The following is a 56453-nucleotide window of genomic DNA, read 5'->3' on the forward strand; positions in this document are numbered from 1 at the left end:
GTCAGGGCCCGAGTGACACCAGCCGTTGGCTTCGCGGCCGTTTGCGCCGCGGTGGCGGTCGATTGGGTGGTCGACTCGGCGGTCGTACCGGTCGAAGCCGCGGCGGCCGGCCGTGGCGCGTGGGTGAGGACGTTGGCCAGGCTCTGAACCGACGACACGACGTTGGCAACCGCCGTCAACGGGTTCTGCCCGCTGAGCACGGTGCCGACTCCCGTGGTCGAGAGCGTGGCGACGGCGTAGTAGACGCCGACCGCTGCCCGCAGCACCCTGACGACATAGATCACCGGGGTCAGCGGTGCGAGGTGGGGCGCCAGCGTGGCCGTCACGGTCCGCGTGGCGCCGGCCGCGGCGGCGCCTGCCGACCCGATTCCGCTGACCAGCTGCTTCACCTGAGGTGAGGACGATGCGCCGGGGAACGCGGTGACCGCGCTGACCAGACTCTGCAGGTGCGCCGCCGTCGACGTCACCTTCTCCACGGCCTCGTACTGGCCGGTGCTGGAGTCGACCTGTGCGCTCAGCACCAGCAGCGGGAAGTCCGGTGTCTGCCAGTAGATCACGTCGGAGGCGACGGCCTGGGCCGCACCGCCGACGTTGCCGACGTACCGAATCGGGTTGAAGGCGGCGTCGACGGCCGCCGCCGTCAGCGCGTACCGGTACTCGGCGCTGTGCACCGGCGTCGGCTGCGTCGTCGGGAGAACCGGCGCGGCACTGGTGACCACGACGGCTGCCGAGCACATCACCGACAGCGTCACGGTCTGCGTCTTGACCCACATGCGAATTACCTCCTCGATTCCCCGCCATGGCGAGTTTTCCGAAAACCGAACCCCCGCTTAGGCTTCGGCGCCTTCTCTTTGTCTTCCCTCGCAGCCGACGCGTCCGCGCTCTGGGGTGGCGCCGGCTTGGCCCTGCCCAGAGCCTTTGCAGCCAGGGCGACGATCGACGGCCGGGCCGCGGGTTCGCGCGGTGCGACCTGCGGGCGGCGGACGTAGGCCCGATCGATCTGCGGTCGGAGCAGGGCGTCGATGAGGGACGTGTTCAGCCCGGCATCACGCAACGGTTGTGTGAGTGGCAATCGCCGGGTGGGCACCACGTAATGCGTGGTGGTGCCGCCGGCGGCATTGGTGCGGACGGTCGTGAGCGTTCCCGGTGTCGCCGGGTTGGCGGCCGACCCGTAGTCGGTGTGCACGAATCCGATTCCCATGACGGCGTTGAGGACAGCCAAACGCGTCGGCTTGTCCGGCCAATCCGAGAAGCCGTCGTACTCGCGGACGATTTCGGTGGTGGGGTATGCGCTTGCCCTTGGCACGTTCGGTGCGAACAGTTGCAGTGCCGGATTCTTGGTCGTGATGCCGCCTGTGGTGTTCTGCGGGTCACCGAAGGTCACGAACTGGAGATTGTCTGCACGACGACGGCTGAACGAATCCTGCAGCGAGCGCGAAAGTTTCACATAGTTCAGGACGATGGCGCCCTGGCTCAGGCCGGCGAGGGTGACGTCGGCGCCGTCGGGGACCGTGGCGAGGGTCGCGTTCACCTTGGTGGTACCGATGACGGCGTCAGCTCCGAACAACAGGCCGGCGGGGTAGCCGATGCCATGGATGGTGCCGCTGGAATCCAGATATCCGTCGGCCAACCCGAGGGCCTCGCGTGAGGTGGGTGAGACGTCGCACAGGCACGTGCCCTGCAGATAGAAGGTGACGTCGGGGCTTTCAACCGATGCCGCCGCCGACGGCTGCACACTGATCGCCACGCAGAGTGCGACAACGAAACCTGTTGCACTGCAGCGGTTCAAACCGGCCACGGGGCAGTTCCAATCTGTGCACGAGGAGGGGATTGCGGTTGATACGCAGCGCGCGACCATTCGGGCGACGATGTCGCCCGTGGTGACGTACGTGGAATCTCGCTGATGAGTCAGCGGCGGTGATGGCGGCGTGGAGCGAATGATTCTCGCCGGCGCGTCTGATGTGCCCTGCCGTCCCCGACTACCCCCGTTTGGTACCTCAGTACAACTTGACCAGGCGAAATTAACACCGCTGCAGCATCTTTGCATGCCATGAGACGCAGGTCACCGCAAGGTCAGCGCCGGAACACCACCCAGCGCATCGCCGCGTACATGTAGACCGCCTCGCAGGCGCCCGCGGCCATCCGGGCGACGTGGTACTCGACGCCGAGCGCCGACAATCCGGTCGACACCCCCAGGATGAACGCCAGGTAGTTGACGGCGACCACGACGACGTAGACGGCCAACTGCGGACCGACCGCGCCGTGCGAACTGAAGTTGAAGATCCGGTTCAGCACGTAACTGAGCCCGAACGCGCAGACGTACGACACCGTGACCGCCACCGCCAGTGGCAGCCCCAGCCCGTCGCGCAGTCCGGTGAGCAACAACAGGTCGATCGCGAACGTGCAGCCGTTGATTAGGGCGAAGCCCAGGAACGTCGGAGCGACAACCGTTTTGAGTCCGAAGGGCAGCCGGCTGACGGCCAGTTCGCAGCCCCGGTGGAATCGGTCGACGGCGCGCTGCAGGCCACTCGCCGAGTCGACGGTCACGCGGGCACTGTGTCATGGGCCGGCATCGGCCAGGTAGCCGCGAGACGAACTCTGCGCTGCGGACCGGCGGCGTCCCGTATCGTCCACCGCGATGAGCGTCACCACCATCTCGTCGGCGGTCGCGACGTTCGCGGTCACCAACATCGACGACCTCGTGGTACTCGCAGTGTTCTTCGGCCAGGCGCGCGGTCACCGCAGTGCGGCGACGAGGGTCATCGCGGGGCAGTATCTGGGCTTCGTCGCCATCGTGGTGGTATCGATATGCGCCGCGCTTCTCGGTGCGGCATTGCTTCCGGCCGCCGTGCTGCCGTACCTCGGGCTGCTGCCGATGGTCCTGATTGCGGTCGGGACCACGATCCTCGTCGAAGGCGCCGTCTTCGCGCGGTGACCGCAGTATGTTCACCCGGGTGACCAGCAAACGACTGTCGCCGCTCGATTCGATGTTCCTGGCGGCCGAATCTCCCGAGACGATGATGCACGTGGCGGGACTCATGCAGTTCCGCCCGACGTCGGGCGACGCTGGGGACATCCTGGATCAACTGCGCGACGAGATCTACGGGTCGAACGAGATCGAGCCGCCGTGGAACATGAAACTGCAGACGCCGTGGTTCCTGCTCAATCCGCTGCAGCGGTGGGTCGAGGACCCGAAGTTCGACGTCATGTATCACGTACGGCGGTCCGCGTTGCCGCGTCCCGGCGACCAGCGCGAGTTGGGAATCCTGATCTCCCGCTTGCATGCTCGGCAACTGGACCTGACGCGACCGCCCTGGGAGCTGCACATCATCGAGGGCCTCGACGACGGCAACGTCGCGTTGTACGTGAAGATGCACCACTCGCTCGTCGACGGCTACACGGCGATGAAGACGCTCATCCGGTCGATGTCGACCGACCCCTCCGATACCGACACCCCGTTGTTCTTCCGGAACCCGGTGCCGAAGCGGGAGCGCAAGAAAGACGAGAAGGACAGCAGCCTCATTCCCGACATCGGTGGGCTGCTGCGATCCATCACCTCGGAGTTGTCGACCGTCATCGATCTGCCTGCCGCGTTCGCCAAGCTGGCCATGACCGCGGTGAGCAGGAGTAATCCGCTCGTCGGACCGGGGCAGGCGCCGCACACCATTTTCAACGGTCGCATCGGCCGGAGCCGGCGGTTCGCCACGCAGCAGTACGACATCGCGCGCTTGCGGGCCGTCGCCGATGCGGCCGGCGCGACCCTCAACGACGTCGCGCTCGCGATCTGTGGCGGCGGACTGCGCGACTATCTCCTCGGACTCGACGCCCTGCCCGACAAGTCGCTGATCGCCATGTTGCCGGTCAACATTCGGCCGAAAGACGATCCCGGCGGCGGCAATGCCGTGGGCGCCATTCTCGCGACCCTCGGTACCGACCTCGCCGACGCCCGCGAGCGGATCGAGGCCATCAGCGCGTCGACGAAGGCGGCCAAAGATCAGCTGTCGGGGATGACCAGTACGGCGATCCTCGCCTATACGGCGGCGCTGATGGCGCCGTTCCTCGTGCAGACCGGGGCTGCGACAGTGGGTGCCCCCAAGGTGGCCCCGGCGTCCTACAACGTCATCTTGTCGAACGTCCCCGGACCCGACTACCCGCTGTACTTCCGCGGCAACGAGCTGGTGTCCACCTATCCGGTGTCGATTCCCGTCCATGGTGTCGGCCTGAACATCACGTGTCAAAGCTATTCGGGCACATTGAATTTCGGCTTCACCGGCTGCCGCGACTCGATGCCGCACATGCAGAAGCTGGCCATCAAGACCGGTGCGGCATTGGTGGCGCTGGAGCAGGCCTACGGTCTGCTGTGAAAACAGTGTGTAAACGCAATTGACTCAAGTGCAGGAACGAACCATCACAGCAGCCTCAAGGGTGCTACCTTCACCGGACCAGATAGCGCCGGAGAGTGGGTATGAAATGAGTGCAACGACGACGCGATTCGCTCGCATGTCAATGGGGGCAGCAACGTTCGGCGTTGCATCAGCGGTGGCTGCATTGATCAGCATGCCGATCGCGCACGCTGACGAACTCCAGTGCTCGGACGGCCTGGTCGCCTCCGAAGGCACCTGCGTGCCGCCGGCCGACGGCCCCGCGGCCCCGGAAGCGGCGCAGGGACCGTTCAACGCTCCTGAGTCGTCGCTCGACGACCCCAGCTTGTTCACGCCGCCCTACCAGTTGACCGAGGACGAAGTGGCCTCGCCCGGGTACAACGCCGGAGGCGGCCGGCGGTAAGCCGGCCATGGCCGAAACCGGACACCCGAGCCGCCGGGGAGTACTCCTCGGCGCGGGTGCCGTCAGCGCCGGGATGGTGCTTGCCGCCTGCGGCGGGAAAGAGTCGCCGTCGTCGGGCAGCCAGTCCACGAGCACTGAGACCAAGGCCGCGTCCCCGTCGGTGAAGACAGCCGACGTCCCGGTGGGTGGGGGCGTGGTTCTCGCCGCGGCGAAGGTCGTCGTCACTCAGCCGAAGGCCGGTGAGTTCAAGGCGTTCACCGCGGTCTGTACCCACAAACAGTGCACGCTGTCGAAGGTCGCCGACGGCACCATCGACTGTCCTTGCCACGGAAGCAAATTCAGCGTCGTCGACGGCTCCGTCGTCACCGGGCCGGCGGACGAACCGCTGGCGCCGAAGACGGTGACGGTCGCCGGGGACACGCTGACCGTCGGCTGACCTCGGCCCCTCGGCTACACCGAACCGTCGCATCCGCGGACGCCGCCGGCGGTCACCTTGGGTGCGGTGGAGCTGCCGCCACCGATCGAACTCGGCGCGGTGGTGTGCGACTGGACCGAGACGGTCGGCTTGGTCGGAGGTTCCGGCTGCGGATTGAACGCCTGGGCGGTGCCCGAAGCCAGTCCGAAACCGATCAGTGTCAGGCCGCCCGACAGCAGCGCCGTGCCCGCGGCCTTTTTGATGGTGGTGATCATGGTGTCTCCCTCTCGCTGGTTCGGCCTGCGTCGACCGTTGTGAGCAATGGTGAGATGCCGCCCTTGGTGGATTCTTGGCAGATTCCTGTGGCTCGCGGGTATCGCCCGCCATCTGCTGTGTGTCAGCATGGAAAGGCCGGTCGCAGTGAGCTGGAGCTGATATGGACATCATCAAGCTGTTCCACGCCAGGCGGTTACCCCACCTCGCCGGGGTCGCCACGGTCGTCGCTTCCGCTTTTGTGGGTGCTCCGGCGCCACCGGCGTCCGCCGAGCCCTGTCCCGATGTCGAGGTGGTGTTCGCCCGCGGCACCAGCGAGCCACCGGGTATCGGGATGGCCGGCCGCGCGCTCGTCGATGCGCTGCAGGCACAGGCAGGCAACAAGTCCGTCGCGGTGTATCCGGTGAACTATGCGGCCAGCAGCGATTTCGGGAACCGTCTGGACTTCGTGCAGAGCGTCGTCGACGGGGTCAAGGACGCCGCCACGCATGTCGAAGCGACCGCGGCGGCCTGCCCGCAGACCAGGATCGTCCTCGGCGGATATTCGCAGGGCGCGGTGGTGTCGGGGTTCACGACCGCGAACGCGCTCCCGAAGGAGATCCCGGCGGATTTGGCGGAGTACACCTGGTACGCGCCCAAGCCGATGCCGCCGGCAATCGCGAACCACGTTGCGGCGCTTGTGCTGTTCGGAAAGCCCTCGTCTCAGTTCATGGCGGACATCGGCGCGCCACCGATAGCCATCGGGCCCGCGTATGTGGCCAAGACGATCGAGCTGTGCGTGCCCGACGACACCATCTGCAACGGGGCGCCCGCCGCTGGGCCGTCGTTCGCGCACATCACGTACGGCTCGAACGGAATGGCTGACCAGGCCGCGACTTTCGTCGTCGGAAGGCTGTGACCGCGGCCTCATGACGACGTTCCTGCTCGTTCCGGGTGGTGGGTGCGATCCGTCGTACTGGCGATTTGTGTTGCGCGAGTTGGCTGTTCGTGGGCATCGCGGAATCGCGGTTGACCTGCCGTGCGACGATGATGCGGCCGATCTGAACACCTATGCCGACGTGGTCGCGGCACAACGACTCGATGACGGCGAACCTCCTGTGGTCGTGGCGCATTCATTCGGCGGCTTCACGGGAGCGCTGGCCTGTCCGCGGGTCGGTGCGGCGGAGTTGGTCTATGTCTCGGCGATGGTTCCGCGGCCGGGGGAGCGCCCCGGTGATTGGTGGAGCGCCACCGGATGTGTTGCCGCGCAACGGGAAGCGGCCGCAGTGGGTGGGTACGACATCGACGATGCCGTCGCGCTGTACTACAACGGCGTCGACCTCGCGGTGGTCGCGGAAGAGATCGAACGCGCGCAATCCGAGACCCCGTCGCTGAAACCGTGGCCGGCGGAAGCACTTCCGCAGGTTCCGACGCGGTTCATCCTCTTCCGCGACGACCGGTTCTTCCCCGAAGGATTCATGCGGCGCGTGGTCGCGGATCGTCTCGGCATCGAACCCGAGGTCATGCCCGGCGGCCACATGGCGATGCTGTCGCATCCGGTCGAACTCGTCGACCTGCTGACGAAATCGCGCTGACGGTCGGGATCCGGTCAACTGTCCAAGGCGTCGTGAGCGCGGCGCAGGTATGCCTCCTCGATGGGGTTCGCGGTCAGCGCGGCCGCGCGGCGGTAGGCCTCGGCCGCCTCGGCTGTGCGGCCGAGGCGAGACAGCAATGCGGCGCGGACCGCGTGGTAGACGTGGTAGCCGGCCAGATCGAGCGCTTCCACCAGGTCCAGCGCGGGCTGCGGGTCATGTACCTCGGCGACCGCCACGGCGCGATTGAGCGCGACAACGGGAGTCGGGGCAATGGCCATCAGCTGGTCGTACAGCGCGAGAATCTGGCGCCAGTCGGTGGCGGCGGCAGTCGGCGCGTCACTGTGCACGGCGTTGATGGCGGCCTGGATCTGATAGGGCCCGGGCTGGTTTCGGCGCAGGCATCGGCGCACCAACGCCTGCCCTTCTCCGATGAGGCCGCGGTCCCACTCACTGCGGTCCTGGTCGGTGAGCAGCACCAGATTGCCGTCCGCATCTGTCCGCGCCGTGCGTCGTGCATCGGTCAGCAGAATCAGCGCGAGCAGTCCCCATATCTCGGGCTCGTCCGGCATCAGCTCGGCCAGCAGCCGGCCGAGCCGAACCGCCTCGCCGGTGAGATCGGCCCGTACGAGATCGTCGCCCGAGCTGGCGGTGTGTCCCTCGTTGAAGATGAGGTACACCACGGCGAGTACCCCGTGCAGACGGTCGGGCAGGTCGCTGTCGTGCGGCACGCGGTAGGGGATGCGGGCATCGCGGATCTTGCGCTTGGCGCGGACCAGCCGTTGCGCGACAGTGGTTTCCGGGATCAGGAAGGCGCTGGCGATCGCTTTGGTGGATAGGCCGCCGAGCAGGCGGAGCGTCAGTGCGACCCGCGCATCAAGAGCGAGCGCCGGGTGACAGCACGTGAAGATCAGGCGGAGCCGGTCGTCGTGCACGGGGCCTTCTTCGGGCTGTTCGCCATCGGCCGCCGGGTAGAGCAGTGCCGCCTGGGCGTGTCGCTCGCCGCGGACGGATTCCCGGCGGAACCGGTCGACGATCGTGTGGGCGGCGGTGGTGATGATCCATCCGGCAGGGCTCGGCGGCGGGCCGGTCTGGGGCCAGCGATCGACCGCTTTGGTGAAGGCGTCCTGGACCGCCTCCTCGGCGAGGTCGATGTCACCGAATCGACGGACCAGGACGGCCACCGCCCGCCCGTACTCCCGCCGGAACACACCGGCGATCTCTACGGGCGCCATCTGCGGCACGGTTGTGTTCAGCTCCTCAGATCGCCCCGGAACGGGCGCACCTCGATGGGTAGGAGCCGCACGGCTTCCGCCTGCCTGCGCGCCCAGCCGAGCGCGGAATCCAGATCAGGCACGTCGATGATGGTGAATCCGCCCAGATGTTCCTTGCCCTCGACGTACGGGCCGTCCGTCGTCAGGACGGTGCCGTCGCTGACCCGCACGACGGTCGACGCATCGGGACCGTGCAAGCCGCCGGAGAACACCCACACGCCCGCCGCCTTCATATCGTGCTCGACCGCGTCCAGCGCATCCATGATCGGTCCCAGCACGTCCGGCGGTGGCGGATCGCCGACCGGCTGATGCATGGCGAGTAGGTAGTGCATGACCGTCACTCCTCGATCTGGGGGCGGCCGGTTGCCACCCTTCACCTTCTACACGAACGACTACCCCGGATTTCGACAGAAACGGGATTTTCCTCGGCGATCGGCAGAATGTCGGGATGGCCTGGCACCATCGAGAAGCGTGACTTCCGTGCAGCGGCCGGTGCCGCCCATGAATGCCGACGAGCGCACCACACTCGAGGGTTGGCTCGACTTCTACCGCGCGACGCTGGCGGCGAAATGCGAGGGCCTCGACGACGAGCAGCTGCGCACCGCGTCCGCACCGCCGTCTGAGCTGACGCTGCTGGGCTTGCTGCGGCACGCCGCGGAGGTGGAGCGCAACTGGTTCCGCCGGGTGCTCGCCGGTGAGCAGGCACCACCGATTTTCGGGCCCTCGGATCACCCCGAGGGCCACGACGGCGGGTTCGAGCTGTCACCGGAGTCGTCGTACCCGCTTGCGTTTCGCATCTGGCACGACGAGGTCGCCCATGCGCGTGCAAACTGTGCCGCGCGCCGGCTCGACGACACCAGCCCGTTCATGGGCGGCGAGGTGAGCCTGCGCTGGATCTACACGCACATGATCGCCGAGTACGCCCGCCACTGCGGGCACGCCGACGTCATCCGCGAACGGATCGATGGTGCAACCGGCGTCTGAAACACGTTCTCGCAGAACGCGGTTAGACCTGGCCCGTGAGATGCTCCAACGGCCCGCAGCGGACGTCGTAGCGCTTGTGGATCGTGTCGAGCGTGGCCCGATGACGTTCCCGGTCCCGGCGGTGCGTGCGCTGGAACCGCACCATCGCGGCCAGCCGTCGAGGCAGCGGATACCAGAGCAACAGGTCCGAGCCGAAACCGGCGAATACCTTGTTAGGCAAATAGTCGAAGGCCAAACTCAGGTTGTAGAGAGTCAGGGGAAAGCCTGGGGGGACCGGGGACCGCCCCATCTTGTCGCGCAAGTCCTCGGCGTCGAGTTCATATAACGGCAGGGTGTGCAGCCCTTCCGTGAACATCAAGTGGGTCAGGAAATACGCCGCTTGGAGCGTGAGGGGAATGGCAGTCGACCTCTGTTGAATCGACAATGTGCGTCCCGACGGTGAGACGAACGGTTCATACGGATGCGAGCCACGCAACAACAGTCCTGTGCAGTTGACCAACCAGGTGCCTTGGGGTACTTGCTCGGTGCGGCCGCTGCGGAACTTGAGTTCCGTTGAGCCATCACGGTCGACCGCGTCGGTGAAGTACTCGTTGTCGGCCCGGCGGAGGCCGCCGTTGATGACAGCCATTTCCGCGTCGGACGTCACGCCGCCGAAGCCATGCGCGAAGTCGCATTTCTCGCCGGTTGGGCCGGTACCGAGCGTGGCGTAATACCAGCGGAGGACCTCGTCTTCGTTGGTGCCGTCGTAGCGCTTGGCGAGTCCGTCCCCGAGGGTGGTGAACGGCAGCCCGCCGAACCACCGCCCACGAATCCCTTCAGGCAGCAGGACATCCCGTCGGAGTGCGATCGAGCCGCGGCCTACCACCATATTCACCTCGCGTCCCGGGCAACGGGTGATGAGCAGGTGGGCGGTGTCCAGGCCGGTCTTGCCGCCGCCGATAATCCACACCGGCGCGTCGGATTCGATGACCTGGGCAAGGTCGTTGGGTGTGGTCGACCGGACGCGATGACTGGTAACGGGTAGTGGCGGGTTCGGCTCGACCTGGAAGCCGAACGCTTTGATCAACCGCTTTGTCTCCACCAGTCGCTCATGTCCTGAAGGGTCCCGCAGCGTCACCCGGACTATGCCGTCGGTCTCCTCGTGCGATACGTAGGCCCAGCCGAAGCGCGCGTCGAGATCGACTCGCCGGGCCACCACATCCATACAGTGCTGCAAATGGTCGAGGATCTCCGGCTTGCTCGCCAGGTAACCGCGTTCCCTACCCAGCGTCCATTTGATGTTGCCGGCGGTGAACAGCTGATACGGCTGATGAAGGCGTACGTAGTCGTAGGTGTCGAGCCACATCCCGCCGACACGCGGCCGCCGGTCTACGAGGACGACTTTGCCATTGGGCCCCAGGTATTGGGCGGCGACCGCCAGCGCGTTGAGGCCGGCGATACCGGCGCCGAGAATGCAGACATCGGATCGATCGACGCGCTGTGAATCAGTCACGGCAAAGATTCACCACCGATTTCCTTTGGCCATCGAGACAATCTCGCATCGAGTATGCGCTGGTAGTCGAAAATTTGCCGGCGTTCTGGAAATCGGGCGGACCCGCTGCTCAGGGGACGTAGAGCAATCCCGAACTGATGTCTGTGAGGGTGAGTGGGATTCGGACAAATGGCGAAAATATCTCTTGAAATGCCCAAACCCCCAACCTACCCACAACCACCGTTCGTGGAATCGCTGCGGCCCTAGGGCTGTACGCCGATTCGCGCTTGCGGGAGGGGCACCATCTAGGGTCCGTTCGGCGCCCTACGGGGCAGTGAGCACCCTGGCGGATACCGTGGACGCCGTGACCAAGCCGCACAAGGTGCCCCTTTCCCCGATGCTCGTTCAATACCTCGTCGGCTTGTTCGCGCTAAAGCACGGCGGGGGCGTGGGCCATAACGTCATCGTCGGTGATGAGGTTGCAGACGAAGCGTCTGAGACTCGACGCGATGTAGACGTGACGGTCTCGATACCAGGCGGCGAGGTCTATCACTTCGCTGGTTACGAAGTGAAGCACTGGAAGAAGTCGCTTGATGTTTCGCACGTCGAAGCACTCGCCCTCAAGCTGAAAGACATGCCTTCGGTGACGCACCGAGCAATCGTCTGCACCTCGGGGTACTCCGAAGCCGCGATAAAGAAGGCGGCCTATCACGGTGTCGACCTCTACGTGATCAAGGAATGGACCAGGCCAATCGAACTTGACTTTCCCGACCTCGCCCCGATGAAAGGCCCGCCATCGGAGGTGTTCAGAGCCTCGCAGCACTACCTGACATGGCCGCAATGGCACATCCACGTTCACATGTGCGACGCGCCCGAGTTCTTGACAATCCCCTGGGCGACTCCGGTTCTCGACGCAGAAGCCAAGCCGCACCCGGCTTATACTGACTTCCGAGAATTCGCAGAATCCATGCTCGTCGCATCGACCGAAACCCTCTGTCTCACAAAGCCGATGACAGATCGGCTGCCGTCAGGATTTCCGCCGTCCAGCGATGAGCCGGCCCCAGCCGAAAATCCGACGTGGTCACACGGTCACACGTTCGATGTTCACCAGATAGGGGCTTACTTACGGGGTCCAGAGGGCGCATTGCACCGAATCGAGGCGGTGACACTGCAGGGACAGATGAGCTGGGAGCGAACACCCATGCTGTACCTCGCAATGGAGAAAGTCCCGACTGGCGAGATGTTCACGTCCGCCCTGATCGGCCTGAGTCCGGTGCCAGGACGCATGCACGCCATCCTATTTCCAAAGGAGGGGCGCGAACTCACAATCAAGTGGGTGACACTGACTCGGAATCAGTTGAACTCCATCAAGCAATTGCAGGTGACACTTGAGGGCAACTGAAGGATCGACGGCTGACGCTTGAACGGCAGTGGGGCCGGTACCCCCCGTGCCGGGGCTCGCGCAATTTCGAGTTAACCGAGGCTTGTAGGTGCTCAGGGCTCCCGTTCCGACATTCCCAACGTCGTGCCTGAACGCGAACCCCTCGACTTCATGCGCCACGAGGTTCACGTCTAACGCGAAGCGCAAATGCTCAAGGGCGGCGGAGTCGAACTGCGGTCACCGAAGTACGGCAGTGAGCGCATCGTCTACGCACCGGGGGCTTGATTGCCGCCGGGTGCGACGCAGTCACCGTGCAGCGGGTAACTGCCACTGCTCGCCGTCGTTGACGCTGAACACGTATTCGCACCTGTTGCCCAAAGCAGAAGACCGTACGCGCAAGGCTGTGGACCAGATGCTGACAGGAGCACTTACTGCGGCCCGAGTGCGGTCCGAGTGCGGTCCGAGGCGCAGTAAGTGCCTACTGGCCAGCGGTTCTAGAGGACGTAGAGCATCTCCTGATAGGTCGGCAGCGGCCACAGGTCGTCGGCCACGACAGTCTCCAGCGTGTCGGCCGCGGCACGGACGGCCTCCATGGCGGGCAACAACGCAACTTGCGCGTGCTTGGCCTCGTCGTAGGCGGACTCGGCCGAATGATCTGCCAGCGCCGCCGTCAGCGTTGCCAACGCGTCACTGAGTGCGGTGATCGGCTCTGAGATCGATTGCAGCAGCGTCAAACTCGGTGTCATGCCGGCTGCCGTCAAAGCAGCGACGTTCTGCGCGAGCTCGGTTTGGTAGCGCAGCGCGGCCGGCAGCACGATGGTGGAACCGATCTCGAGTGCCAGCTTGGCCTCGACGCCGATCGTCAGCGCGTACTGCTCCAGACGAACCTCGTAGCGACTGTGCAACTCCCGCTCGTTGAAGACGCCGTACTTCTCGAAGACCGCGACCGCCTCGGGCTTGATCAGTTCCGGAATGGCGTCCAGCGTGGTCTTCAGGTTCGGCAGCCCGCGGGAGGCCGCCTCGGCTTGCCAGTTCTCCGAGTATCCATCGCCGTTGAACACCACCGCACCATGCTCGGTGATCACCTCGGTGAGCAGCTTCTGCACCGCGGTGTCGAACTCCTCGCCGTCGGCCACGGCCTGCTCCAGATTGGTGGCGATGTAGTCGAACGAGTCGGCCATGATGGTGTTGAGGACGATCATCGGCACCGCCACCGTCTGGCCCGAACCGGGCGCCCGGAACTCAAACCTGTTGCCGGTGAAGGCGAACGGGCTGGTGCGGTTGCGGTCACCGGGGTCGGTCGGCAGCACCGGCAGGGTGTCAACGCCGATGATCATGCTGCCCTTGCCCTTCGACGACGTCGCGGCGCCCTTGGCGATCTGCTCGAAGACGTCGGCGAGCTGATCACCCAGGAAGATCGAGATGATCGCGGGCGGTGCCTCATTGGCACCCAAGCGGTGGTCATTCGTCGCCGACGCCACCGAAACCCGCAGGAGCCCACCGAATTTGTGCACGGCGCGGATGACGGCGGCGCAGAACACCAGGAACTGGGCGTTCTCGTGGGGCGTGTCGCCCGGCACCAGCAATGACCCCAGTTCGGCGTTGCCGACGGAGAAGTTGACGTGCTTGCCCGAACCGTTCACGCCGGCGAATGGCTTCTCGTGGAACAGGCATTCCATGCCGTGCTTCTTGGCGATGGTCTTGAACACGGTCATCAGCAACTGCTGGTGGTCGGACGCGATGTTGGCGCGCTCGAACATGGGGGCCACCTCGAACTGTCCGGGGGCGACCTCATTGTGGCGGGTCTTGGCGGGGATGCCGAGCTTGAACAGCTCCCGCTCGGTGTCCATCATGAACCCCAGCACCCGGTCGGGGACGGCACCGAAATAGTGGTCGTCGAACTCCTGGCCCTTGGGCGGTTTGGCGCCGAACAGCGTACGGCCGGAGTTGATCAGGTCGGGCCGAGCGAGGAAGAAGTGGCGGTCGACCAGGAAGTACTCCTGCTCGGGACCACAGAACGAGACGACTTTCTCGAGATCCTTGTGGCCGAACAGCGTCAAGATGCGTTCCGCGTGAATGCCCATGGCCTGCTGGCTGCGCAGCAGCGGCGTCTTGTAGTCCAGCGCCTCGCCGGTCATCGACACGAAAACCGTTGGGATGCACAGAGTGTTGCCGTTCGGGTTTTCCAGGATGTACGCCGGGCTGGTCACGTCCCAGCCGGTGTAGCCGCGGGCCTCGAACGTGGATCGCAGACCGCCGGACGGAAAGCTCGACGCGTCGGGCTCACCCTGCACCAGGGTCTTGCCGGCGAACTCGGCCAGCGCCTGCCCGTCCGAGACCGGCTCGAGGAAGCTGTCGTGCTTCTCGGCAGTCAGGCCGGTCATCGGATAGAAGACGTGCGCGTAGTGCGTCGCGCCCTTCTCCAGCGCCCAGTCCTTCATCGCGGCCGCTACGGCATCGGCGACCGTCGGATCGAGCTTGGCGCCCTTTTCGATGGTGGCCACCACCGATTTGTAGATCGCCTTCGGCAGGCGTGCCTGCATCTCGGCCTTGGTGAACACGTTCGTGCCGAAGATCTCGCCGGGCGCTTCAGCCGGATCGAAGGTGTACGCCGGTGGCGTATAGGCCTGGACGCCGGCGATCGCTCGCAGCCGGGTGGCATTTCCGCTCAATGCAGTTCCTATCCCTACGTGAATGACCGCTTCACACTAGGGACGCCTCATGGCAGCAGTGTTACGTCGATGTCAAGGGCGGCGTTCAGTACGAGTCAGCTTCGGCGGCCGACATCCTGGCTCAGAATCTTGGGCCAGGTTTCGACGTCCTCCGGGGTGTGCGCGATCGTCAGGGTCGACCGCGGCATCAGTGCGGCGAGGGCTTCCGCGGTCGAGAGCGGGTGCGCCGGGTCGTCGATCCAGGCCAGGATCGTTGTCGGCACGTCGATCCGCGCGATGGCTTCGGGTGCAGGGAGGTCACTGAGCGCGGCACCGCGAAACAGTGACGGCAGCAGGGCGTCGGCGACGTCGGGAACTGTTTCGGGTGCACCCACGGTGGCCGGCGGCTGGACCGCGCCACGGCTGGCGGCGATGAATGCCCCGACGCCCTCGGTCTCGATGAGTGTGGCCGCAGCCTCGTAGTGCGCGGCCTGGGCGCGTCGGGTCTCCCACGCGGTGGCCGGAACCATCAGGGTCAGACCCGTGAACCGTTCTGGTTCGCGGGACGCCGCGTGCAACAGCGTTCCGGTGCCCATCGACGGGCCGACCCCGTGCACCGGTTCGCCGGGAAACCATCGGTCGAGCAGGTTCAACAAGTCAGCGGCGAGCTGTTCCCAGCGATAGTCCTCGGGAACTTTCCGACCCGTCGACTTGCCGTGGCCGCGTGCGTCGTAGCGCAGCAGCCGCGTGCCGCTGAGTCCTCGGCCCAGGTCGAGATTGAGTACGCGATCGCGTGCACGGCTGGAGGTGAGTCCGTGGAGTTGGACAACGGGATGGCCACCTTCGTCGCTCAGTTCAACCGCAAGCTCGGCTCCGGGAACTGCGAAAGTAGGCATCAGGCAACTCTTTCCGTAACCGATCGCCTCGTCGTGGAGTCGACCTGCTGACCGAGCATTCAGGCTAACTGGGGCGCTAGGGTACCGCCATGCGTCTCACGAACGTCTCGCACCTGCGACTACCGTTCGGACGCCTCTGGGGCTATGACGTCTCGGTGTCCGCACCGGGTCGACGCCTTCCGGTGTCCTTTGACCAGCGGATTCATGTCGGTGCGGGAGCCCGGCCCGGTTCGTGGATGGCGTTGTCCATTCGCTTGCCGGAGCGGGTGAGCCGGGAATCGCTGGCCGACGCATGGCTGGCGGTGGTGGCCCGCCATGGCACGTTGCGGACCGCATTCTCGGCGGGGCCGGACGGCGATCCGCAACTTCACGAGATCGAAGTCGGTCCCGGTGGTTGGGTCGAGCATGAGATAGCTGCCGGCCAGGCGGTGAACGATGCGCTGCGCGGCGTTCTGGATGCGGCCTGCTCGCCGTATCAGCAGCCCTCACATCGGTTGTGTCTGTTGGAGACCGCCGCTGGGTTGACCGTGGTGATAGCCGCCGACCACAGCCACGTCGACATGTGGTCGATGCTGGTGATCGCGCGGGACCTACTGACGCTGCTCGCCGGTGCGCGCAACGGCCGGGCGGCTTCGCTGCCGCCGGCGCCCGCATTTGTCGAACACACCCAGGCGCTCCTCGACCGTCCCGCGGCTCCGGACCACGTCCGGGAGACGTGGGCGCGCATCATCGCCGACAGCGGCGGGGTGATGCCGTGCTTCCCGTTGCCGCTGGGCGAGCCCGAGCTGGGGCCCGAGCGCGTCGAAGTCCGGGATGTGTTCGACGTCGATGCCGGTGCGGCGTTCGCCGTGCAAGCCCGCAACGACGGAGTGTCGACGCTGGCGCTGGCGGTGGCCGCGATGACGGCCGTGACCCGGGAGCTGGCGGACGCGCCGCTTCGCGCCGTTTTCCCGGTGCACAGTCGCTTCGACACCACCTGGCACGACTCGGTGGGTTGGTTCATCACCAATTCGGTACTGGAGTCGACCGTCGCCGATCCGCGAGCCGCAGCCGGGGCGGTCAAGGAAGCAGTGCAACTCGGCTCGTGGCCGTTGGCGGACGTGCTGTCCCCTTGGGGCGGCATGCCGATGTCGCCGGGGATGTTCGCGATCTCGTGGCTGGACCTGCGGCGGCTTCCGGTCCGGATCGATGACGTCGGGCTGGACGCTCAGTACGTGAGCGCCGCCATCCAGACCGACGGTGTCATGCTCTGGTTCATCCTGGACGAGTCGGGCCTGCATCTGCGATGTCGCTATCCCGACACCCGCGAGGCGCGAGCGAATGTCGGAGCGTGGCTCGACCTGTTGGTGACGCGTCTGCAGTCGCAAGCACGCACATCGGTTCGGGGACTGCTGCGGGTGGGGGACCGTAGTTTTCGCGTGGAACGGGCGGCCCGCGACGATGTCGCGTCGATCGTCGCGCTGCTGTCCGACGACGAATTCGGCCAGGATCGGGAAACCGCGGACATCGAGGACTACGAGGCGGCCTATGACGTCCTCGTCCGTGACCGTTCCAACTACCTCGGGGTGGTCCGCAACTGTGCCGATGTCATCGTCGCGACCGTCCAGTTGACCGTGATTCCGGGTCTCTCCCGCGGTGGCTCGACCCGGCTGCAGATAGAAGGACTGCGGGTCACCGCTGCCGAGCGCCGGCAGGGTTTGGGTACGGCCCTGGTGCAGTGGTCGCACGAGTACGGCCGCGCACACGGTGCGCGGTTGGCGCAGGTGACGACCGACGAAGCGCGCGAACAGGCTCGGGCGTTCTATGACCGCCTCGGGTATCACGCCGCGCATGTCGGCCTCAAACGCACCATCTGAGTTCGCCTCAGAGGTCGGTAATCGCTGAATGTCGTTGCAGGAAAGCTGTTTCGCCGGTCAGCAGACCGGCGACGAGAAGTGCTGCGCCACAAGCACCGATGGTCGCCGGCCAGCCGAATGATGCCACCGCCGCCGCGCCGAACGCCGTGCCGAGACTTCCGCCCACGAAGTAGACCACCATGTACGCGCTGTTGAATCGGGCGGGCGCGGACGGATCGATCGCCAAGATCGTGGTCTGATTCGCCACCTGTGCCGCGAACAGACCGGCATCGAACGCGGCCAGCGCGACCATCGTCGCCCACGGGCTGCCCAACCCGAAGGCAAGGACCGGACAGGCCGCGCCCGCCACCGCGAGACCGACAAGGATCACCGGCCGGAAACCCAATCGGTCCGTGTAGACACCGGCAACGCGCGTCGCGAAGATCCCGGTGATGCCCGCCAGGGCGTACAGCCCGATCTGCTTGGCGGACAAGAAATATGGACCCTGCGACAAAGCGACAGCAATCCCGGACCAGACCGCGCAGAACGCGAAGAACCACAACGATCCACGCAGCGCGCCACGGCGGAGCACCCGGCACCGTAGGAGGAGTCCGGGCACCGCCGCCAATTCGGCGAAGTAGTTCCGCTCGATCGTTCCGGCGGTGGTCGGCAGGAACCACAGGCAAGCGCCGGCGACTCCGACGGTGGCTGCCGCGACCGTGAGAAGCATTGCGTGCCAACCGATCAGGTCGGTCAACCAACCTCCGGCGATCCGTCCTGCCAAGATGCCCGCCGAGATGCCGGCGGTGACGATACCCAGGATGGTCGCACGCCGATGCTCGGGCGCGAGCCGGCCGACGATGGAGCTGAGACCCGCGCCCACCGAGGAGCAGGCGCCGGTCAGCAGCAATCCCAACCCGACCAGCCAGACGGTATCGGCAACGGTGGTCAACGTGAGCGCGCCGCCGAGCGCCAGGAATTGTGAGGCGACCACCCGCCGGGGCGACAATCTGTCGACCAGCGGAACCAGGAGCGCGAGGCCCAGCAGGTAACCGATCGGCCCACACGCCAGCGCCGCCCCGACGGGGGTCGGACCAGACCCGAGCGACCGTGCGATGTCTGCGATGGCCGGTTGCAGCGGGTAGATGGTAGCGGTCCCCAAGGCGGCGGCGAGCGACATGAAAAGGACTGTGGGACCGGTGATTACCGGATCGTCTTGTGCAGTTCTGGTCACGTGTCGACGCTATTGGCCACGTCGCGTGCAGCGCTGGCGGAAATCCGCCATCGCAGTCGGCTAGCTCTTCCAGACCACCTTGTCGGTGCCGCCGGCGTCGCGGTACACGACGCTGTCGGGCGCGGTTCCGTTACGAACGTCGAAGTAGATGCGACCCGTGGTGTAGCTGCCCGGCGCGATCGGCTGGTTGGGCAGTCCGTCGACCTCATTGCCCTTCATGTCCGCATATGTCGAGCTGTTGACGGCCCGGGCGTTGAAGTCGGAGAGGTTCGGCGTCGGTGCACCACTGACGGCGCGCGCGGTCACGTCCGAATACCAGATCCCGTCGTTGTGGCCACTCGGCTGCAGGTTGATGACGGTGTATTCGATCGCGCCGCCGGGGCTGGGAATCTCCGCGCGCTGACCGAACATCACCGCTGTGGGGTCGGCGACCGCCGGGGTCGCCACCAGGATTCCGGCGGCTGCGATGCCGGCAGCGGTTGCCATTGTTTTCGATGCGATCTGCGAGAACGCCATGTCGAGCTCCTTCCGTCACGCTCCTGTTTCCAGGAGTCGGCTGTCTTTGGTCCTTCTGAAGGGGTATCCAGAGGCAGCGACGACGAAACTGACGGCGTGAAGACCGGCCCCGCCGCCGGGGAGGCGTTGCCTAGATTGGGCATCGGCGCTTCTGTATGCATTCTGTGGTGCAGAAGAGCGCCCAGGGTGTGGCCCTGGCGGCGTACGGCCCAGCCTTCGTGGTGGAGGAACCACCGGCTCACATGACGGCTGCAGGGACTATCACCCCCGGAGGGCTGCGCTGCACCGGCGTCATGCGGCGCACCGGCCCGCGCCGTGGTCGCTGACGTGTGTACTCCAAAGACCGACCAGCGGACCGGGGCCCGAGCAGGGCGCACCCGATCGCTGGTGGTGTCGGTTGCTGACGGCAAGGAGCTTCGGCGGCACAGAAGATGGCGTCGACTTCGGCGATCAGCGCTATCACCATCGTGGGGTCGTCCAGACCCAGGGATTGGGCCAGCTCTTCTGGCGCGATGGTGTCAGTCGCCGCCGGCGCCGCAATCGTGCTGTACTGCATCACTTTTCACCTCCTTGCACTGTCGGCATGGCACCGACCATTCAAGAATGTGCCGCAGTTCGCGGGAAGTTGGCCGGCTGGTGCCGGGCTGGACAGTGTCGCAGCCCGGCACCGGCTGTTCGGTCCGGTCAGGCGTTCACCGGCTCCTTGGTCGCCGCCGTGTTGGTGACGGGGCTGCCGTCTTCGGTGATCACTCGACTTTCGTCGATGGCCTTGGCATTGCCGGCTCTGCTCACGCTGATCTTGCGCGGCTTGGCCTTCTCGGCAACCGGGATCACGAGCCGGAGCACGCCGTCTCGGTACTCCGCGGTGATCCTCCCGGTGTCCAGGTTGTTGCCCAGTACCAGCTGTCGGGAGAAGACGCCGCGTGGCCGCTCGGCGGCCAGCATTTCCCGTGACGAATCCACGGGCGCTCGTTCGGCGCGCACAGTCACCACATTGTTCTCGATATCTAGGTCGAGCGAGTCGGCGTTGATGCCGGGCAGGTCGAACTCGACGTGGAATTCGTCGCCGTCGCGCCAGGCGTCCATGGGCATCGCCGCCGGCCGGGCCGCGGTGCCGAGGACTTCTTGGGTAAAGCGATCCAGGTCCCGGAACGGGTCAGTACGCAGCAGCATCGTGGCCACCTCCATCTGTCCTTTCTCTTATGCCATCTATGCGCTTCCAGCTCGATTATCTGTATCGGCTGGCATAGATTTGTTTTAGCACTCGACGCTGGCGAGTGCAAGCACATGGCAACAAGATTTTTCGTCATGGGCGGGCAATCGCCATCGCGGAACCGGACCGGGTCTCGTGCTGGTTGCAATCGTGCAAAGGTATGGCTGTGCACCTGCGGCTCGGGTGAGGGCACGTGTCGGCGAGTCTTAGTCTGGGGTGCGATGACTGGACCGGACTCTCTCATGAAGCGCTGTCGCACAGCGCTTCACGTCGTGGTGTCCGTGTTGACCGTCGCGATCATCGGACTCGCCGGCACTCCGATGGCTCAGGCGGCCGCAGCCGGGGCGCGGTTGGTGGTGCAACACACCTGGCAGGACGGCTTCATCGCGCGCTTCGTTGTCACCAACTACAGCACCGTGCCGATGGCGGATTGGAAGATCGAGTTCGACATGCCGGTCGGGCAGTCGATCTCGCATGCGTGGAGCAGTACCTTCGCCCAATACGGCACGCACTACGTGATCACCCCGGCGAGCTGGAACCGCGTGATTCCACCCGGTGGCTCTGCCAACGGCGGCATCCGCGGAATTCTCAGCGGTACCTACACGCCACCGTCGAACTGCGTGCTCAACGGCCAGGTCTACTGCTCCTAGCGTGATGGCGGTCTGATGACGAGCGAGGCCCTGACGGACTGGCTGCTGGACTCGGATCCGACCCTGCGCTGGCAGGTCGAGCGCGACCTGCTCGACGCCACGCCGGCGGTGTGGGAGGCAACCCGGTCGCGAATCGCGACCGAGGGTTTCGGTGCACGACTGCTCGCGCTGCAGGACCCCGACGGCCAGTGGGCGGGCGGTGCGTTCTTCCCTGCGGACTTCGACTTCGACGACCCTGACGGAGCCGACGAAGGACAACCGTGGACTGCGACGGTGGACATTGAATGCGTTGCGGGAGTGGGGACTTGATGCATCGGTGTTGCGGGAACGCCGGACCGTCGAGTTGCTCGACGAGCACTCCCGCTGGGAGTACGACGATCTGCCCTACTGGTCCGGTGAGGTGGATTGCTGCATCAATGCGTGGACCCTGGCCAACGGTGTGTGGCTCGGCGCGGATGTCAACGGCCTTGCCGGCTGGTTTCTCGAGCATCAGTTGCCCGATGGCGGGTGGAACTGCGATTGGGTCGAAGGTTCGCGCCGCGCTTCGTTTCATTCGACGCTGAATTCGCTGAAGGGACTGCTCGCGTTCGAGGCCGCCACGTCGGGTAACGCCGATATTCGGGCGGCACGCCGGCGCGGGGAGGAGTACCTGCTCGAACGCCGGTTACTCAACCGGCTCAGCACGAATCAGCCTGTGGGGCAGTGGATCAACGATTTCACCTACCCGATGCGGTGGTCGTACAGCGCCATCAACGCGGCTGAGTACTTCCGCAGCGCCGCGCTACAGGATGGCACCACTCCGGATGCGCGGGTACGCGACGCAGTCGACATCGTGCGGGCTGCCCGGCAGCCGGACGGCACCTGGTTGCAGACGGGCCGGCAGCCGGGGCGGGTGTGGTTCGAGGTCGATGTGCCGGCCGGGCAGCCCTCGAAGTGGCTCACCCTTTACGGCACACGGCTACTCGACTGGTGGGATGCCGCGGCATAACCGCGGGAACAGCCTGCAGGGCGGAGCCTTTGGCTCTCAGCTGCGGGACGCGCGGAAGGCCCGCGGGCTCATCCCGTGCCACCGGCGGAACGCCTGCGAAAAGCTCGACAGCTCAACATAACCCAGTCGACTGGCCGTCTCGGCAACGGTCAAGCGGCCGCCGATCAACATCTCTTCCGAAAGCCGCTGCCGGATTTCGTCGAGCAGTTCGCGGTATGACGTGCCCTCGGCGCCGAGTCGGTGGCGCAACGTCCGCGGGCTCATCAGCAGCGCATGGGCGATCTCGTGCGCATTCGGAGGCTGTGCCGGGGACGCCAGCAACAGGTCACGAACCTGGCCCGACAGCCCCGTCCGGCTGCGCCGCTCTTCCAGGAGATTGCGGCACTGCTCCTGGGTGGCGGCGGAGTTGTACGCGTTGGCCTGCGGCAGTGGGAGGTCGAGCAGACCGATGGGCAGAATCAGCAGATTCTCGGGTGCATCGAACTGCGGCTCAGAGTCGAATGCGGCGATGTACCGGTCGGGGTTGGCGGGGCGGCGGTGGGTGAACCGGACGCCCAAGGGTGGCAGGTCGGCCGACAGTTCCCGCTTGATCACCGCGATCGCCGTGGCCAGCCGGTCGATCTCGAATCGCCGGACGCGATCGGGCGTGCCCGGCGCCTCCAGGACGAAGTGGAACTCGTCGCCGACCACCCGGGTGCCGAGCGTCGACGACGCAAACGTGAGGTCGAGATAGCGCACACCGACGTCGATCGCATTGCGCAAGGTCGGGCTGCTGATCAACGCGAATCCGAAGATGCCGTAGGTGGCAAGTCGATAGCGGAGTCCCACCTCGACACCGAGATCATCGGGATAGTCAAGTGCCTCAAGCAGATTCGTGACGACAGCCAGTTCCTGCCGCGCAGTGACTTCGGCGCTCGGACTCTGCAGACCACGGACGGTCAGGCGCGAGCCGGCCAGACACGTTTCCGGGCTGACGCCCCGTTCACTGGCCAGACCGAGCAGCACGCCGACGCTTGTCGGCGTGCGGGGGATATCCCAATCAACCACATTGCCAAATCTAGTAAGTTGCGGCGCCAAGATCGTTTTGCTTCGCCGAATTCATTGTGGCAGTTTCGGTTTCATCCAGTAGGCGGGCGCGAAGGGTGGCGACCACGGGCGCGTCGACGCCGATCTGACCCAGATAGGCGTCGAAGCTGCCGAATTGCTCGTCGACCGTCCGCCACGATGCGGCGATGAAGTCGCGGTGGACCCCGAGGATCTTGTCCGACAGCTGGGAGACGTCACCGTTGCGGGCGATCACATGCTTGCGCAGCGGTTCCACGGCCTCGTTGCTCCGCAGGTAGTCGGCCAGGATGTCGGCCTCGCGGACTCCGGCAGCGCGCAGGAGCGCGGCGACGATCCAGCCCGCGCGATCCTTCCCGGCCGCGCAGTGAATGAGGACGCCGCCTTCTGCTTCCGACACCACGCGCACTGTGTATGCGAGTGCGCGCTGTCCTGTCGGCAGCAGCGGAAAACGACTGTAGGCGTACTCCAGGGCGGCCTCGAACAACTCTGGCGTGGCGACGCGTTCAGGCTCGTGAGGGGCCTTCTGCTGCCCGTCGTCGTGGACCGACGCGGCGTGCAGCGTCACGCCCGGCGGTAGGACATCGCGACCGTTCCACGCGATCTCACTCTCGCTGCGGAGGTCGATGACGTCGGTGATCCCCAGTTCGCGCAGGTTCTCCTGACCGTCCGCGTCGAGCGCACACAGCTCCGACGACCGGTACAGAACTCCGGGCCGGATCGCACGTCCGTCGTCGGTTCGAAGGGCGCCGACGTCACGAAAGTTCCAGGCACCGGAGAGGTGGTACTGATCGACGACGGCCACGGCCGGTAGCTTACATCTGCCCTCGGCGTTGCCACTTCGAGTAAGTATTCGGCCACTTAGGGTCTCCCAGCTGCACGTTTTGGTTCGTAGCGTCATTGCCAACGAACAGTCGATGCGAGGAGGCCCCGATGGTTGCAGTCAACGACACCGCAGAACGGCTGGCCGGCGGCTGGGGCGGCACGGTGCTTCGCACCGGGGGAACGGTCCGCCGTTCGACCGGCCACTGGACCCCGGCCGTGCACGAGCTCCTGAAGCACCTCGAGTCGGTCGGCTTCCAGGGTGCGCCCCGGGTCTTCGGCGTCGACTCCGAAGGCCACGAGGTGCTGACCTTCATCGACGGGCAAACGGCCGCCAGCGCCGAGGGCTGGCCCGCATGGTTGCGGTTCGAGGTGAACCTGGTGCGGATCGCGCGTCTGCTGCGTCGGTTCCACGACGCAGTGGAGAGCTTCCGGCCCGGGCCCGAACTGCAATGGCGTGACGGCAGCCGCGGCCTGCGTGACGGCGAGATCATCGGGCACAACGACGTCAGCCTCGCGAACCTGGTGGCGGACTCGACCGGCCGAATCCACTCGATGATCGACTGGGACCAGGCGGGACCGACCACGCGGCGCCGCGAACTGGCCTATGCCGCATGGCATGTCGTCGGTCTGCACGCGCGCGATCACGCCCGGGCCCGCGGCTGGTCGAAGGCGCCTGATGTCGTGCGCCGCCTGCACATGTTCCTCGACGCATACGGACTCGACGACCGCGCAGGATTCGTCGACGACATCATCGGTCGCATCGGTGAGGCCGTCCGCTCATGCCGCGCCGCGGTGGATGCCGGCGACCACGGTGCCCGGCCGTTCGTCGCGCTGCTGGAGAGCGACCTCGAGTTCGTCCGGCGGCATCGCAGCGCACTGGGGCAAACCGTGCCCGCATGACGTAGAAGTGGCCGATTCCCGGTTTGCCGCACCGCCGCGGCGTGAGAATTGGTCAGATGCCGATCCACAGCCCGAAATTCCAGATCTGACAAGACGGAGAAACTCGTGAACATTCTCGATCAGGCAATCACCAAGGCGCAGGAAGCGATCGTCGATCCGGTACTCAACCGGGCTCAGTCGACGATCCCGATGCCCTTGCAGATCAAGGGCATGCACCTCTACCAGAAGACGAAGAAGTCAGTGGTCGGCGACAAAACGCCCGTCTTCGTCGAGAGCCCGATTCCTCCTGTCGAGGATGTCGACCTGGCAGACATCGACGTGAGCAACCCGTTCATGTTCCGCCAGGGCCGCTGGCAGTCCTACTTCAAACGGCTCCGCGACGAGGCGCCGGTGCACTACCAGCCGAACAGCCCGTTCGGGCCGTTCTGGTCGATCACCCGGTACGACGACATCGTCACCGTCGACAAGGACAACGAGCGGTTCTCCGCGGAGCCGCAGATCATCATCGGCGACCCGCCCGAAGGCCTGGACGTCGAGATGTTCATCGCCATGGACCCGCCGCGTCACGATGAGCAGCGCGGAGCGGTGCAGGGCGTGGTGGCGCCCCAGAACCTGCAGGAGATGGAGGCACTCATCCGCTCACGCGTGCAGGAGGTGCTCGACGGTCTGCCGGAAGGCACGCCGTTCGACTGGGTCGACACCGTCTCGATCGAACTGACCTCACGCATGCTGGCGACCCTGCTCGACTTCCCCTACGACGAGCGCCGCAAGTTGGTCTACTGGACCGACACCGTGGCCGGCAGCGCCTCGGCCACCGGCGGCGAGGCCGACATGGATGAGATGTTCAGCGCCGCAGCCGATATGGCGCGCGCATTCAGCGCCCTCTGGTACGACAAGAAGGCGCGGCTGGCGGCGGGCGAGAAGCCCGGCTTCGACCTCATCACGCTCATGCAGTCGTCCGACGACACCAAGGACCTGATCGATCGGCCGATGGAGTTCCTCGGCAACCTGATCCTGCTGATCGTGGGCGGCAACGACACCACCCGCAATTCGATGACCGGTGGCGTGCTGGCCCTGAACCAGAACCCCGACGAGTTCGCCCGGCTGAAGGCCGATCCGGGCCTCATCACCAAGGCGGTCCACGAGATCATCCGGTGGCAGACCCCGCTGGCCTACATGCGCCGCGTCGCCAAGCAGGACACCATCCTGAACGGACAGTTCATCCGCAAGGGCGACAAACTCGTCATGTGGTACGCCTCGGCCAACCGCGACGAGCGCAAGTTCGAGAATCCGGACGACTTCATCATCGGCCGCCACAACGCCCGCCATCACCTGGCGTTCGGCATCGGCATCCACCGCTGCATGGGCAGCCGTCTCGCCGAGCTGCAGCTGAAAATCCTGTGGGAGGAGCTGCTGGCCCGGTTCGAGGACATCGAGGTTGTGGGGGAGCCCGAGTACACCCAATCCAACTTCGTAAAGGGCTACTCCAAGATGATGGTGAAGGTCACCAGGAAGCAGCCAGCCGCCACGGTGTGATGAGAGGACAGCGATGGGCTCGTTCGATGTACTGCTGGACGACGAACGGGCCCAGCTCGACGCCTTCGTGGAGGACTACCGCCGTGCCGTCGAACTGACCCTCGACGGCCTCACCGAGGAGGAGTCCCGCCGGCGCCTCGTCCCCTCAGCGACAACACTTCTCGGGTTGCTCAAGCACGTCACCTGGATGCAGCGCGTGTGGTTCGAGGAATGCGTCGGCGGCACATCCCGTCAGGCACTCGGCCTCGTGCAGAGCGTCGACGAGTCCTTCCAGCTCGATGACGACGACACCATCGCGTCGGTTCTTGCGGCGCACCGCGATGTCTGTGCGACAGCGCGGGCGGCGGTCGCCGATCTACCGCTTGACACCGTCGTGACGGGGCACCAGTCCGGGCCGCGAACCCTGCGTTGGGTCACGTTGCAGGTGCTGCGGGAGCTGGCGCACCACTGCGGGCACGCCGACATCCTGCGCGAACAGGTGCTTGCCAGTCGTGCGTGATCAGCGCGCATATCCTGGGTGATAGACGCCGCGCTGTGCGACGCCCGGACCCCCGGGAGGCAGCGATGTTCGAGGAAGCGCAGTTGTATGCGCCGGTGACGCGGTCGGGAGATGACGTCACCGTCCATCTGGCTGCGGATCATCCTGGCGCCGTCGACCCGGAATACCGGGCCCGGCGCAACGCAATTGCCGCGCTCGCCATGGATTGGCAGCCCGGGACACCGCCGCCCGTCGCGACCTACACCGACGACGAGCAGGAGGTCTGGCGCATCGCGTGCGCCGAGCTGCACCGGCTGCACCAGCGCCGCGCCTGCACCGAGTATCTGCAGGGCAGGGAGCGGCTGGGGCTTCCCGAGGATCGGATCCCACAACTGGTAGAGGTCAATGAGAAGCTCGGGCCGCTGACCGGCTTTCAGTACGTGCCGGCGGCCGGTCTGGTGCCGCTGCGTGAGTTCTACGGACTGCTCGCCGACGGCATCTTCCACTCCACCCAGTACATCCGGCACCACTCCGTGCCGCTCTACACTCCCGAGCCGGACCTGATCCACGAGGTGGTCGGCCACGGCAATTGCCTGGCGCACGAGCGGTTCGCGGCGCTGTACCGGCTGGCCGGGCAGGCAGCACAGCGGGTGAAGACGACTGAGGCGCTTGAATTCATCTCGAAGGTCTTCTGGTTCTCGCTGGAGTTCGGTGTGGTGCGTCAGCATGGTGAGGTACGCACGTACGGCGCCGGCCTGCTCTCCTCGTTCGGCGAGATCCAGCAGATCGATGTCGCGGATTTGCGGCCATTGAACATCGCCCGGATGGGTGTGCAAACCTACGATATCACGCACTACCAACCGATTCTCTTCTGCGCCAAGGGATTCAGCGAGATCGAGGATGTCGTCGGCGAATTCTTCGCCGAGGTCGACGACACCATGGTGGAGCGCCTGGTGCACGACGCCTCTCAGGTCACGGGTAGGTGATGGCCGATTGGACGACGGCGACGCACTCGCCGAACCCGATGGTGGCCGCGCCGGGGCGATGAGCCCTTGCGCTGAGCGTGATTTCGTCACCATCTTCGAGGAACGTGCGCGTTTCCCCGTTGGGCAGCCTGATCGGGTCTGTGCCGCCGTGACTGAGCTCCAGCAGGCTGCCTTCGGAGCCAGTGTCAGGACCGGACAGGGTGCCGCTGCCGAGCAGGTCGCCGGGCTGCAGGTTGCATCCGTTGCTCGTGTGGTGAGTGACCATTTGCGCGAAGGTCCAGTACATGTGGCGGCTGGATGAGCGGGTGATCGGGTGCGGCGGCTCGCAGTCGTCGCGCATCCGGGCCGTGCTGATATGGACCTGCAGCTCGATATCGAGCCCACCGCTCGCACGGTGCGGCGGGCTGTCGAGGTAGGGCAGGGGCGCGGGATCACCCTCGGGACGATCGAACGGAATCCGGAACGGCGCCAATGCTTCTGGAGTGATCACCCAGGGAGAGACCGTGGTGCCGAAGCTCTTCGCCAGGAATGGGCCAAGAGGCTGGTATTCCCAGGCCTGCACGTCGCGCGCAGACCAGTCGTTGAGCAGGCAGAAACCGGCGATGTGGGATTCGGCGTCATCGATGCGTACCGGCGTGCCGAGTCGGTTCTCCGGGCCGATCCACGCGCCGAGCTCCAGCTCGAAATCCAGGCGCCGCGTGGGTGCCAGCACGGGCGCCGACGCATCGGCGGCCTTCAGCTGCCCATTCGGTCGGCCGATCGGGATCCCACTGACGCGCACGCTGGAGGCACGCCCGTGATAGCCGATGGGCACCCATTTGTAGTTGGGCAGCAGGGGATTGTCGGGCCGGAACAGCGCACCGACGCTACGGGCGTGGTGGATGCCAACGTAGAAATCGGTGTAGTCGCCGATGCGGGCGGGCAGTAGGACGTCGACGTCACGCAGTGGGATGAGCAACGCCGAAACGGCCTGCTGCTGCGGCGCACCCTCGGCAAGCAGTGCGTGCAGCGCCCTACGAAGTGCTATACGGGGACCAGATCCCAAGGCGAACAACACATTCAATGCTCCGTCCGACCCGGCTTCGGCCGCCGCCTGTGCCTCTCCGGTGAGCAGCCCGGACTCGGCGAGGCCACTCAGATGCAGAACCATGTCGCCGATCCGGACAGCACCGCGCGGTTCGACGTCGGCACCGGCCACCACGCCGAACGGAAGGTTCTGCAGCGGAAAGTCAGTATCGGGGCCCGCGGAGGCGACCCAACTCCGTCGGCCCGGATCGTGGGTGATGTCCAGTGCTGTCACGGCTTGTCCGGATCGAATCGCTTGACAAGCCCACTCCAACATTCTGCGTAATCCTGTTGCCGCTGAAGATGATTGGCGGCGTAGGAGGACACCTGCTGCGGGAACCGGGTCTCGAACATGAAGGCCAGCGTGTTCTCCTGCTTCACCGGCTTGAGTTCCTCGGTGCTGGCAGCCTGAAATGCGTTGGCGTCCGGACCATGAGGAGTCATGCTGTTGTGCAGGCTGACGCCACCGGGTACGAAGCCGTTCGGCTTGGCGTCGTACACGCCGCGCACGAGTCCCATGAACTCGCTCATGACGTTCATGTGGTACCACGGCGGCCGGAAGGTGTTCTCCGCGACCATCCACCGCTCGGGGAAGCAGACGAAGTCGACGTTGGCCGTTCCCGGCGTCTCGCTCGGCGAGCTGAGCACCGTGAAGATGGATGGGTCGGCATGGTCGAACAGCACTGGGCCGACGGGGGAGAACCGCCGCATGTCGTACTTGTACGGTGCGTAATTGCCATGCCAGGCAACGACATCCAGCGGTGACTGGGCGATGTCCGCCCGCCAGAGCATGCCGCCCCACTTCACATACATCGTGGATGGGACGTCCCGATCCTCATAGGCCGCGACCGGTGTCAGGAAGTCGCGCGAGTTGGCCAGGCAGTTGGCGCCGATCGGGCCGCGCTCGGGAAGAGTGAAAGGGCCGCCGTAGTTTTCACACAGATAGCCGCGGGCCGGACCGTCGGGCACCTCGATGCGTATCTTCACACCTCGCGGGACGACGACGATCTCACAGGGCTCGGCGTCGATGATCCCGAACTCGGTCCAGAATCGAACATCGCCGTGCTCGAGGACGAACAGCATTTCGGCGTCGCCGTTGTAGAAGTAGGTGTCCACCATCGATGACGTGATGGTGTAGATGCTGTTGGCGAATCCGGTTCGGGTGTTGACGTCCCCGCCGGTGGTGACGGTACGGACGCCGGTGACGAACGTCGTGTCCTCGACCGCGGGATCCGGCAGCGGCAAGGGATTCCAACGCATTTGGGCGATGGGAACGGCAGGAGCGTCGTCGGGTGCGGAGCGCCAGTGCTTGCCGGGGACGGCGGTGAAATCGCCCCAGTGGGCCACGCTCGGCCGAATCCGGTACAGCCACGATCGTTTGTTGGCGGCGCGGGGCGCGGTGAACGGCGACCCGCTGAGCTGCTCGGCATAGAGGCCGTAGGCGCACCGCTGCGGAGAGTTGCGGCCGATGGGCAATGCGCCGGGCAGCGCTTCGCTTTCGAAGCTGTTGCCAAAACCGCTTTGGTACCGAGCCATCACAGGTTCCCGCGCTTTTCCTGCTCACGCTCGATGGACTCGAAGAGCGCCTTGAAGTTGCCCTTGCCGAAACCCAGTGAACCGTGGCGTTCGATGAGTTCGAAGAACACGGTGGGCCGGTCTCCCAACGGCTTGGTGAAGATCTGCAGCAGATATCCGTCCTCGTCACGGTCGACCAGGATGCCGCGCCGCTGCAGTTCCTCGACCGGTACGCGCACCTCGCCGATGCGGGCACGCAGTTCCGGGTCCTCGTAGTACGTGTCCGGGGTGTCGAGGAACTGCACGCCCTGCCGGCGGAGCTCGTCGACGCTGGCCAGGATGTCGTTGGTGGCCAGCGCCAGGTGCTGCACTCCCGGTCCGCGATAGAACTCGAGATACTCGTCGATCTGCGACTTGCGCTTCGCCACAGCCGGTTCGTTGAGCGGGAACTTCACCCGATGGTTGCCGTTGGCGACCACCTTCGACATCAACGCCGAGTAGTCGGTGGCGATGTCGTCGCCGATGAACTCGGCCAGGTTCACAAATCCCATGACCCGGTTATAGAAACCGACCCACTCGTCCATCTTGCCGAGTTCGACGTTGCCGACGACGTGGTCCAGGGCCTGGAACAGGCGCGGGGGCGCACCGTCGCGTCTGACCTGACCACTGGTCGCCGGCTGGTAGCCCGGCAGATAGGGGCCGGTGTAGCGGACGCCGGCGACTTCGCGTTGCACCAGAGTGTGGCGTGTCTGCCCGTAGGTCGCGATGGCGGCCACGCGCACGGTGCCGTGGTCATCAGAGACGTTGTGCGGTTCGTCGAGGACCGTCGCGCCGGCGGCCTTGGCCTGGGCAATGCACTTGTCGACGTCGGGCACCTCCAACGAGATGTCGATGACGCCGTCGCCATGGGTGGCGTGGTGCGCGATCAGGGGGCTGTCGGGACTCACTGCGCCCTTGAGCACGAACCGCACCGATCCCGACCGCAAGACGAACGCCTTGTGGTCGCGATTGCCGTGTTCGGGCCCTGAGTAGGCGACCAGTTCCATGCCCCATGTCGATTGGAAGTAGCTCGCTGCCTCGGTGGCATTGCCGACGACGAAAACGATGGCATCCCAACCGGTTACGGGGAACGGATCATTGCTCGGGTCGTACTCCACCAAGCCCACCAACTGCTTGAGCTGGTTGACGTCGAGCCGGGCCTGCTTCTCCTGGTCGGTCAGGGCGCTCTGGTTCGCCATGTAGACATTCTTCTCCCAAAGGCGGGATTACTCGATGAATTCGTCGCCGTGTTCCGTACGGCCGCGTTCACCGGCGGGAACCTCGGCGAGCGCACAGTGATAGTGGTGACTCGGGGGTTCCTCGTCCGGTTCCTCGGCGAGCAGGTCGTTGGAGATCGTCGCGAACGCGAGCGCTCCGCCGAGGGCCGCAAGGCCGGCCGAGATCAGCATCGCCGTGTGGAAGCCGGCGGTGATCGCGGCGGGCGATCGGAAAGCGTCGCCCGTCAGCCCGGACAGCGGGGGCAGCAAGGCGACGGCCAGCAGCCCCGCGGTGCGCGCCACCGCGTTGTTGACGCCGGACGCCACACCGGCGTGGCGCTCATCAGCGGCTGCGAGGGCGGCGGCCGTGACGGGCGCGACCGTCGCCGCGAGCCCCAACCCGAAGACGACCACGGCGGGGAGCACGACGGTGCTGTACGAGGCGCCCGGGCCGATCCGCGTCATCAGCACCATGCCGGCCGCGATAACGAGCGGACCGATGGTCAGTGGCAGTCGTGGACCGATGCGCTGAGCGAGAGCACCGGACGCCGACGACAGGGCCAGCATGATCGCCGTGACCGGAAGCGCGGCGGCGCCGGCGGCGACGGGGGAGTATCCGAGCCCAGTTTGGAGAACGACCACAAGCAGGAAGAAGACGCCACCCAGTGCGGTGTACACGACGAAGGTCACTGCGTTGGCGCTCGTGAACTGCCGTGAGGAGAAAATGGCCAGCGGCAGCATGGGATTCGCGGTGCGCCGTTCGATCAGGACAAATGCGACCATGGCGATGACGCCGAGCACCCCGGCTGCGAGAACGACCGGTGAATCCCAGCCGCGGTTGGGTCCCTCCACCACCGCGTAGGTCGTACCAGCGAGCCCTGCCGTCGCCGCGGTCGCTCCCGCATAGTCGAGACGGCCGGCGGTCGATGGGTCGCGGCTTTCGGGCACGTGGCGTAGTGCGAGCCACGCGACCAGGCAGCCCAACGGCACATTGATCAGAAAGATGGCGCGCCAATTGATCGCCTGCACCAGATAGCCGCCGAGCAGCGGACCGATTGCCGCGGCGACGCCGCCTAGGGCCGACCACGCGCCGATCGCCTTCGCACGGTCGGTCGGCATGAACACCGATTGGATGATGGCGAGGCTGCCCGGTGTCAGTAGCGCGCCGCCGATGCCCTGCAAAGCGCGTGCCGCGATGAGCATTTCGGCGTTGGGTGCCACCGCACAGATCGCTGAGGCCACCGTGAACCACGCCACGCCGACGACGAACACCCGCTTGCGGCCCAATCGGTCGCCAAGGCTGCCCGACAGCAGGATCAACGCGGCGAGTGTCACCGAATAGGCGCTGACCACCAGTTGCAGGCCGCCGACCTCGGCGTTGAGATCCTGTCCGATTGCCGGTAGCGCGACGTTGACGACTGTCGCGTCGAGCTGCGCCATGCCCGACCCCAGAACGGTGGCGGCGAGAACCCAGCGTCCCGCGGCGCTGCCGAAGCGGACACCGAAAGGTCGACTGCCAACATCGCTCATGCTCGAAGCGATGATCTGTTCGCGAACATTTGTGATCCCCACTGAATCGCTGTCCTGCTGTGAGTGACCGCGCTGATGCGCTCTAAACCTTCGCACAGCATGACCGCTGAGCGGACCGATCGAAGCGATTCGGTGTCGCTCCAGCGGTAACGTGCCGATATGGCAGGACTGACGGAGGGGAGCGTCGATCCCGCGTTCGCCGCTGTGCGCGACATCTTCGAGGCAAGCTTCGCCGACGGACAGAACTGGGGCGCTGCCGTCTCGGTCGTGATCGATGGCAGACCCGTGGCCGATCTGTGGGGCGGGGTCGCTGACACGCGCACGGGCCGACGCTGGGAGCGCGACACGGCGTGCGTCACCTTCTCGTGTACCAAGGCGGTAACCGCGACGGCCGCGCTGATGGTGGCGGAGCGCCACGGTATCGACTTGGAAGCGCCAGTGGTGAGTTGGTGGCCCGAGTACGGCGCGGCGGACAAGGGCGAAACCACGAGTGCGCATCTGCTGTCGCACGCGGCCGGCCTACCCGCTGTGGAGCGTCCCGTTTCGATCGAGCAGGCCGCCGATCCGGAACTGATGGCGGGTCTGCTCGCCGCTCAGCGTCCGTTGTGGGAGCCGGGATCGAGGCACGGCTATCACGCATTCACGTTCGGCTGGCTGGCCGGCGAGATCGTTCGCCGGCACGCGAAAACCACTGTGGGCGAATATGTTCGATCGAACGTCAGCACGGACCTCATGATCGGCGCCAGCGCAGCCGCACTCGAAGGTATCGCCCGTACCGGTTTCCCCGACGCGAGCGAACAGCAATGGGCAACGGACACAACCACAATCCCCGCCACGACGGTCGCACGGCTCGTCGAGGCTTATCGCGATCCACAATCCTTGTTCACCCGTGCCACCGCCAATCCGCCCGCACGCTACAACCATCCCGACGTTCTGGCAGCCGGCTGGCCGGCGAGCGGATTGATAACCACCGCGCGCGCACTGGCCGAGTTCTACGCACGACTGAGTGCCGGCGAGCTGTTGCGTCCGGAGACTCTGGACGACGCAATCCGTCCGCGGCACAGCGGGTCTGATGCTGTCATGGTCCTCGACTCCAGCTACGGGCTGGGGTACATGCGACCGTCTCAGCTGTTCTCGTTTCCGCAGAATGCCGGACCTGGGGCATTCGGGCATCCCGGCGCGGGTGGCGCGTTCGCTTTCGGTGACGCCGATAATCAACTGGCGTTCGCGTTCGTGCCCAACCTACGTCGCGACGCGCTCGCCGGGGATCGCCGTGCCATCGATCTGATCGAAGCGACCTATTCGGCACTTTGAGTCAAACAATGCAACCGAGCTCATGTCGGCACGGTCAACATATCTCTTGCGCGTAGGGCCAGCCAGAATTCGGCGATGGCGGCGGTGTCGCCGATGCGCCTTCCGGTGAGCTCCTCGATTCTCTGGATCCGGTAGACGACCGTCTGGCGATGGATGCCGAGTTCTTTCGCCGTCTGCACCAACGACCGATCGCGTCGCAGATAGGTATCGAGCGTGCGCACCATGTCACTGGAGTGCGCCGCGTCGTAGGCAAGCAGGCGGCCCAGGACTCTGCCGACCACAACGCGCGCTTCCTCCGGGTCGCGCAGCACCGGAAATATCGTCGCGTCGGCGAACCGCGCGATCTGGCTTGCTGTCGCTACGGCTACGCGCACAGCCCACGTCGCCTCGCGCACTGCCACTGGCGCACGCGAGGGAACACCGAGCGGATCGCTGACACCGATGATCGCCTCGCCGCCGAGTCGCTGGTTCAACACTGTGAGCGTGTGGTCGGTGACAGGTACGAGCGCGTAGAGCAGGGTGGCACGGCGCAGCAATAGATGCGGTATGGCGCGGCGGCCGAGACCAAGGTGCAGCTGGCGTTCGGCCGCTGCCGAAACCCCTTCGGCGGCAACGACACAGCTGGTTGCCACATCGAGACCGCGCTCGGCCAGCTCCCGGTCTCCGTCGCGGTCGGTCATCCGGCCGTCGCATAGCTGGCCCATGACCTCCGCACCGATCCGTCGTTCGTGTTCGCGGCGGGCATTCTGCTGTGCGAGCAGGACCGCGACTGCCGACGCCAAGTGCTGCAGGTGGACCATGTCGGTGGTGGGCCCGCGAAATGCGTACGTCACCAGCGCCGTCGGTTCCTCGTCGGGTACCTCGACAACGAGGGCCCGATGCGTTCCGACGGACACGTGGAGCACCCCGGGAATCGCGCCACGCCGACCTCCGATTTCACTGACGACCGCCTCACGCAGATCTGCCGGCAGCGGTTCGGATGACTCCAAAGCAACCAAGCCGGTGGAGGCATCCAGTACTGCGATCCGGCACGACAGGTCGCGCTCCAGCTGTGCAAGCACGTTGGCAGGCGGTGAATTGGACACCGATTGTCGAATCACGTTGTACACCCGCTCGGTGACCGCGACGCGTCCGCTGCCCGCCGCATCAGCGACGGCTCGGCCGATCGACGCGAAGCCGACCGAATAGGGGACCGTCATGACGGGGAAGCCCAGATCGTCGGCCAGCGCGATCGCTGACCGGGTTAGCGCGGGGGTGGCGCCGTCCAATCCGATCACCATCCCGCACACACCGTTCGCAGCAATGCCGCGGATCAATGCTGTCTGGCCGCGCGCGGATTCCGTCAGCGTCTGCCCGTTCTTCATCAGCAGTTCGCCGCCGGCCAGATACAGCCACGGCTCTTCGAGGTCCGAGGTCTGAGCCCATGTCACCGGCTTGTCCAAACCGCCGCTGCCGGCCTCGAGCGTCAGCCGGAGATGAGGCGTCTCCAAGAGATCGCGAACGCGATACGCCATTGGTTCGTTACCCCACCGACATCTGATTTCGAACTGTGCAAAATGCCAGTTCATGGGGGTTCAGGCAGCGTCGAGCTGCCAACGGGACGGACAAGACCACTGTCGAGGCTAGACGATCGTACGGTTGATCGGCCACATTTCATACTACCGACGTATTCCTTTCGCCCGGCTCTCGGCCCACAGTTGCCGCAGTCGAGACATCCAGCGAAGGGAAGCCAAGATGGCCGAATCCATCGACACGACTGCCGTAGCGGCAGCCGTTCCCGAACGGTTGCAGCGCGGGTTTAGTTTCCGCTCGGCGCTGTCGTTGGCGTTCGCCGACGTATCGCCGATTGCGGCGGTATACGCGATCTTCACCCTGGGCCTGTTCGCCGCGGGGCCGCAGTTCTTCTGGGCGTTCCCGATCGTGTTGATCGGGCAGCTGCTCGTGGCCGCGGTGTTCGGCGAGCTTGCGTCGCGGTGGCCGTACGCCGGCAGCGTCTACCAGTGGTCGCGCCACGTACAGGGCACCACATGGGGCTGGGTGGCCGCCTGGGCCTACATGTGGGGGCTGACGATCGCACTCGGCACGTTGTCATATGCCGCGGGCGGCTTCCTGCTCAACATCTTCGGTGTATCCGAACCACAAAGATGGCAGATCACATCTGTCGCGGTCGCCATCATCTTGGTCGGGACGGCCGTCAACATGGTGGGCCGGCAGGTGTTGAAAGTGATGGTTGCCGTGAGCATCACTTGCGAAGTCGTCGGCTCACTGGGTCTCGGCTTGGTGTTGCTGATCTTCTACCGCGAAAACCCTTTCTCGGCACTGTTTTCCAGTGCGGGTATCCCTGATGCGGCGTCGTGGGCATCCGGACCGATGCTGCTGGCGATCGCTTACGTCGGGTGGTCGTTCCTCGGGTTCGAGGCGGCGGGATCGGTCGCCGAGGAGGTCGACGAACCGGAACGCAACGTGCCGAAGGCCATCATCCTGGCACTGCTTCTCGTCGGTCTCGTCGTGATGTTCTCCGCTGCGGCACTGATCCTTTCGATTCCGAACCTTCCCGCTGTCGTGAGCGCGCAGTCCGGCGACGTGGTCGCCGATACCCTGACTGCGCATCTGGGCGCCGGGGTGACGAAACCGCTGCTCGCGATGTTCGTCATCGGCTTCGTGTCGAGCTTCCTCGCCGTACAAGCCGCTGTATCGCGGTGCATCTGGGGTGCCGCACGCGATCACAGCCTGCCCGGCTCCAAAGTGCTCGGCGGTTTGGCGGGCCCAGAACGCCTGCCGGTCAACGCCATCGGACTGACCGCGGTCGTGGCAATCGTTTTCGTACTGCTCGCAGGCACGCAGTTTTACAACATCCTGGTGAACTTCAACATCATCGGGTTCTACATTGCATTCGGAGTGCCCGTGATCGGCGCTGCTCTCGCCCGGATGACCGGTCGGTGGAAACCTGGCGCGTTCAGCCTCGGGAAGTGGGGAGCCCCGGTCACTTATGTTGCCGCTCTGTGGATCATCTTCGAGACGGTGAACGTCGCATGGCCCCGCATCCAGCCAGGCCAACCCTGGTACATCAACTGGGCCAGCGTGCTGACAACGCTGGTGCTGGGTGTCGTCGGCGTGGTGATCTACCTGTCGGTACGCCGCGGCATTCAGGCGCCTATCGCCGAACGCTTGAGCAATGCGGAAGTGCCTCAGTGAGCCCGGTCGCAGTGGTCACCGGCGCGTCGTCCGGGATCGGCGCAGCGGTCGCGGCCGCACTGGAGGGATATGACGTTGTGGGACTGGACCTCAACGAGCCGGCGCCGTTCGGCATCGACGTCTCCGATGCGGTCGCTGTCGATGACGCCATACATCGAGTAGCCTGGGCCGATCGACGTGGTCGTCAGCGCAGCAGGGCACTACGAGTCGATTACGATCGCCGACATCACGCGCGAACAACTGCACCGCATGTTGCGCGTGCACCTCGGCGGGCTGCGTAACGTCGTGCGAGCGGTACTGCCGTCAATGATCGAGCGACGTACGGGAGCCATCGTTGCGGTGACCTCGGAGCTGGCCATCGGCGGCGGCGATGCCGACGCACACTACGCGGCCGCCAAAGGCGCCATCATCGGTCTGGTACGGAGCCTGGCCGCCGAAGTGGCCGAATACGGCATTCGGATCAATGCGGTCGCACCCGGCCCCACCGACACGCCTCTGCTAGCAACCGACTCACCCTGGCGCGCAGTGGAATACCTCGAGACGCTGCCGGCACGACGGCTGGCGCGTCCGGCGGAAGTCGCCGAGGCGGTCCGGTATCTGGTCGACGCGCAGTTCTGTACCGGCGAAGTCCTGTCGCCGAACAGCGGGGCGGTGATCTGATGCATTCCGGACGTATCGCCTTGGTCACCGGCGCGACGCAGGGGATCGGCGCGGCGATAGCCACGCGGTTGGCGAGCGAGGGCGCCATCGTCGGCGTCAACGGTCCCGTGCACGACGCGCCGATGGATGCCGTAGTCACTGCGGTCGACGGGTTCCCCGCCGTTGCCGACGTTTCCGATCCCGATGCCGTCGCCGCGATGGTCGGCGAGATCGAGCGCACGCGGGGGCCGGTGGACATTCTCGTGTGCAACGCCGCATACATGACGATGGCGCCGTTCGTCGACCACGATGACGACGACTGGTGGAAGATCATCGACACCAACCTGGCGGGCACGGTGTACCTGGTGCAGGCGGTGCTTGCCGGCATGCGTAATCGAGGCGGCGGCAACATCGTCATCATCTCGTCGGAATGGGGGGTCGTCGGATGGCCCAATGCCACCGCCTATTCGGCGTCCAAGGCCGGCTTGATCGCCCTCACGAAGTCCCTCGGCCGTGAATTGGCGCCGGAGAGCATCACTGTCAACGCGATCGCGCCCGGCGTCATCGATACGCCGCAACTGCAGGTGGACGCCGACGACGCAGGCATCAGCCTGGAACAGATGCACGAGCAGTATGGACGCGGTATTCCGTTGGGCCGCATCGGTGAACCGGAGGAGATCGCACGAGCGGTATCCCTGCTGGCGCGCTCGGACATGGGCGCATTCGTCGGCCAGACTATTCAGATCAATGGAGGAGCGACACGGTGCCGGACATGAACCATCAACCCATTCAGCCTGTTGATGGGACCGTGGTACCACGGTATGCGGGCTTCTCTACGTTCGCGCGATTGCCGCGTATCGAAGATGTGCCGAGCTACGACGTCGCGGTCGTGGGGATTCCATTCGACGCCGGAGTGAGCTATCGGCCGGGTGCCCGGTTCGGTCCCGGCCATGTCCGGCAATGCTCGCGGGTACTGCGACCCTACAATCCGCAGATGCAGGTGTCGCCCTTCGCCAGCCAGCAGGTGGTCGACGCCGGCGACATCCCCTGTACGCCATATGACATCGCGACCGCGGCACGCCAGATCGAAGAGCATGCGACCGCGTTGACAGCCAACGGTGCGCGGTTGATCACGATCGGCGGCGACCACACAATCGCCTACCCGCTGTTGCGGGTGCACCGCAAGCTTTACGGGCCGGTGGCGCTGGTGCACTTCGACGCGCACCTGGACACCTGGGAGACCTACTTCGATGCGCCGTTGACGCACGGTACGCCATTTCGCCGCGCTGCCGAGGACGGCCTGTTTGTCTCGGGCCACAGCGCGCACGTTGGGATCCGGGGTTCGCACTACTCGCCGAACGATCTGACGTCAGACGCGGAACTGGGATTCACGGTGGTGCACTGCAGGGAGTTCCAGAAGCGCAGCGTCGAGGACGTCGTCGGGCAACTGCGAGAGACCATCGGCGACCTTCCGCTCTACGTGTCGATCGACATCGACGTGCTCGACCCGGCGCATGCACCCGGTACGGGCACACCTGAGATCGGCGGCTTGACGAGTCGCGAATTGCTCGAGCTGGTAAGGGGATTCGACGGCCTCAACCTGGTGGGCGCGGATATCGTCGAAGTGGCGCCGGCGTACGACCATGCTGAGCTCACTGGTATCGCCGCAGCGTGCCTGGCCTATGAACTCCTCGCATTGCTGGCCCGGGCTCGGTGTCACGCATGACGGTCCCGCCGGTACCGTGGCCCAGCGGCAAGCGCTGCGCAGCGTCGTTTTCGTTCGACGTCGACGCGGAGTCGGCGATGCTCGGAGTCGATCCATCACATGCCGATCGGATGTCGGCGATCAGTCACCAGGCGTACGGTCCGCTGACAGGTGTGCCACGACTACTGAAAACCCTTGCCAAACATGGCATTCGGTCGACCTTCTTCGTCCCTGGATACACCGCGGTGCGCTATCCGGACGTGATCCGATCGATCGTCGACCATGGTCACGAGGTCGCGCACCATGGATATCTCCACGAGCCGATGCGTGGCCTCACCGAAGCTCAAGAATCCGCAATTCTGGACCGTGGACTGGAGGCGCTCGAGTCGGTGACGGGGATACGGCCCAGAGGGTACCGAGCCCCGATGTGGGAGTTGAACTGGCATTCACCAAAATTGCTGCGTGACAGAGGATTTCTCTATGACAGCAGCCTGATGGACACCGACCACCCGTATGAGCTGGCCGTGGAAGCCGGCAGTTCACTGGTTGAGATCCCGATCCAGTGGGCGCTCGACGATTGGGAGCAGTACTGCTACATACCCGAGTTCAGCGGTTCGGGACTGATCGAGAGCCCGACGAAGGCGATCGAATTGTGGCGTTTGGAGTTTGATGCCATGCGTGCCGAGAGCGGTTGCTTCGTGCTGACCAACCACCCGTTCCTATCGGGGCGGCCGTCGAGAGCGGTTGCGCTCGACGGGCTGATCGAGTACGTGTGCGCCCAGGACGACGTGTGGGTGGCGAGCCTCGGGGAGATTGCGGGCCATGTGCGTGGGCTTGGGTTGACGGCGCGTTCGATCGAACGTCCGAACCCTGCTGATTTCTAGTTTCTAGCTTTCCTGTGACCAGGCTGCATTGCGCGAAACTCCAGCCGCTACCGGCGCTATTGGGCGGACGCCCCCGGTGCCGGCTGTCGCCGTGCGGTTTACCTTGCGCCTCGCCGTCGGCCGAGTTGACGGAAGCCCGGGTGTACCGCCGGTGTCAGGCCCTGCTGGTCTGCGAGGGTCGCGAGCAGTTCGTTGAGCGTCTTGCGTTGTTGGCTGGTCAAGCCGGACGTCAGCTCTTGTTCGTGCTCACGAGCGATCTCCGAAAGCGTCTGCATCAACTTCTCGCCCGATTTGGTCAGGTACAACGCGTACAGACGCCGATCGGTTGGGTTTCGCCGGCGCTCGACCTCACCTCGTGACTCGAGTTCGTCGAGGTATGCGACCACTCGGCTGGGCAGCAGACCCAGCAGCCCGCTCAGTTCCTGCTGACTGAGGCCCGGCTGGGTGGCGATCATCCGCAAGATGCCGGCGTGTGGCGGCGTCAGCTTCACGGCCACAAGGCGTTCGGCGAACAACTGAGCGGCGTGGTGTCCGAGCTGGGCGAGCAGGAACGCGACACCGCCCCGCTGCTGGGCGCTGGAAGCTGATGACATGGACGAACAATACACGGACAGAACCGTTCACTTTGTGAATGAGGTTGACGTGTCCAGTTCACCGAGAATATCGTTCATCATATGAACGATTACACCCGCGATCGACCGACCGCCACCAGCCGGGCGCCGCAGCAGGGCGGGCCGCCGCTATGGCTTCTGGGCACGATTTCGCTCGGCCTGCTGCTCTGCGGCGTCATCTTGGGTGTCGTGCTGGGCGGCATGCCGCCGCTGCCGTACGGGAATTCACCGGCAGTGCTCGACTACTTCCGTGCGCATTCGTCGTCGGCGCAGGTGTGCGCGGTCTTCGTCTTCGGGTCGTCTGTGCCGCTCCTGATCTACGCGGCCACGGCCAGTGCGCGACTACGGCAGCTCGGCGTCACCGCACCGGGCGCCACCATCGCCCTGGCCGGCGGCGTACTGGCTGCTGGGGGACTGGGATTGTCGAGCTTGCTGCTGTGGACACTGTCGCGGCCGGAGATCCTCTCCGACGGCCCACTAATCAACGCGCTCTACTACCTGGTGTTCCTCTCCGGCGGCGTAGCGCACGTCGTGATGCTCGGACTGCTGACGGCCGGCCTCGCGGTACCGGCGCTGATCCTGCGTCTGGTGCCGCGGACCCTGGCGTGGATCGGCCTCGGGATCGCCGTGGCCGCCGAGCTGACGACGCTGGTTCTCATCTGGCCGCCTGCCGCGCCGCTCCTTCCGGTCGCCAGGTTCTCGGCTCTGATCTGGCTTGTCGCCGTTGGCTTCCTGCTGCCGAAGCGCCGCGCCGCCCGCAACCGGCCAGAGCATGCCGTCCCCGGTGGGCCGGCATGAGACTCAGCGTCAGCGTCACCAACTTCTCGTGGCCGGAGGGACCAACCGCCATTCGCGCAAATCTCGCCGCCGTGGCTGAATTCCTCGACGGCACAGCCGTTGACACGCTCTGGGTGGCGGACCATCTGCTGCAGGCGGACCCCGCCAGCCGGCTGGATGAGCCGATGCTGGAGGCGTACACCACGCTCGGGTTCCTGGCCGCCAAAACCTCGGAGTTGCGGCTCGGCACCTTGGTCACCGCAACGACGTTCCGCGACCCGGCGCTGTTGATCAAAGCCGTCACCACTTTGGACGTATTGTCCGGCGGACGAGCATGGTTGGGGCTGGGTGCCGGCTACAACGCCGACGAAGCGCGAGCGCTCGGGCTGTTCCTGCCGCCGACTGGCGAACGATTCGACCGCATGGGCGAGTTGCTCCAGCTGGCCCGCCGAATGTGGGACGGCGACGAATCTCCTTACGAGGGCCGCTATTACCGCGCTGAACACCCCATCGGCAGGCCACGGCCGACCACGCGGCCACCCGTTCTGATCGGCGGCACCGGTGAACGCCGTACCTTGCGCATGGTTGCCGAATACGCAGATGCCTGCAACCTGTTCGATATCCCGAACGGGGACAGCGTGATTCGTCGTCAGCTCGACGCGCTCGAGCGGCATTGTGACGAGATCGGGCGGCCGCGTCAGGAGATCGAACACACTCTCACTACCGCATTGACTCCCGGTGAGTCCGCCGACCAGCTGGTCGAACGTTGCCGGAAACTGGCGGGTCTCGCCATCCAGCACGTCGTCGTGATCGCTCGCGGCCGGCCGTGGACGCTCACCGAGCTCGGCGTCGTGGTCAGTGCCGCAAGCCAACTGGCGACAGTAGAGCCCAGCGCTGTCTGCGGGTCTTCACGGACCGTGTGACGACGCGTCAACGCGTCGTCACACGGAGCTGACCGGTGCCGGCGCGAGCGAGACGGGGAGATAGCTGATTCCGCGCAGCAGCGTGCTGTCGTTCGTGGCCGGCGTACCCGCGAGAGCGAGATTGGGGAACCGCGCGAACAGTGCCTCCAGGCCGATCTGCAGTTCCATGCGCGCCAAGGGAGCACCCAGGCAGACGTGGCTGCCGGTGCCGAAGCTGACGTGATCGCGGGCGTTGGCGCGTGCCGTGTCGAATTGGTCGGGGCGCTCGAACACCGCTGGGTCGCGGTTGGCGCCGGCAAGGAGCTGGAAGACGGCGGTCCCCTTTTGCACCGGGTATCCGCCGACCTCAACGTCCTCAGTCGCCACTCTGACTCCGATCTGGGAGACCGAGTCGTAGCGCAGGATCTCCTCGACGGCGTTGGGCCAGCCCTCCGGATGGGCCTGGAGGCGTGCCAGCTGGTCGGGATGATTGAGCAGTGCTACGACGGCGTTGCCGAATTGATGTGCGGTAGTGAGGAATCCGGCACCGAGGAGTAGGCCCGCAAACGTCCTGACCTCGAAGTCGGAGAGTTCGGTGTCCTGGACAACGGCGGCCAGGATGCTGTCATCGGCGCTTGCACCGCGCAATCGGTCGATGTGGGCGGCAAGGTATCCCTCCAGCTCGCGCAGCGCCGCGACGGCGGTCTGGAAGTTCCGCCACGAAGGTGCGGTGGTGGTGATCAACTTGGAGGTGGCTTCACCCATTTCGTAGAGGTAGGGCGCCTCCGCGCGGGGAATTCCCAGCATGTCCGCGATGATCTCGATGGGGATTCGGGACGCGTAGGCGACCGCCAAGTCGCATTCGCCGCTGCCGTCGTCGAGTTCGTTCAGCAAGCGGTCGGCGACGTCGTGGATGCGATGTCGAAGCCCGTCGGTGGCTTTCGGCGTGAAGGCCCGCGACACCAGGCGACGCAGGCGCGCATGGTCGGGTTCGTCGACCATCAGGAGTGACGGCGGTTCGACGGGATTGATGACGCGGGGATCGGTCTTCTCGAACAGACGCTGGATGGTGCGGAACGGCGACCGATCGTACGGTTTTGCAGTGCGGAAACGATTGTCGCGCAAAGTTTCTCGAGTGATTTGCAGATCGGCGGTCACCAGGGCGTTGCCGCCGAATGCCGGCGCCATTCGTCCCTGCTGGCGAATCTGCTCGATCAGGTCGTACGCGCGGTCATGCTGACCGTCATCGAGAAGCAGTTGGGCGAATGGGTCGCCCCGGCGCGCGAGCAGCTTCAGCGTCGCGCGGGGGAGCCCATACCCCATCAGCCAGTGCGCCCGGTTCTTCAGATCGATATTCACGTTGTTCGTCCCCCCGCGGATCGACTACCGCCAGGCTAGACGGAATGCCGCGCGCATCTCCCAGGATCGAAATCATCGGTAGTAGCCATCGCTGGCCAGGATCTCGACTCCGCGCCAACCCCAGTAGACGCGATGAGCCTGGATCAATCCGTGCTCGATCTCCATGACCTCGACAAAATCCATCTGCTGGCCGTCCGGTGTCTCGCGGGGATACTCCCAGGTGGCGCGGTGGCCGTCGGTGAAGAATCCGGCGCGGTAGTAGTGCCGCTCGTCCGGGGTACGTGCCACCACCTCGGTCAGGAAAGATCTGAGTTCCTCATGGCCCCGACACACCCCAGGCCCGCCCAGGATGTGCGCTGCCACCGGGCTTTCCAGGATGGCGTCCGGTGCGTAGCAAGCCAACAGGGCCTCGACATCGTGGTTCGCCAGCGCTTCTTCCCACGCATGCGTCACTGCTTCGATTCCTCGGTTATCGACTTCGTCAGAGTTTGCAGAGTTCATGGCTCCAGAATGCGCCGCCGATGCTTCGGCGCCGGTCGAAGTGTGGCGGCACAGCCGCATCCCGTGACGAAAATGGTTGGCCGCAAAAAGAAGCCGCTGCTAGTTTCGTTGGCGGGCCATGCGAGAGGACGAGGAGGCGGTACCCGTGAACGAATCGACGTGGGTGCTCCTCACCAGGGCCACGGTTGGGCGATAGGTCGTCCCGGGAGCGCCGTCTCACGAGCACTCCCGAAAGGCACGACCATGGATTTCATTTCCGAACAGCGTCTCGACGACGGCAGCGTCGAGCGGTCATTCACTCTTGACAACATCCCGGGCATCCTCTGGACGCCCGGCTCTTCACCCGCACCGCTGATCCTGTTGGGGCATCCCGGCGGCCTGCGTCAGATGTATCCGCGACTCGCGAACCGTGCCCGCGGCGCCTTGGCGAACGGGTTCGCCGCGGCGACCATCGAGCTACCCGGCAGTGGTGATCGCCCTCGCTTGGCTGATCTTGAGCGGGCCCGCGCCGATCTGCACCGGGCGCTTGCCGCGGGCCAGCCTGTCAGCGACATCGTCGACCGCCTCGTCATGCCCTTGGTCGACGCCGCGGTCCCGGAATGGCAGTCGACCCTTGACGTACTCCTCTCGTTGCCGGAGGTCGGCGGTCCGGTCGGCTTCTCCGGCGGGGTGATGGCCATCGGTATCCGGTTGGCGGTGGTCGAACCACGCATCGTGGCCGCTGGACTATTCGCCGGTAGTTTCGTCCCTCGCTCCATGTTCGACGAGGCCCGTCAGGTCACGATTCCCGTGCACGTCCTGCTGCAGTGGGACGACGAATCGAACGACCGCCAGATGGCGCTCGAGGTATTCGATGCCTTTGGCTCCCGAGAAAAGACGTTGCACGCCAACATGGGTGGCCACACCGGCGTCCCGAAATTCGCGGGGGAGGACGCGGCCCGCTTCTTCACCCGGCACCTCGCCCCAGGCGCTGAGTGTGCGCGCAGCTGAAGTGGCTCCGTTATGGTCGTGACCGGGCCGGGGCATCAGCTGCAATATGACGCGCACCACAGGAAAGACGTGAGGGGAAACCTATGAACACGAGCACGTACCGCCGCACAACAATCGCCGGCCTGGCCGCCGTCGCACTGACCGTTGCCGGCTGCAGCACTGACACGAGCAGCGATGTCGCGGCGCAGCCGCAGGTCGCGTTGGTTGTGACGTCCGAAGTTCCGGCGCCGCCCACCCAGGTGAAGCTCACAGGGGAGAGGGACGTCGAGGTCACGCTGACCGGCCCGATCGCCGCCAAATACGCGTCGGCCACGGACAAGCAGAAGGCGGCCCTCGGCAAGCCACTGACAGGCGATCACAACGCCGGAACTCGCGACAGCGGCGTCGTCTTCCAGCAGTTCCAGGGCGGCGCGATCGTGGCCAAGAACAGCCAGCCGGGCACGCCCGCCTACATCATCTGGGGCAAAATCCGCGAGGCCTGGAATGTGCAACGCGACGCGGACGGCGTGCCGTCGGTCACCGGCACGAACGGCTCGGCAGGCCCGCTGGGCGTCCTCACAAGCGACGAGAATCCCGTCGGCGATCAGCTCGTCACCACATTCGAGCACGGCAAGATCGCGTACAACACGACGACCGGCCAGGTCGAGGTAACGGTCAACGGCAAGGTCGTGCCGTCCGGGCTTTAGCTTCAGATACACCGCGCTGCGCGCGGGATGATCAAAAGGCCTCCGATGAACGCAACCGACCGCTGATGCGGCGCCTGAACGGCGACCCGGCTGCGCACCTAGCTCAGCACAGAATGTCAGCTGGTGACACGGTTTGCACGAAAGCGCTTGCGGCTGAAGCAAGGTCCTGGTCCGAAGTGGCCAGTGCGTCGGCCTGCAACCGAGTGAGTGCGATGTACTCGGCTCGGTAGGTATCCGGCCAATTCAACTCGGCCGCTATTCGCCATGCGGTGTCCTGCAGGGATCGATCGCCGAGAAGCCGGATTCGTAGCCCGCGGACGCCGTCGAGCACTTTCCGGCCTGCCCGTTCATCGATGTCGCCGCGGCGCACCGACTCGTAAACAAGGGCAAGGACCTGCGAGCGCAAGAGTGTTGGAGCCGCCAGACTGTGCTGCGGCGGAATGGCAGCTTCGGACGTGGCGAGCAAGATGGCCACCGGCGCGTCGATGACGAACGTTGTCATCTCAGCACCATCGCACGCCCGAGTTCGCGACGCACCCAGCATCGATAGCTGCCTGTCACTGCCAGGGACAGGCGCGCCGCGGATCCGTCACGCACGATGGAAAACATGACGGACGCACGCGGATCGGGCGGGCAGCAGCTCGCGGACTTTCTTCGTAGTCGGCGGGCAGCCGCCGACACGGCGCTACTGCCGGGGCTGGTCGGTCTGGGGCCGCGCCGGGTGCCCGGGTTGCGCCGCGAAGAACTGGCCGAAGCGGCTGGGGTGTCGTTGACGTACTACACGCGCTTGGAGCAGGGGCTGGCCACCAATCCCTCGACCCAGGTGCTGGACGCGCTGGCAAGGGCCCTCGGGCTCGACGAGGCCGAACGGGCGCACTTACAGCGGCTGGCCGCGGTCGGCGACACCAAGGTGCGAGCGGGGCGAACCCAGCTGCGTCCCGATTGCGTCACCCTGCTGGACGCGATGCCCGACATCGCCGCCGTCGCACTGTCGCCGTTGCAAGACATCATCGCCTGGAATCGACTGGGCCATGCGCTGCTTGCACCGCACCTGTCACCGGCTGCGCCATACAGTGCCGAACCGCCCAACAAAGTGGCGATGATGTTCATCGACGCACACGCGCGCAGCCTCCATCGCGAGTGGGAAGCCGAGGCCACCTTGGCAGTGGCCTCGCTGCGCTATGTCAGCGCCGGCCATGTTGCCGAGGCCGACCTCGCCCGTCTGGTCGGCAACCTGAGTGTGGCCAGTGAGGACTTCGCGCAATTGTGGGCGGCGCAACCCGTGGCGTTGTGTACGCACGGCATCAAGCGCTACCACCACCCGGTGGTGGGGCGGCTGGACCTGCATTTCCAGATCCTGCATCTGCCCGAAGACAACGGTCACCGGCTGCTGTTGCAACACGCCGAACCCGGGTCCAGCGATGAGGCTGCGCTGCGCCTGCTGGCCAGCACCACCATCACCGAGTAGCGCTGCGTAGCGAATATCGCTGCGCGGCAACAGGAAATTCTCAATCCAAGGAGCTCGCCCATGGATAGTTCCACCCTGCCCAAAAACAGTCTCGCCGCGCCGACGCGGCGACTTCATCCCGGCCTGCCTGCGCTGGCGCTCGGCGGGTTCGGCATCGGCCTGACCGAGTTCGTCATCGCCGGACTGCTCACCGACGTGGCCGACGCACTGCACGTCAGTGTGCCCACTGCCGGCGCCCTGATCTGGGGGTATGCCCTGGCGGTCGTGGTCGGCGCGTTCACCGTCACTGCCGCGTTGTCGCGCCGCCCGCCGAAAGCCGCGCTGCTGGTGCTACTGACCCTGTTCGTCATCGGCAACGGATTGACCGCGCTGGCAACGGGTTTCGGCGTCGCAATGCTGGGCCGGATCATCACCGCGCTATGCCACGGCGGATTCTTCGGCATCGGCGCCGTGGTCGCCGGCGATCTGGTGGCGCCCGAACGCAAAGCGTCTGCCATCGCCTTCATGTTCGGCGGGCTCACCCTGTCGAACGTGCTCGGCGTACCGTTCGGCACGTTCGTCGGCCAGCATCTCGGTTGGCGCAGTGCGTTCTGGATCATCAGCGCACTCGGGGTGCTGGCAATCGCCGGCGTCGCCGCGCTGGTACCCCGGTTACCGACGCCGATACCGGCCGGCGGCAGCCACTTCGCCGTCCTGTACCGCCGTCAGGTCATCGTGTCGATCGTGCTGACCATGATGATGTTCGGCGGCGTGTTCGGGGCGTTCATCTATGTGGAACCGCTGGTGACCCGACTGACCGGCTACAGCGACGGCGCCGTGCCATGGCTGCTGGTCCTCTTCGGAATCGGTTTGTTCATAGGCAATTTCGTCGGTGGCTGGGCCGCCGATCGTGATCTCACCTGGGCCCTGCGCATCTTGTCGCTGCTGCTGCCCGTCGTGCTCATCGCGTACGGGATGCTCGCGTCCTATCGGATACCAGTGGCAGTCCTGCTGGTCGTCATGGGCCTCGTCGGATTCGCTGCGACGCCCGCTCTGCAACTGCGCGTCATGCGTTTCGCCGATGACGCACCGACCATGGCCTCGGCGGCCAACATCGCGGCGTTCAACCTCGGCAACGCCATCGCATCGGCGATCGGAGCCGCGACCATCGCCCTGGGCCTCGGCTGGCGTTCCCCGGTGTGGGTGGGCGCGGCGATGGCGCTTGTCGGCACGTTGCTGGTGTTCACCAACAGTCACGAGGAGGCACAGTGACCGAGTCACCCGCTCTGCATCCTCAGGCGCGCGCCCACCTCGCCGCGGCGGCGACCGCGCCCGGTATCGCCACGCTGTCGGTGCCCGACGCGCGCCTGGCGGCACTGGGCTACCTGGACCTGCAACGGCCGGCACCGGCAATGGCGCAGGTGCAACACCGTTTCATCCCCGGCCCGACCGCAGACCTTCCCGTTCGGATCTACCGGCCGACGCAGGATCGCGGGCCGCATCCGGTGATCGTCGTACTGCACGGCAGTGGCTGGGTGATCGGGAACCTCGACCTCGTGGACGAACCAGCGCGGGTCCTGGCGCGCGATACCGGGCACGTCGTGCTCGCCGTCAACTATCAGAAGGCACCCGAACGTCGCTTTCCGGTTCCGCTGCAGGACTGCGTGGCCACCGTGCGCTGGGTGCATACCCACGCCAGTGAACTGGGTGTCGATCCGAGCCGGCTGGCCGTGGTCGGTGACAGCGCCGGGGGCAACCTGGCCGCCGCGACCACCGCCGAGTTGGCCGGCACCGACGTCATGGTCGCAGCCCAGGCTCTGCTCTATCCGGCACTGGATCGGCGCATGGCCACACCGTCGTATGCCGCGTTCGCCCGTGGCTTCGGTCTCGACGCCGCCGACATGGCCTGGTTCTGGAACCACTATGTCGACGTGGACGCAAGCGAGGACCCGCGGGTTTCACCGTTACGCGCCAACAGCTTTGCGCATCTGCCGTCCACGTTCGTGGCGACCGCCGGCCATGATGTGCTGCGCGACGAGGCAGAGACGTATGCCGGGTTACTCAGCGACGCCGGCGTGGACGTCGTCGTCCGGCGCTACCCCGGGATGATCCACGGCTTTTGGTGGATGGACGGTGTTCTCGACGATTCACGCACACTGCAAAGAGATCTCGCCGAATTCTTGGTCGACCGCCTGAGCCGCTGACCACGCCGGCTTACGTCAGGATCGCCCGCGCCGCACGCTCGGCGATCAGCATCACCGGCGCGTTGGTGTTCCCGGACGTGATCGTGGGCATCGCCGAGGCGTCGACGACGCGTAGACCGGCGACGCGGTAGACGCGACAGTCGGTGTCGAGCACCGTGGCAGCTGACCGCGGAACTCCTTGTGCGTCAAAGGCTCCCATCGCACACGTACCGACGGGATGGAAGATGGTCGTGCCCAGTTCCCGGGCCGCCTGCTGCAGATCGTCGTCACTCACCACCTGCGGGCCGGGAAGCATCTCCTCAGGCCGGTAGCGCGACAGGGCCGGAGCGGCCATGATCTCCCGCGTCATCCGGAGACCTTTGACCGCGGCGTCATGATCGGCCTCTGTCGACAGGTAGTTGCAGGAGATCTTGGGGTTGGTCAGCGGGTCCGCACTGGCAATGCGAACATGCCCCCGCGAACTCGGCCGCAGATTACAGACCGAGGGAGTGATCGCGCCGAACGAGTGCAGTGGGTCGCCGAACTTGGGCAGCGACAACGGCTGCACATGCCACTCCAGATCTGGGCTGGCCAGCGCGGGATCACTTTTCGCGAAAGCCCCCAACGTCGAAGGCGGCATGGTCATCGGCCCGGAGCGCAGCATCGCGTACTGAACTCCCATGCCACCGCGGGTGATCCAGTTGCGGTACAGCGTGTTGACCGTGCGCGCGCCTTGAACGCGGTACACCGTTCGCAGCTGTAGGTGGTCCTGCAGGTTCTCACCCACGCCCGGCAGGTCGACGGCCACCGGCACGTCATGCTCGGCGAGCAATCCTGCAGGACCCAGACCCGAGGCCTGCATGAGATGCGGAGATCCAATCGCGCCGGCACTCAGGATCACCTCACGGCGGGCGTGGACGTCAACGATTCGGCCGTCTTTGCGCAGCCGCACACCGGTGGCACGGTGTCGAGCGGTGGTCCAAGCTCCGGATCGCTGGTCCGCCCGGACCTCGTCGTCCATCAGTAGCTTCACGGCCTGGGTGTCGGTGTAGACCGTGAGATTGGGGCGGTGGGCGACGGGATGCAGGAAAGCGTCGGCCATCGACCAGCGCCGGCCACGCCGTTGATTGACATGGAAGTACGCGCTACCGGCGTTGTCGCCGCGGTTGAACTCGTCGATCGGGGCGATGCCCACCTGGGCGGCGGCGGCCTGCCAGGCGTCGAGGATCTTCCAGCGCACACGCGGTGGCTCGACGCGGATCTCGCCACCGACGCCGTGCCAGCCGTCGGCTCCGCCGAAGTAGTCCTCCAGCTGCTTGTAAATCGCGAGGGTCTCGCCGGCGCTGTTCGGGCCACCCCATCGCCATCGCTCGTCGCCCGTCGCTTGTGCCCAGAGGTCGTAATCGCTTGCCTGCCCGCGCATGTGGATCATGGCGTTGATCGACGAGCACCCTCCGATGACGCGGCCGCGCGCGTAGTGGATGCTCCGGCCGGCCAGACCCGGGTCGGCCTCGGTGGTGAAGCACCAGTCGGTTCGGGGGTTGGCAATGGTGTACAGGTAGCCCACCGGCACCTTGATCCAGAACCAGTTGTCCTTGCCGCCGGCCTCGATCAGCAGCACGCGGTGATCGGGGTTGGCGCTCAGCCGATTGGCGAGCAGACAGCCGGCACTGCCTGCTCCCACGATGACGAAGTCGAATTCGGCAACGGGACTCATTCCGGAATCGGTCCTCCAAGGCGTCGGATTGGTGTCCCAGTGTGCGTGATGACCACCAGCTCCGTACACGTCCCCATGGCTTAGTGCACGGAGATGTCGTGGCCGTCATTCGCCAGCGCGGTCGGATGTACCCACTCATCGAACATTGGCAACCTCAATTGGGCGAGAATTCCCAGTTTGCACCCCTGGCAACCTGGCCGAACATGTGATGCAATCAGTCGTCAGCAAATTTGTGTCACGGCGGCGAGCAACGGCTGCGACGGGTTTGACTGCGGACACCCAGGTAACCCGTTGGGGGGAGATGCACCGTGCGTTGGCTCCAACAGTGGTGGCGTCAGTCCGATCACTACGACTGGCTCATGGGGTACGTCAAGTTCCGCGGACTGTCGGGCCTGGTCCGCACGATGATCGCCGGCGTCGCCATCATGACCAGCCTGGTCCCGATGGCACTGATGACGGTTCCCGAGGGCCCGGTCGGCGTCGTCCCGCGGTTGGTCACCCGCGCGGCCGTCATCGGGTTGCTGCTCGCCGGCCTCATCTGGGTGGTCGGACTGCCCAGCCGCCGACGGTCCACGGTCTTCGCCACCATGGTCACGATGTGTATCGCCGCCGTTGCGCTGTCGTGTAGCGACCCGGCAGTCGGCGTCCTGGTCTGCACGACGTTCGGCGTACCCGCGGCGTATGTCGCGTTCACCCACCGGGCGATTCAGGCGGCCTACAACTTCCAGGTGGCGATGATCGTGGCGACGGTGATCGCCCTACGACTGACCGCGTCAGGGCACCCTGTGCTTGCCGGGTGCGCGATGTGGTTGGTTTTCATCCTCACCGTCACGGTGCCGGCCAGCATTCAGATCGTCGTCCACGCGCTGGGCACCGATCTCATCCGAGCGGACTGCGACCCGCTGACGTTCCTGCTGAACCGGCGCGGGTTCGGGATCAAAGCCCAGGAACTGATCCACCGGGACCGGGGTACGGCCGCGCATCTCATCGTGACGGTGATCGATCTCGACGGCTTCAAACTCCTCAACGACAGCCGGGGGCACCTGTTCGGTGACCGTGCGCTGATCGCCGTGGCCGACATACTGCGGAAGCAGGCCTCGCACGATGCCGTGATCGGGCGCAGTGGCGGCGACGAATTCCTGATCGCCGACACCACGCACCGACCCCAACAGTCGTCGGCCGCCGAGCGCCTGCGTACGGCCATTGCCGCGACGCCGTACGCCATCACCGCCAGCGTCGGTGTGGCGACGGTTGCACTGGCCGATGTCGATGACGCCGCCGCCCCCACGATCATCGATGACCTGGTGATGGCGGCAGACCTGGAGATGTACGCGGCGAAACGCTTGGGCGGCAATGCTTCCAGGCACGCGGGCGGAGCACATGGGCAATCGGCTGTAACGCTCGCGGAGTAGCGCGACGGGGCGTCAACGTTGGGCGACTCCGTGGGTGTCGACGGGGTTCACTCGCGAAACCACCAGTGGGTCTGCGGGAGTGAAGGGGAACGTCGGCAGATCCTCGATGTGCGTGTTGAACGCGGCGGCCAGGACTTCCCGTGAATAGGCGGTGGCAGAGGCTTTGAAACCGATGTCGGCCGGGAACGGCTGGTCGAAGAAGATCAGGAAATGCCAGTCGTCGGCGCCAATGTTCTCGATGTGATGCGGGTAGGCGCGGGGGATGAAGTACATATCTCCGGTGGTCATGTTCCACGTGTCGAGGGTGCCGTCCGGATTCATGATGGTCATGCGCGCGTCGCCGTGATGCACGTAGCCCATCTCCGCGGTGACGGGATGCCAATGCGGTTCGCGCATACCGCTTTCGGTGACGCGCAGCGAGTACATCGAGATGTCTTTCAATGCGGGCCAGAACTGGTCGCGAGCGAACCTTGCGTTGCCGCTGGCGTAGTTGAGGCCCGGCGCTTGGGCTTCGATGTCGAACTTGTGCGGATCGTTGAAGTGGGCTGCGGCGGGGATGCTCGGGTCGCCGGTGCGGGCCGCCAGTTTGTGGTCGACGGTGCTACGACGGATCTTGCTGATGTCGGACGACGGTAGGTCATAGGTGTTGCCCAACACGGCGTCGGTGAACGCGCCGAAGGTGGCGCCCAGGCCGAAGTCCTCGGGACGTTCGTTGCGGAAGGCGATGATGAACTCGGCGACGTCGGTACCGATGTTCTCGATGTGGTGCAGCGCACCGGAGTCGACGTGGAACATCTGCCCTGCGGTGACGACGAAGTTCGAGAACACGCTGTGGTTGTCCAGGACGGACACCAGCGCGGTTCCCGAGACGCAGTAAGTGAGTTCATTGGCGTTCGCGTGCCAGTGGGGCGTACGCATGGCACCCGGGTTGAGTAGCAGCCGCTTGATCGACAGATTTTTCAGAATCGGCATGGCATCAGCGGTGACCCGACGCATCGAGCCGTATTCGGATTCCTCGACGATCTCGCCGCCCAGGAGCGAGACGGTGTGGCTGCTGCGGGCGATGGACGTTGTCATACGGAGCCTCCTCGTTGATCAAAGCCGACACAGGTCAGTGTTGTCGGACGGGACGGTGCAGTCATGGACGCCGGCGGTAATCCGAGGTGGCGGCGAGCGCTACTCCGTCCATTCCTGGTGGCGGTAATGGCCCATATCAGCCGGATTGAGCAGAACCCTTGGTGACCGCCCACCGACTTGCTAACTTCCGGCGGTGCGCTACATACGAGGAGCCCTCCTGCCGGTGTTGCTGCTCGTCGCCCTGGCACTGGCGGCGTGCGGGTCGCCGGCGGGCAAGAACGGCGAGAATCCGGTCAAGGCGGCGGGCGTGCTGCGCGTCGGTACCGAAGGTGTCTATTCACCGTTCAGCTATCACGACCCCGCCACGAACGAACTGGTCGGATATGACGTCGATGTCGCCAAGGCGGTCGCCGGCAAGCTCGGTGTGCGTGTCGAGTTCGTCGAGACGCCGTGGGACTCGATCTTCGCCGCGCTGGAGGCCAACCGATTCGACGTCGTCGCCAACGAAGTGACGATCAACGCCGAGCGCAAGGCCAAATACGATCTCTCCGAGCCGTATTCCGTGGGGGAAGGCGTCATCGTGACGCGGGCGGACGACAAGTCCGTCAAGTCGCTCGACGACATCAGGGGCAAAGTCGCGGGTGAAACGGCGACCAGCAACTGGGCACAGGTCGCACGAGACCACGGCGCCAAGGTGGAGGTCGTCGAAGGCTTCACGCAAGCCATCAAGCTGCTCAACCAGGGCCGCATCGATGTCGTGGTCAACGACAGCATTGCGGTGTACGCCTACCTCGCCGAGACGGGGGACAAGTCGGTCAAGATCGCCGCCAACACGGGGGAGAAGAGCGAGCAGGGCTTCGCAGCCCGGAAGAACAGTGGGCTGTTACCCGATCTGAACAAAGCCCTCGACGAACTTCGGGCCGACGGGACCCTCGCTGCCATCTCGCAGAAGTACCTCAAGGCCAACGCATCTGGTGGACCCGACACCGACCGCGCACAGCACGCACCGCGGTCGACATGGGCGCTGATCGGCGACAGCCTTGCGCCGTTGGCGAAGGCCGCGATCACGAAGACCATCCCGCTGACCGTGATCAGCTTCGTGGTCGGTCTGGTACTCGCGCTGGCCGTAGCGCTGGCTCGGCTGTCGTCGAACGTCGTTCTCGCCAACGTGGCGCGGTTCTACATCTCGATCATCCGCGGCACTCCACTGCTGGTGCAGCTGTTCATCGTGTTCTACGCGCTGCCCGAACTGGGAGTGAAGATCGATCCGTTCCCCGCGGCCGTCATCGCGTTCTCGCTCAACGTGGGCGGTTATGCGGCGGAGATCATCCGCTCGGCCATCCAGAGCATTCCCAAAGGTCAGTGGGAGGCGGCCGAGACCATCGGCTTCAATTATGTTGGTGCACTTCGGCGCATCATCCTGCCGCAGGCGGCCCGGGTGGCGGTGCCGCCGCTGTCGAACACGTTGATCTCGCTGGTGAAAGACACGTCGCTCGCCTCGACGATTCTCGTGACGGAACTGCTCAGGCAAGCACAGATCATCGCGGCACCGACGTTCGAGTTCTTCGCGTTGTACGGCACCGCCGCGGTGTACTACTGGGTTATCTGCCTGGCGCTCTCGTTCGGCCAGGGCCGAATTGAACGCCGGCTGGAAAGGTATGTGGCGCGATGACAGAGAACCGCGTGGTGGCCGAGGGTGTTCACAAAGCCTTCGGCGACAACAAAGTGCTCAAGGGTGTTTCGTTCACCGTCGAGCAGGGCACG

The 56453-nt window shown here is 65.5% G+C and carries 55 protein-coding genes and 2 pseudogenes (2 of these 57 cut by a window edge); 32 read left to right on the forward strand and 25 right to left on the reverse strand.

The window, feature by feature from the left end; genetic code table 11:
* The 3 genes from H289_RS0108200 to H289_RS0108210 form a co-directional block, all read right to left on the reverse strand.
* On the reverse strand, positions 1–773 hold the 5' portion of the coding sequence (locus H289_RS0108200) for a hypothetical protein (protein ID WP_020100290.1). Its footprint begins 322 nt before the window's first position; only the first 773 of its 1095 coding nucleotides appear in the window; its start codon is at positions 771–773; its stop codon lies off the left edge, out of view.
* Between the two features lie 5 nt (positions 774–778).
* Positions 779–1747 carry a PE-PPE domain-containing protein gene (locus H289_RS31750; protein WP_020100291.1) on the reverse strand — a complete coding sequence of 323 codons (969 nt, stop codon included), beginning with the start codon at positions 1745–1747 and terminating at the stop codon, positions 779–781.
* Between the two features lie 326 nt (positions 1748–2073).
* Complete coding sequence (locus H289_RS0108210) at positions 2074–2547, reverse strand: GtrA family protein (protein WP_020100292.1); 474 nt, start codon at positions 2545–2547, stop codon at positions 2074–2076.
* Positions 2548–2638: 91 nt separating this feature from the next.
* On the opposite strand from H289_RS0108210, the gene H289_RS30045 reads away from it, so the two are divergent.
* The 4 genes from H289_RS30045 (at position 2639) to H289_RS0108230 (ending at position 5221) form a co-directional block, all read left to right on the forward strand.
* Entirely contained in the window at positions 2639–2935 is a 297-nt protein-coding gene (locus H289_RS30045; RefSeq protein WP_020100293.1) for a cadmium resistance transporter, read from the forward strand.
* A gap of 7 nt (positions 2936–2942) precedes the next feature.
* Positions 2943–4364: a WS/DGAT/MGAT family O-acyltransferase gene (locus tag H289_RS0108220; protein ID WP_020100294.1), complete on the forward strand. Its 1422-nt coding sequence runs from the start codon at positions 2943–2945 to the stop codon at positions 4362–4364.
* A 193-nt stretch (positions 4365–4557) separates the two neighbouring features.
* Positions 4558–4785: a hypothetical protein gene (locus H289_RS0108225; RefSeq protein ID WP_029118845.1), complete on the forward strand. Its 228-nt coding sequence runs from the start codon at positions 4558–4560 to the stop codon at positions 4783–4785.
* 7 nt (positions 4786–4792) lie between these two features.
* Positions 4793–5221, forward strand: coding sequence for a QcrA and Rieske domain-containing protein (locus H289_RS0108230; protein ID WP_020100296.1), 429 nt, complete (start codon positions 4793–4795; stop codon positions 5219–5221).
* Positions 5222–5235: 14 nt separating this feature from the next.
* Here H289_RS0108230 and H289_RS0108235 read toward each other — a convergent pair whose 3' ends face one another.
* Positions 5236–5475, reverse strand: a complete 240-nt coding sequence (locus H289_RS0108235) for a hypothetical protein (RefSeq protein WP_020100297.1) — start codon at positions 5473–5475, stop codon at positions 5236–5238.
* A gap of 161 nt (positions 5476–5636) precedes the next feature.
* Here H289_RS0108235 and H289_RS0108240 point away from each other — a divergent pair, with 161 nt between their 5' ends.
* Complete coding sequence (locus H289_RS0108240) at positions 5637–6371, forward strand: cutinase family protein (protein ID WP_020100298.1); 735 nt, start codon at positions 5637–5639, stop codon at positions 6369–6371.
* Between the two features lie 10 nt (positions 6372–6381).
* Positions 6382–7047 carry an alpha/beta fold hydrolase gene (locus H289_RS0108245; protein WP_020100299.1) on the forward strand — a complete coding sequence of 222 codons (666 nt, stop codon included), beginning with the start codon at positions 6382–6384 and terminating at the stop codon, positions 7045–7047.
* Positions 7048–7061: 14 nt separating this feature from the next.
* Here the strand turns inward: H289_RS0108245 and H289_RS0108250 are convergent, their stop codons facing one another.
* Positions 7062–8279 (reverse strand): RNA polymerase sigma factor, encoded by a 1218-nt coding sequence (locus tag H289_RS0108250; protein WP_020100300.1) that lies wholly within the window; start codon positions 8277–8279, stop codon positions 7062–7064.
* Between the two features lie 17 nt (positions 8280–8296).
* The gene (locus H289_RS0108255; RefSeq protein ID WP_036420360.1) at positions 8297–8650 is read right to left on the reverse strand and encodes a YciI family protein; all 354 of its coding nucleotides are present in this window, start codon (positions 8648–8650) and stop codon (positions 8297–8299) included.
* Positions 8651–8819: 169 nt separating this feature from the next.
* On the opposite strand from H289_RS0108255, the gene H289_RS0108260 reads away from it, so the two are divergent.
* Positions 8820–9302, forward strand: coding sequence for a DinB family protein (locus H289_RS0108260; RefSeq protein ID WP_020100302.1), 483 nt, complete (start codon positions 8820–8822; stop codon positions 9300–9302).
* Positions 9303–9324: 22 nt separating this feature from the next.
* Here H289_RS0108260 and H289_RS0108265 read toward each other — a convergent pair whose 3' ends face one another.
* Positions 9325–10794, reverse strand: a complete 1470-nt coding sequence (locus H289_RS0108265; RefSeq protein WP_020100303.1) for an FAD-dependent oxidoreductase — start codon at positions 10792–10794, stop codon at positions 9325–9327.
* Positions 10795–11137: 343 nt separating this feature from the next.
* On the opposite strand from H289_RS0108265, the gene H289_RS0108270 reads away from it, so the two are divergent.
* Positions 11138–12175, forward strand: coding sequence for a PDDEXK family nuclease (locus H289_RS0108270; protein ID WP_029104949.1), 1038 nt, complete (start codon positions 11138–11140; stop codon positions 12173–12175).
* A gap of 473 nt (positions 12176–12648) precedes the next feature.
* Here the strand turns inward: H289_RS0108270 and H289_RS0108275 are convergent, their stop codons facing one another.
* Together H289_RS0108275 and H289_RS0108280 are read right to left on the reverse strand one after the other, a co-directional pair.
* Positions 12649–14826, reverse strand: a complete 2178-nt coding sequence (locus tag H289_RS0108275; RefSeq protein ID WP_020100305.1) for a glutamine synthetase III family protein — start codon at positions 14824–14826, stop codon at positions 12649–12651.
* Positions 14827–14921: 95 nt separating this feature from the next.
* Positions 14922–15701, reverse strand: coding sequence for an alpha/beta fold hydrolase (locus H289_RS0108280; protein WP_029104950.1), 780 nt, complete (start codon positions 15699–15701; stop codon positions 14922–14924).
* An 89-nt stretch (positions 15702–15790) separates the two neighbouring features.
* On the opposite strand from H289_RS0108280, the gene H289_RS0108285 reads away from it, so the two are divergent.
* The gene (locus tag H289_RS0108285; RefSeq protein WP_029104951.1) at positions 15791–17557 is read left to right on the forward strand and encodes a GNAT family N-acetyltransferase; all 1767 of its coding nucleotides are present in this window, start codon (positions 15791–15793) and stop codon (positions 17555–17557) included.
* Between the two features lie 7 nt (positions 17558–17564).
* On the opposite strand, the gene H289_RS0108290 is transcribed toward H289_RS0108285, so the two are convergent.
* The 3 genes from H289_RS0108290 to H289_RS30050 all read right to left on the reverse strand — a co-directional run bounded on the left by H289_RS0108290 (position 17565) and on the right by H289_RS30050 (position 20459).
* The gene (locus H289_RS0108290; RefSeq protein WP_020100309.1) at positions 17565–18716 is read right to left on the reverse strand and encodes an MFS transporter; all 1152 of its coding nucleotides are present in this window, start codon (positions 18714–18716) and stop codon (positions 17565–17567) included.
* Positions 18717–18830: 114 nt separating this feature from the next.
* Positions 18831–19286, reverse strand: coding sequence for a DUF1942 domain-containing protein (locus H289_RS0108295; protein ID WP_020100310.1), 456 nt, complete (start codon positions 19284–19286; stop codon positions 18831–18833).
* 684 nt (positions 19287–19970) lie between these two features.
* A complete protein-coding gene (locus H289_RS30050) occupies positions 19971–20459 on the reverse strand; it encodes an Hsp20/alpha crystallin family protein (RefSeq protein WP_081633360.1) in 489 nt (162 codons plus the stop codon).
* 261 nt (positions 20460–20720) lie between these two features.
* On the opposite strand from H289_RS30050, the gene H289_RS0108310 reads away from it, so the two are divergent.
* From H289_RS0108310 to H289_RS30055, 3 genes are read left to right on the forward strand one after another with little or no spacing between them, the layout of a single operon-like run.
* Positions 20721–21149, forward strand: a complete 429-nt coding sequence (locus tag H289_RS0108310; protein ID WP_029104952.1) for a cellulose-binding domain-containing protein — start codon at positions 20721–20723, stop codon at positions 21147–21149.
* Positions 21150–21164: 15 nt separating this feature from the next.
* Positions 21165–21458 (forward strand): hypothetical protein, encoded by a 294-nt coding sequence (locus H289_RS33600; RefSeq protein WP_231387974.1) that lies wholly within the window; start codon positions 21165–21167, stop codon positions 21456–21458.
* Between the two features lie 7 nt (positions 21459–21465).
* Positions 21466–22137 (forward strand): hypothetical protein, encoded by a 672-nt coding sequence (locus H289_RS30055; RefSeq protein WP_231387975.1) that lies wholly within the window; start codon positions 21466–21468, stop codon positions 22135–22137.
* A gap of 36 nt (positions 22138–22173) precedes the next feature.
* Here H289_RS30055 and H289_RS0108320 read toward each other — a convergent pair whose 3' ends face one another.
* Both H289_RS0108320 and H289_RS0108325 read right to left on the reverse strand, forming a co-directional pair.
* On the reverse strand, positions 22174–23184 hold the full coding sequence (locus tag H289_RS0108320) for an AraC family transcriptional regulator (protein WP_029104953.1): 1011 nt from the start codon (positions 23182–23184) through the stop codon (positions 22174–22176).
* A gap of 10 nt (positions 23185–23194) precedes the next feature.
* Entirely contained in the window at positions 23195–24004 is an 810-nt protein-coding gene (locus H289_RS0108325; protein WP_020100315.1) for a tyrosine-protein phosphatase, read from the reverse strand.
* Positions 24005–24132: 128 nt separating this feature from the next.
* Between H289_RS0108325 and H289_RS0108330 the strand changes: the two genes are divergently transcribed.
* From H289_RS0108330 to H289_RS0108345, 4 genes and pseudogenes are all read left to right on the forward strand, one after another.
* The gene (locus tag H289_RS0108330; RefSeq protein ID WP_020100316.1) at positions 24133–24924 is read left to right on the forward strand and encodes a protein kinase family protein; all 792 of its coding nucleotides are present in this window, start codon (positions 24133–24135) and stop codon (positions 24922–24924) included.
* Between the two features lie 189 nt (positions 24925–25113).
* Positions 25114–26433, forward strand: a pseudogene (locus H289_RS0108335) (cytochrome P450); the annotation flags it as partial.
* Between the two features lie 40 nt (positions 26434–26473).
* A complete protein-coding gene (locus tag H289_RS0108340) occupies positions 26474–26959 on the forward strand; it encodes a DinB family protein (RefSeq protein WP_020100318.1) in 486 nt (161 codons plus the stop codon).
* Positions 26960–27024: 65 nt separating this feature from the next.
* The gene (locus H289_RS0108345; RefSeq protein ID WP_020100319.1) at positions 27025–27924 is read left to right on the forward strand and encodes a phenylalanine 4-monooxygenase; all 900 of its coding nucleotides are present in this window, start codon (positions 27025–27027) and stop codon (positions 27922–27924) included.
* Here the strand turns inward: H289_RS0108345 and fahA are convergent.
* From fahA to H289_RS0108365, 4 genes are read right to left on the reverse strand one after another with little or no spacing between them, the layout of a single operon-like run.
* The gene (gene fahA / locus H289_RS0108350) at positions 27911–29224 is read right to left on the reverse strand and encodes a fumarylacetoacetase (protein WP_020100320.1); all 1314 of its coding nucleotides are present in this window, start codon (positions 29222–29224) and stop codon (positions 27911–27913) included. The two genes, H289_RS0108345 and fahA, sit on opposite strands and share 14 nt — an antisense overlap.
* The gene (gene hmgA, locus H289_RS0108355) at positions 29221–30525 is read right to left on the reverse strand and encodes a homogentisate 1,2-dioxygenase (RefSeq protein ID WP_020100321.1); all 1305 of its coding nucleotides are present in this window, start codon (positions 30523–30525) and stop codon (positions 29221–29223) included. The genes fahA and hmgA overlap by 4 nt, the downstream gene beginning before the upstream one ends.
* Positions 30525–31742 carry a 4-hydroxyphenylpyruvate dioxygenase gene (hppD, locus tag H289_RS0108360; RefSeq protein WP_020100322.1) on the reverse strand — a complete coding sequence of 406 codons (1218 nt, stop codon included), beginning with the start codon at positions 31740–31742 and terminating at the stop codon, positions 30525–30527. Before hppD ends, hmgA begins: the two co-directional genes overlap by 1 nt.
* A 27-nt stretch (positions 31743–31769) precedes the next feature.
* Positions 31770–33290 carry a DHA2 family efflux MFS transporter permease subunit gene (locus H289_RS0108365; protein WP_020100323.1) on the reverse strand — a complete coding sequence of 507 codons (1521 nt, stop codon included), beginning with the start codon at positions 33288–33290 and terminating at the stop codon, positions 31770–31772.
* A gap of 159 nt (positions 33291–33449) precedes the next feature.
* Between H289_RS0108365 and H289_RS0108370 the strand changes: the two genes are divergently transcribed.
* On the forward strand, positions 33450–34604 hold the full coding sequence (locus H289_RS0108370; RefSeq protein WP_020100324.1) for a serine hydrolase domain-containing protein: 1155 nt from the start codon (positions 33450–33452) through the stop codon (positions 34602–34604).
* 20 nt (positions 34605–34624) lie between these two features.
* Here H289_RS0108370 and H289_RS0108375 read toward each other — a convergent pair whose 3' ends face one another.
* Complete coding sequence (locus tag H289_RS0108375) at positions 34625–36118, reverse strand: PucR family transcriptional regulator (RefSeq protein WP_020100325.1); 1494 nt, start codon at positions 36116–36118, stop codon at positions 34625–34627.
* A gap of 220 nt (positions 36119–36338) precedes the next feature.
* Here H289_RS0108375 and H289_RS0108380 point away from each other — a divergent pair, with 220 nt between their 5' ends.
* From H289_RS0108380 to H289_RS0108400, 5 genes and pseudogenes are all read left to right on the forward strand, one after another.
* Positions 36339–37799: an APC family permease gene (locus H289_RS0108380; RefSeq protein ID WP_020100326.1), complete on the forward strand. Its 1461-nt coding sequence runs from the start codon at positions 36339–36341 to the stop codon at positions 37797–37799.
* Positions 37796–38459: pseudogene (locus H289_RS30060) on the forward strand (SDR family NAD(P)-dependent oxidoreductase). The gene H289_RS0108380 and the pseudogene H289_RS30060 overlap by 4 nt, the downstream one beginning before the upstream one ends.
* A complete protein-coding gene (locus H289_RS0108390; protein ID WP_020100329.1) occupies positions 38459–39214 on the forward strand; it encodes an SDR family NAD(P)-dependent oxidoreductase in 756 nt (251 codons plus the stop codon). The pseudogene H289_RS30060 and the gene H289_RS0108390 overlap by 1 nt, the downstream one beginning before the upstream one ends.
* A complete protein-coding gene (gene speB / locus H289_RS0108395; RefSeq protein ID WP_036420366.1) occupies positions 39211–40164 on the forward strand; it encodes an agmatinase in 954 nt (317 codons plus the stop codon). The genes H289_RS0108390 and speB overlap by 4 nt, the downstream gene beginning before the upstream one ends.
* Positions 40161–41027 carry a polysaccharide deacetylase family protein gene (locus H289_RS0108400; protein WP_020100331.1) on the forward strand — a complete coding sequence of 289 codons (867 nt, stop codon included), beginning with the start codon at positions 40161–40163 and terminating at the stop codon, positions 41025–41027. Before speB ends, H289_RS0108400 begins: the two co-directional genes overlap by 4 nt.
* 98 nt (positions 41028–41125) lie before the next feature.
* On the opposite strand, the gene H289_RS0108405 is transcribed toward H289_RS0108400, so the two are convergent.
* On the reverse strand, positions 41126–41620 hold the full coding sequence (locus tag H289_RS0108405) for a MarR family winged helix-turn-helix transcriptional regulator (protein ID WP_020100332.1): 495 nt from the start codon (positions 41618–41620) through the stop codon (positions 41126–41128).
* An 81-nt stretch (positions 41621–41701) separates the two neighbouring features.
* Between H289_RS0108405 and H289_RS30065 the strand changes: the two genes are divergently transcribed.
* Positions 41702–42436: a hypothetical protein gene (locus H289_RS30065; protein WP_020100333.1), complete on the forward strand. Its 735-nt coding sequence runs from the start codon at positions 41702–41704 to the stop codon at positions 42434–42436.
* Positions 42433–43338 carry a TIGR03560 family F420-dependent LLM class oxidoreductase gene (locus H289_RS0108415; RefSeq protein ID WP_020100334.1) on the forward strand — a complete coding sequence of 302 codons (906 nt, stop codon included), beginning with the start codon at positions 42433–42435 and terminating at the stop codon, positions 43336–43338. The genes H289_RS30065 and H289_RS0108415 overlap by 4 nt, the downstream gene beginning before the upstream one ends.
* 18 nt (positions 43339–43356) lie before the next feature.
* Here the strand turns inward: H289_RS0108415 and H289_RS0108420 are convergent, their stop codons facing one another.
* Together H289_RS0108420 and H289_RS0108425 are read right to left on the reverse strand one after the other, a co-directional pair.
* Positions 43357–44676 carry a cytochrome P450 gene (locus H289_RS0108420; RefSeq protein WP_020100335.1) on the reverse strand — a complete coding sequence of 440 codons (1320 nt, stop codon included), beginning with the start codon at positions 44674–44676 and terminating at the stop codon, positions 43357–43359.
* A gap of 72 nt (positions 44677–44748) precedes the next feature.
* A complete protein-coding gene (locus H289_RS0108425) occupies positions 44749–45129 on the reverse strand; it encodes a nuclear transport factor 2 family protein (protein WP_020100336.1) in 381 nt (126 codons plus the stop codon).
* Between the two features lie 291 nt (positions 45130–45420).
* Between H289_RS0108425 and H289_RS0108430 the strand changes: the two genes are divergently transcribed.
* Together H289_RS0108430 and H289_RS0108435 are read left to right on the forward strand one after the other, a co-directional pair.
* Positions 45421–46167, forward strand: coding sequence for an alpha/beta hydrolase (locus H289_RS0108430; RefSeq protein WP_020100337.1), 747 nt, complete (start codon positions 45421–45423; stop codon positions 46165–46167).
* An 83-nt stretch (positions 46168–46250) separates the two neighbouring features.
* Positions 46251–46853 (forward strand): LGFP repeat-containing protein, encoded by a 603-nt coding sequence (locus H289_RS0108435; protein WP_020100338.1) that lies wholly within the window; start codon positions 46251–46253, stop codon positions 46851–46853.
* A gap of 103 nt (positions 46854–46956) precedes the next feature.
* Here the strand turns inward: H289_RS0108435 and H289_RS0108440 are convergent, their stop codons facing one another.
* Positions 46957–47355 carry a type II toxin-antitoxin system VapC family toxin gene (locus tag H289_RS0108440; RefSeq protein ID WP_020100339.1) on the reverse strand — a complete coding sequence of 133 codons (399 nt, stop codon included), beginning with the start codon at positions 47353–47355 and terminating at the stop codon, positions 46957–46959.
* Positions 47356–47460: 105 nt separating this feature from the next.
* Here H289_RS0108440 and H289_RS0108445 point away from each other — a divergent pair, with 105 nt between their 5' ends.
* Genes H289_RS0108445 through H289_RS30070 form a run of 3 tightly spaced genes read left to right on the forward strand, consistent with a single transcriptional unit; the run spans position 47461 to position 50504 of the window.
* Positions 47461–48321 (forward strand): helix-turn-helix transcriptional regulator, encoded by an 861-nt coding sequence (locus tag H289_RS0108445; protein WP_036420368.1) that lies wholly within the window; start codon positions 47461–47463, stop codon positions 48319–48321.
* 60 nt (positions 48322–48381) lie between these two features.
* Positions 48382–49572 carry an MFS transporter gene (locus H289_RS0108450; protein ID WP_020100341.1) on the forward strand — a complete coding sequence of 397 codons (1191 nt, stop codon included), beginning with the start codon at positions 48382–48384 and terminating at the stop codon, positions 49570–49572.
* The gene (locus H289_RS30070) at positions 49569–50504 is read left to right on the forward strand and encodes an alpha/beta hydrolase (protein WP_020100342.1); all 936 of its coding nucleotides are present in this window, start codon (positions 49569–49571) and stop codon (positions 50502–50504) included. Before H289_RS0108450 ends, H289_RS30070 begins: the two co-directional genes overlap by 4 nt.
* Before the next feature lie 10 nt (positions 50505–50514).
* Here H289_RS30070 and H289_RS0108460 read toward each other — a convergent pair whose 3' ends face one another.
* Positions 50515–52200 carry a GMC family oxidoreductase gene (locus H289_RS0108460; RefSeq protein WP_020100343.1) on the reverse strand — a complete coding sequence of 562 codons (1686 nt, stop codon included), beginning with the start codon at positions 52198–52200 and terminating at the stop codon, positions 50515–50517.
* A gap of 308 nt (positions 52201–52508) precedes the next feature.
* Here H289_RS0108460 and H289_RS0108465 point away from each other — a divergent pair, with 308 nt between their 5' ends.
* The gene (locus H289_RS0108465; protein ID WP_029104958.1) at positions 52509–53612 is read left to right on the forward strand and encodes a GGDEF domain-containing protein; all 1104 of its coding nucleotides are present in this window, start codon (positions 52509–52511) and stop codon (positions 53610–53612) included.
* 12 nt (positions 53613–53624) lie between these two features.
* On the opposite strand, the gene H289_RS0108470 is transcribed toward H289_RS0108465, so the two are convergent.
* Positions 53625–54689, reverse strand: a complete 1065-nt coding sequence (locus H289_RS0108470; RefSeq protein WP_020100345.1) for a cupin domain-containing protein — start codon at positions 54687–54689, stop codon at positions 53625–53627.
* Positions 54690–54882: 193 nt separating this feature from the next.
* On the opposite strand from H289_RS0108470, the gene H289_RS32305 reads away from it, so the two are divergent.
* A complete protein-coding gene (locus H289_RS32305; RefSeq protein ID WP_081633347.1) occupies positions 54883–56361 on the forward strand; it encodes an ABC transporter permease subunit in 1479 nt (492 codons plus the stop codon).
* Positions 56358–56453: the 5' end (the start) of an amino acid ABC transporter ATP-binding protein gene (locus H289_RS0108485; protein WP_020100347.1), read on the forward strand. 660 nt of this gene lie beyond the right edge of the window; the window shows 96 of its 756 coding nt (coding positions 1–96); its start codon is at positions 56358–56360; the stop codon falls past the right edge of the window. The genes H289_RS32305 and H289_RS0108485 overlap by 4 nt, the downstream gene beginning before the upstream one ends.

The sequence above is a fragment of the Mycobacterium sp. 360MFTsu5.1 genome, assembly GCF_000383495.1.
Taxonomy (GTDB): domain Bacteria; phylum Actinomycetota; class Actinomycetes; order Mycobacteriales; family Mycobacteriaceae; genus Mycobacterium; species Mycobacterium mucogenicum_B.

Coding starts and splice junctions, on each gene's coding strand:
- H289_RS0108445 (WP_036420368.1), top strand. CDS start 47,461: ATGACGGACGCACGCGGATCGGGCGGGCAGCAGCTCGCGGACTTTCTT.
- H289_RS0108470 (WP_020100345.1), bottom strand. CDS start 54,689: ATGACAACGTCCATCGCCCGCAGCAGCCACACCGTCTCGCTCCTGGGC.
- H289_RS0108250 (WP_020100300.1), bottom strand. CDS start 8,279: ATGGCGCCCGTAGAGATCGCCGGTGTGTTCCGGCGGGAGTACGGGCGG.
- H289_RS0108375 (WP_020100325.1), bottom strand. CDS start 36,118: ATGGCGTATCGCGTTCGCGATCTCTTGGAGACGCCTCATCTCCGGCTG.
- H289_RS0108230 (WP_020100296.1), top strand. CDS start 4,793: ATGGCCGAAACCGGACACCCGAGCCGCCGGGGAGTACTCCTCGGCGCG.
- H289_RS0108460 (WP_020100343.1), bottom strand. CDS start 52,200: ATGAGTCCCGTTGCCGAATTCGACTTCGTCATCGTGGGAGCAGGCAGT.
- H289_RS0108370 (WP_020100324.1), top strand. CDS start 33,450: ATGGCAGGACTGACGGAGGGGAGCGTCGATCCCGCGTTCGCCGCTGTG.
- H289_RS0108260 (WP_020100302.1), top strand. CDS start 8,820: ATGAATGCCGACGAGCGCACCACACTCGAGGGTTGGCTCGACTTCTAC.
- H289_RS0108290 (WP_020100309.1), bottom strand. CDS start 18,716: ATGTCGCTCGCCGCCGCCTTGGGGACCGCTACCATCTACCCGCTGCAA.
- H289_RS0108235 (WP_020100297.1), bottom strand. CDS start 5,475: ATGATCACCACCATCAAAAAGGCCGCGGGCACGGCGCTGCTGTCGGGC.
- H289_RS0108365 (WP_020100323.1), bottom strand. CDS start 33,290: ATGAGCGATGTTGGCAGTCGACCTTTCGGTGTCCGCTTCGGCAGCGCC.
- H289_RS0108405 (WP_020100332.1), bottom strand. CDS start 41,620: ATGTCATCAGCTTCCAGCGCCCAGCAGCGGGGCGGTGTCGCGTTCCTG.
- H289_RS30050 (WP_081633360.1), bottom strand. CDS start 20,459: ATGCTGCTGCGTACTGACCCGTTCCGGGACCTGGATCGCTTTACCCAA.
- hppD (WP_020100322.1), bottom strand. CDS start 31,742: ATGGCGAACCAGAGCGCCCTGACCGACCAGGAGAAGCAGGCCCGGCTC.
- H289_RS0108340 (WP_020100318.1), top strand. CDS start 26,474: ATGGGCTCGTTCGATGTACTGCTGGACGACGAACGGGCCCAGCTCGAC.
- H289_RS0108295 (WP_020100310.1), bottom strand. CDS start 19,286: ATGGCGTTCTCGCAGATCGCATCGAAAACAATGGCAACCGCTGCCGGC.
- H289_RS0108400 (WP_020100331.1), top strand. CDS start 40,161: ATGACGGTCCCGCCGGTACCGTGGCCCAGCGGCAAGCGCTGCGCAGCG.
- speB (WP_036420366.1), top strand. CDS start 39,211: ATGAACCATCAACCCATTCAGCCTGTTGATGGGACCGTGGTACCACGG.
- H289_RS0108255 (WP_036420360.1), bottom strand. CDS start 8,650: ATGCACTACCTACTCGCCATGCATCAGCCGGTCGGCGATCCGCCACCG.
- H289_RS0108380 (WP_020100326.1), top strand. CDS start 36,339: ATGGCCGAATCCATCGACACGACTGCCGTAGCGGCAGCCGTTCCCGAA.
- H289_RS0108430 (WP_020100337.1), top strand. CDS start 45,421: ATGGATTTCATTTCCGAACAGCGTCTCGACGACGGCAGCGTCGAGCGG.
- hmgA (WP_020100321.1), bottom strand. CDS start 30,525: ATGGCTCGGTACCAAAGCGGTTTTGGCAACAGCTTCGAAAGCGAAGCG.
- H289_RS0108450 (WP_020100341.1), top strand. CDS start 48,382: ATGGATAGTTCCACCCTGCCCAAAAACAGTCTCGCCGCGCCGACGCGG.
- H289_RS30045 (WP_020100293.1), top strand. CDS start 2,639: ATGAGCGTCACCACCATCTCGTCGGCGGTCGCGACGTTCGCGGTCACC.
- H289_RS33600 (WP_231387974.1), top strand. CDS start 21,165: ATGACGAGCGAGGCCCTGACGGACTGGCTGCTGGACTCGGATCCGACC.
- H289_RS0108285 (WP_029104951.1), top strand. CDS start 15,791: ATGCGTCTCACGAACGTCTCGCACCTGCGACTACCGTTCGGACGCCTC.
- H289_RS30065 (WP_020100333.1), top strand. CDS start 41,702: ATGAACGATTACACCCGCGATCGACCGACCGCCACCAGCCGGGCGCCG.
- H289_RS0108220 (WP_020100294.1), top strand. CDS start 2,943: ATGTTCACCCGGGTGACCAGCAAACGACTGTCGCCGCTCGATTCGATG.
- H289_RS0108240 (WP_020100298.1), top strand. CDS start 5,637: ATGGACATCATCAAGCTGTTCCACGCCAGGCGGTTACCCCACCTCGCC.
- H289_RS0108330 (WP_020100316.1), top strand. CDS start 24,133: ATGGTTGCAGTCAACGACACCGCAGAACGGCTGGCCGGCGGCTGGGGC.
- H289_RS0108310 (WP_029104952.1), top strand. CDS start 20,721: ATGACTGGACCGGACTCTCTCATGAAGCGCTGTCGCACAGCGCTTCAC.
- H289_RS0108345 (WP_020100319.1), top strand. CDS start 27,025: ATGTTCGAGGAAGCGCAGTTGTATGCGCCGGTGACGCGGTCGGGAGAT.
- H289_RS0108440 (WP_020100339.1), bottom strand. CDS start 47,355: ATGACAACGTTCGTCATCGACGCGCCGGTGGCCATCTTGCTCGCCACG.
- H289_RS0108225 (WP_029118845.1), top strand. CDS start 4,558: ATGCCGATCGCGCACGCTGACGAACTCCAGTGCTCGGACGGCCTGGTC.
- H289_RS0108245 (WP_020100299.1), top strand. CDS start 6,382: ATGACGACGTTCCTGCTCGTTCCGGGTGGTGGGTGCGATCCGTCGTAC.
- H289_RS0108280 (WP_029104950.1), bottom strand. CDS start 15,701: ATGCCTACTTTCGCAGTTCCCGGAGCCGAGCTTGCGGTTGAACTGAGC.
- H289_RS0108415 (WP_020100334.1), top strand. CDS start 42,433: ATGAGACTCAGCGTCAGCGTCACCAACTTCTCGTGGCCGGAGGGACCA.
- H289_RS0108390 (WP_020100329.1), top strand. CDS start 38,459: ATGCATTCCGGACGTATCGCCTTGGTCACCGGCGCGACGCAGGGGATC.
- H289_RS0108435 (WP_020100338.1), top strand. CDS start 46,251: ATGAACACGAGCACGTACCGCCGCACAACAATCGCCGGCCTGGCCGCC.